Source organism: Photobacterium carnosum (assembly GCF_002849605.1).
GTDB lineage: Bacteria > Pseudomonadota > Gammaproteobacteria > Enterobacterales > Vibrionaceae > Photobacterium > Photobacterium carnosum.
The window spans coordinates 1-57671 of record NZ_NPIB01000026.1 but is presented as its reverse complement, the minus strand read 5'-3'; the positions used below and the strand labels follow the sequence as shown (position 1 = coordinate 57671).

51 protein-coding genes, 5 tRNA genes and 1 pseudogene (1 of these 57 running past the window's edge) are annotated in these 57671 nt (G+C 41.8%); 26 read left to right on the top strand and 31 right to left on the bottom strand.

The window, feature by feature from the left end; translation table 11 throughout:
* The 4 genes from epmB to CIK00_RS17210 all read left to right on the top strand — a co-directional run.
* Positions 1–120, top strand: the 3' portion of a protein-coding gene (epmB, locus tag CIK00_RS17225) for an EF-P beta-lysylation protein EpmB (RefSeq protein WP_101769877.1). The gene continues 903 nt to the left of window position 1, outside the view; 120 of the gene's 1023 nt are visible here — the last part of the coding sequence; the start codon falls outside the window, past its left edge; it ends in the stop codon at positions 118–120.
* A 463-nt stretch (positions 121–583) separates the two neighbouring features.
* Positions 584–1486, top strand: coding sequence for a 30S ribosomal protein S6--L-glutamate ligase (gene rimK / locus CIK00_RS17220; RefSeq protein WP_101769876.1), 903 nt, complete (start codon positions 584–586; stop codon positions 1484–1486).
* A gap of 35 nt (positions 1487–1521) precedes the next feature.
* Positions 1522–1710 carry a hypothetical protein gene (locus tag CIK00_RS17215; protein WP_101769875.1) on the top strand — a complete coding sequence of 63 codons (189 nt, stop codon included), beginning with the start codon at positions 1522–1524 and terminating at the stop codon, positions 1708–1710.
* Between the two features lie 197 nt (positions 1711–1907).
* Entirely contained in the window at positions 1908–2360 is a 453-nt protein-coding gene (locus tag CIK00_RS17210) for a molecular chaperone GroEL (protein ID WP_101769874.1), read from the top strand.
* Between the two features lie 950 nt (positions 2361–3310).
* On the opposite strand, the gene groL is transcribed toward CIK00_RS17210, so the two are convergent.
* Entirely contained in the window at positions 3311–4954 is a 1644-nt protein-coding gene (groL, locus tag CIK00_RS17205; RefSeq protein WP_101769873.1) for a chaperonin GroEL, read from the bottom strand.
* A 42-nt stretch (positions 4955–4996) separates the two neighbouring features.
* Positions 4997–5287: a co-chaperone GroES gene (locus tag CIK00_RS17200; protein ID WP_101769872.1), complete on the bottom strand. Its 291-nt coding sequence runs from the start codon at positions 5285–5287 to the stop codon at positions 4997–4999.
* 207 nt (positions 5288–5494) lie between these two features.
* Here CIK00_RS17200 and CIK00_RS17195 point away from each other — a divergent pair, with 207 nt between their 5' ends.
* On the top strand, positions 5495–6850 hold the full coding sequence (locus CIK00_RS17195; protein ID WP_101769871.1) for an MATE family efflux transporter: 1356 nt from the start codon (positions 5495–5497) through the stop codon (positions 6848–6850).
* An 82-nt stretch (positions 6851–6932) separates the two neighbouring features.
* Here the strand turns inward: CIK00_RS17195 and CIK00_RS17190 are convergent, their stop codons facing one another.
* Positions 6933–7427, bottom strand: a complete 495-nt coding sequence (locus tag CIK00_RS17190) for an FxsA family protein (protein ID WP_101769870.1) — start codon at positions 7425–7427, stop codon at positions 6933–6935.
* A 449-nt stretch (positions 7428–7876) separates the two neighbouring features.
* On the opposite strand from CIK00_RS17190, the gene aspA reads away from it, so the two are divergent.
* The 4 genes from aspA (at position 7877) to CIK00_RS17170 (ending at position 12154) form a co-directional block, all read left to right on the top strand.
* Positions 7877–9337: an aspartate ammonia-lyase gene (gene aspA / locus CIK00_RS17185; RefSeq protein ID WP_101769869.1), complete on the top strand. Its 1461-nt coding sequence runs from the start codon at positions 7877–7879 to the stop codon at positions 9335–9337.
* 112 nt (positions 9338–9449) lie between these two features.
* Positions 9450–10757, top strand: a complete 1308-nt coding sequence (locus CIK00_RS17180) for an anaerobic C4-dicarboxylate transporter (RefSeq protein WP_101769868.1) — start codon at positions 9450–9452, stop codon at positions 10755–10757.
* Positions 10758–10895: 138 nt separating this feature from the next.
* A complete protein-coding gene (locus CIK00_RS17175) occupies positions 10896–11399 on the top strand; it encodes a thioredoxin fold domain-containing protein (RefSeq protein WP_101769867.1) in 504 nt (167 codons plus the stop codon).
* 122 nt (positions 11400–11521) lie between these two features.
* On the top strand, positions 11522–12154 hold the full coding sequence (locus CIK00_RS17170; RefSeq protein ID WP_101769866.1) for a response regulator transcription factor: 633 nt from the start codon (positions 11522–11524) through the stop codon (positions 12152–12154).
* Positions 12155–12242: 88 nt separating this feature from the next.
* Here the strand turns inward: CIK00_RS17170 and CIK00_RS17165 are convergent.
* Both CIK00_RS17165 and CIK00_RS17160 read right to left on the bottom strand, forming a co-directional pair.
* A pseudogene (locus CIK00_RS17165) lies at positions 12243–14105 on the bottom strand (hybrid sensor histidine kinase/response regulator); the annotation flags it as partial.
* 184 nt (positions 14106–14289) lie between these two features.
* Positions 14290–15462, bottom strand: a complete 1173-nt coding sequence (locus CIK00_RS17160; RefSeq protein WP_101769864.1) for a 3-phenylpropionate MFS transporter — start codon at positions 15460–15462, stop codon at positions 14290–14292.
* 357 nt (positions 15463–15819) lie between these two features.
* On the opposite strand from CIK00_RS17160, the gene acs reads away from it, so the two are divergent.
* From acs to CIK00_RS21560, 10 genes are all read left to right on the top strand, one after another.
* Entirely contained in the window at positions 15820–17769 is a 1950-nt protein-coding gene (gene acs, locus CIK00_RS17155) for an acetate--CoA ligase (RefSeq protein ID WP_101769863.1), read from the top strand.
* 516 nt (positions 17770–18285) lie between these two features.
* On the top strand, positions 18286–18738 hold the full coding sequence (aroQ, locus tag CIK00_RS17150; RefSeq protein ID WP_101769862.1) for a type II 3-dehydroquinate dehydratase: 453 nt from the start codon (positions 18286–18288) through the stop codon (positions 18736–18738).
* A 26-nt stretch (positions 18739–18764) separates the two neighbouring features.
* Positions 18765–19226, top strand: coding sequence for an acetyl-CoA carboxylase biotin carboxyl carrier protein (accB, locus tag CIK00_RS17145; RefSeq protein ID WP_101769861.1), 462 nt, complete (start codon positions 18765–18767; stop codon positions 19224–19226).
* Between the two features lie 15 nt (positions 19227–19241).
* On the top strand, positions 19242–20585 hold the full coding sequence (gene accC, locus CIK00_RS17140; protein WP_101769860.1) for an acetyl-CoA carboxylase biotin carboxylase subunit: 1344 nt from the start codon (positions 19242–19244) through the stop codon (positions 20583–20585).
* Positions 20586–20763: 178 nt separating this feature from the next.
* Positions 20764–21045 carry a YhdT family protein gene (locus CIK00_RS17135; protein ID WP_101769859.1) on the top strand — a complete coding sequence of 94 codons (282 nt, stop codon included), beginning with the start codon at positions 20764–20766 and terminating at the stop codon, positions 21043–21045.
* Complete coding sequence (gene panF / locus CIK00_RS17130) at positions 21038–22492, top strand: sodium/pantothenate symporter (protein ID WP_101769858.1); 1455 nt, start codon at positions 21038–21040, stop codon at positions 22490–22492. The genes CIK00_RS17135 and panF overlap by 8 nt, the downstream gene beginning before the upstream one ends.
* 167 nt (positions 22493–22659) lie before the next feature.
* Complete coding sequence (gene prmA, locus CIK00_RS17125) at positions 22660–23544, top strand: 50S ribosomal protein L11 methyltransferase (protein WP_101769857.1); 885 nt, start codon at positions 22660–22662, stop codon at positions 23542–23544.
* A gap of 176 nt (positions 23545–23720) precedes the next feature.
* Positions 23721–24686 carry a tRNA dihydrouridine synthase DusB gene (gene dusB / locus CIK00_RS17120; RefSeq protein ID WP_152654271.1) on the top strand — a complete coding sequence of 322 codons (966 nt, stop codon included), beginning with the start codon at positions 23721–23723 and terminating at the stop codon, positions 24684–24686.
* Positions 24687–24709: 23 nt separating this feature from the next.
* The gene (gene fis / locus CIK00_RS17115; RefSeq protein ID WP_005372656.1) at positions 24710–25006 is read left to right on the top strand and encodes a DNA-binding transcriptional regulator Fis; all 297 of its coding nucleotides are present in this window, start codon (positions 24710–24712) and stop codon (positions 25004–25006) included.
* 315 nt (positions 25007–25321) lie between these two features.
* Complete coding sequence (locus tag CIK00_RS21560; protein WP_101769886.1) at positions 25322–25576, top strand: substrate-binding domain-containing protein; 255 nt, start codon at positions 25322–25324, stop codon at positions 25574–25576.
* Between the two features lie 66 nt (positions 25577–25642).
* On the opposite strand, the gene ppnP is transcribed toward CIK00_RS21560, so the two are convergent.
* Positions 25643–25924, bottom strand: a complete 282-nt coding sequence (gene ppnP / locus CIK00_RS17105; protein ID WP_036788928.1) for a pyrimidine/purine nucleoside phosphorylase — start codon at positions 25922–25924, stop codon at positions 25643–25645.
* A gap of 130 nt (positions 25925–26054) precedes the next feature.
* Entirely contained in the window at positions 26055–26525 is a 471-nt protein-coding gene (zntR, locus tag CIK00_RS17100) for a Zn(2+)-responsive transcriptional regulator (RefSeq protein ID WP_045038131.1), read from the bottom strand.
* Positions 26526–26751: 226 nt separating this feature from the next.
* On the opposite strand from zntR, the gene purH reads away from it, so the two are divergent.
* The gene (purH, locus tag CIK00_RS17095) at positions 26752–28344 is read left to right on the top strand and encodes a bifunctional phosphoribosylaminoimidazolecarboxamide formyltransferase/IMP cyclohydrolase (RefSeq protein WP_101769856.1); all 1593 of its coding nucleotides are present in this window, start codon (positions 26752–26754) and stop codon (positions 28342–28344) included.
* 135 nt (positions 28345–28479) lie between these two features.
* Positions 28480–29766, top strand: a complete 1287-nt coding sequence (gene purD, locus CIK00_RS17090; protein WP_101769855.1) for a phosphoribosylamine--glycine ligase — start codon at positions 28480–28482, stop codon at positions 29764–29766.
* 85 nt (positions 29767–29851) lie between these two features.
* On the opposite strand, the gene CIK00_RS21365 is transcribed toward purD, so the two are convergent.
* From CIK00_RS21365 to hupA, 3 genes are read right to left on the bottom strand one after another with little or no spacing between them, the layout of a single operon-like run.
* The gene (locus CIK00_RS21365) at positions 29852–30004 is read right to left on the bottom strand and encodes a hypothetical protein (protein WP_167388575.1); all 153 of its coding nucleotides are present in this window, start codon (positions 30002–30004) and stop codon (positions 29852–29854) included.
* A gap of 42 nt (positions 30005–30046) precedes the next feature.
* Positions 30047–30526 carry a DUF1481 domain-containing protein gene (locus CIK00_RS17085; protein WP_101769854.1) on the bottom strand — a complete coding sequence of 160 codons (480 nt, stop codon included), beginning with the start codon at positions 30524–30526 and terminating at the stop codon, positions 30047–30049.
* 43 nt (positions 30527–30569) lie between these two features.
* The gene (gene hupA / locus CIK00_RS17080) at positions 30570–30842 is read right to left on the bottom strand and encodes a nucleoid-associated protein HU-alpha (protein WP_045038135.1); all 273 of its coding nucleotides are present in this window, start codon (positions 30840–30842) and stop codon (positions 30570–30572) included.
* Positions 30843–31070: 228 nt separating this feature from the next.
* Here hupA and CIK00_RS17075 point away from each other — a divergent pair, with 228 nt between their 5' ends.
* Positions 31071–32129 (top strand): CNNM domain-containing protein, encoded by a 1059-nt coding sequence (locus CIK00_RS17075; RefSeq protein WP_101769853.1) that lies wholly within the window; start codon positions 31071–31073, stop codon positions 32127–32129.
* A gap of 101 nt (positions 32130–32230) precedes the next feature.
* Here the strand turns inward: CIK00_RS17075 and brnQ are convergent, their stop codons facing one another.
* Together brnQ and CIK00_RS17065 are read right to left on the bottom strand one after the other, a co-directional pair.
* The gene (brnQ, locus tag CIK00_RS17070) at positions 32231–33535 is read right to left on the bottom strand and encodes a branched-chain amino acid transport system II carrier protein (RefSeq protein ID WP_101769852.1); all 1305 of its coding nucleotides are present in this window, start codon (positions 33533–33535) and stop codon (positions 32231–32233) included.
* Between the two features lie 586 nt (positions 33536–34121).
* On the bottom strand, positions 34122–34709 hold the full coding sequence (locus CIK00_RS17065) for a YjaG family protein (RefSeq protein WP_101769851.1): 588 nt from the start codon (positions 34707–34709) through the stop codon (positions 34122–34124).
* A gap of 67 nt (positions 34710–34776) precedes the next feature.
* On the opposite strand from CIK00_RS17065, the gene CIK00_RS17060 reads away from it, so the two are divergent.
* The gene (locus tag CIK00_RS17060; protein ID WP_101769850.1) at positions 34777–35688 is read left to right on the top strand and encodes a D-2-hydroxyacid dehydrogenase; all 912 of its coding nucleotides are present in this window, start codon (positions 34777–34779) and stop codon (positions 35686–35688) included.
* Positions 35689–35887: 199 nt separating this feature from the next.
* Here the strand turns inward: CIK00_RS17060 and hemE are convergent, their stop codons facing one another.
* Together hemE and nudC are read right to left on the bottom strand one after the other, a co-directional pair.
* A complete protein-coding gene (gene hemE, locus CIK00_RS17055; protein ID WP_045038140.1) occupies positions 35888–36955 on the bottom strand; it encodes a uroporphyrinogen decarboxylase in 1068 nt (355 codons plus the stop codon).
* A gap of 84 nt (positions 36956–37039) precedes the next feature.
* On the bottom strand, positions 37040–37816 hold the full coding sequence (gene nudC, locus CIK00_RS17050) for an NAD(+) diphosphatase (protein ID WP_101769849.1): 777 nt from the start codon (positions 37814–37816) through the stop codon (positions 37040–37042).
* A 148-nt stretch (positions 37817–37964) separates the two neighbouring features.
* On the opposite strand from nudC, the gene rsd reads away from it, so the two are divergent.
* Positions 37965–38444 (top strand): sigma D regulator, encoded by a 480-nt coding sequence (gene rsd, locus CIK00_RS17045; RefSeq protein WP_101769848.1) that lies wholly within the window; start codon positions 37965–37967, stop codon positions 38442–38444.
* A gap of 201 nt (positions 38445–38645) precedes the next feature.
* Here the strand turns inward: rsd and rpoC are convergent, their stop codons facing one another.
* From rpoC to murB, 16 genes are all read right to left on the bottom strand, one after another.
* The gene (rpoC, locus tag CIK00_RS17040) at positions 38646–42863 is read right to left on the bottom strand and encodes a DNA-directed RNA polymerase subunit beta' (RefSeq protein ID WP_101769847.1); all 4218 of its coding nucleotides are present in this window, start codon (positions 42861–42863) and stop codon (positions 38646–38648) included.
* Between the two features lie 101 nt (positions 42864–42964).
* Positions 42965–46990, bottom strand: coding sequence for a DNA-directed RNA polymerase subunit beta (gene rpoB, locus CIK00_RS17035; RefSeq protein WP_101769846.1), 4026 nt, complete (start codon positions 46988–46990; stop codon positions 42965–42967).
* A gap of 229 nt (positions 46991–47219) precedes the next feature.
* Positions 47220–47582, bottom strand: a complete 363-nt coding sequence (gene rplL / locus CIK00_RS17030; protein WP_101769845.1) for a 50S ribosomal protein L7/L12 — start codon at positions 47580–47582, stop codon at positions 47220–47222.
* A gap of 59 nt (positions 47583–47641) precedes the next feature.
* A complete protein-coding gene (gene rplJ / locus CIK00_RS17025) occupies positions 47642–48136 on the bottom strand; it encodes a 50S ribosomal protein L10 (protein ID WP_036788959.1) in 495 nt (164 codons plus the stop codon).
* 251 nt (positions 48137–48387) lie between these two features.
* A complete protein-coding gene (rplA, locus tag CIK00_RS17020; protein WP_101769844.1) occupies positions 48388–49092 on the bottom strand; it encodes a 50S ribosomal protein L1 in 705 nt (234 codons plus the stop codon).
* A gap of 4 nt (positions 49093–49096) precedes the next feature.
* Complete coding sequence (gene rplK / locus CIK00_RS17015; RefSeq protein ID WP_080158719.1) at positions 49097–49525, bottom strand: 50S ribosomal protein L11; 429 nt, start codon at positions 49523–49525, stop codon at positions 49097–49099.
* Positions 49526–49650: 125 nt separating this feature from the next.
* Positions 49651–50196: a transcription termination/antitermination protein NusG gene (gene nusG, locus CIK00_RS17010; RefSeq protein ID WP_101769843.1), complete on the bottom strand. Its 546-nt coding sequence runs from the start codon at positions 50194–50196 to the stop codon at positions 49651–49653.
* An 11-nt stretch (positions 50197–50207) separates the two neighbouring features.
* Entirely contained in the window at positions 50208–50585 is a 378-nt protein-coding gene (secE, locus tag CIK00_RS17005) for a preprotein translocase subunit SecE (RefSeq protein ID WP_101769842.1), read from the bottom strand.
* 243 nt (positions 50586–50828) lie between these two features.
* Complete coding sequence (gene tuf / locus CIK00_RS17000) at positions 50829–52013, bottom strand: elongation factor Tu (RefSeq protein ID WP_101769841.1); 1185 nt, start codon at positions 52011–52013, stop codon at positions 50829–50831.
* Between the two features lie 100 nt (positions 52014–52113).
* Positions 52114–52189 (bottom strand) — tRNA-Thr (locus CIK00_RS16995).
* Between the two features lie 12 nt (positions 52190–52201).
* Positions 52202–52276, bottom strand: a tRNA-Gly gene (locus CIK00_RS16990).
* Between the two features lie 43 nt (positions 52277–52319).
* Positions 52320–52404 (bottom strand) — tRNA-Tyr (locus tag CIK00_RS16985).
* 14 nt (positions 52405–52418) lie between these two features.
* Positions 52419–52494, bottom strand: a tRNA-Thr gene (locus CIK00_RS16980).
* A gap of 95 nt (positions 52495–52589) precedes the next feature.
* Positions 52590–53321, bottom strand: coding sequence for a type III pantothenate kinase (locus tag CIK00_RS16975; RefSeq protein WP_101769840.1), 732 nt, complete (start codon positions 53319–53321; stop codon positions 52590–52592).
* Entirely contained in the window at positions 53321–54283 is a 963-nt protein-coding gene (birA, locus tag CIK00_RS16970; RefSeq protein ID WP_101769839.1) for a bifunctional biotin--[acetyl-CoA-carboxylase] ligase/biotin operon repressor BirA, read from the bottom strand. The genes CIK00_RS16975 and birA overlap by 1 nt, the downstream gene beginning before the upstream one ends.
* Positions 54283–55323, bottom strand: coding sequence for a UDP-N-acetylmuramate dehydrogenase (murB, locus tag CIK00_RS16965; RefSeq protein WP_101769838.1), 1041 nt, complete (start codon positions 55321–55323; stop codon positions 54283–54285). The genes birA and murB overlap by 1 nt, the downstream gene beginning before the upstream one ends.
* Before the next feature lie 74 nt (positions 55324–55397).
* On the opposite strand from murB, the gene CIK00_RS16960 reads away from it, so the two are divergent.
* Positions 55398–55829 carry a GNAT family N-acetyltransferase gene (locus CIK00_RS16960; protein ID WP_101769837.1) on the top strand — a complete coding sequence of 144 codons (432 nt, stop codon included), beginning with the start codon at positions 55398–55400 and terminating at the stop codon, positions 55827–55829.
* A gap of 124 nt (positions 55830–55953) precedes the next feature.
* Positions 55954–57303, top strand: coding sequence for a CDP-diacylglycerol--serine O-phosphatidyltransferase (pssA, locus tag CIK00_RS16955; protein WP_101769836.1), 1350 nt, complete (start codon positions 55954–55956; stop codon positions 57301–57303).
* Positions 57304–57555: 252 nt separating this feature from the next.
* On the opposite strand, the gene CIK00_RS16950 is transcribed toward pssA, so the two are convergent.
* Positions 57556–57632 (bottom strand) — tRNA-Asp (locus tag CIK00_RS16950).
* Between the last annotated feature and the right edge of the window lie 39 nt (positions 57633–57671).

Here is a 57671-nt window from a genome sequence, read left to right as displayed (position 1 = left end):
CAGGCACGTATCTTAATGGCTGGATTAATCAATAATGTTTCTGGCTATCTAGTCCCTACATTAGCGCGCGAGATTGGTGGCAGAAGCAGCAAAACCCCACTTGATCTTCAACTTGAATAACGACTTAAATAACTACAATTTTAACGGTTACAACTCCCTTCTTTTCGATGCAGCACCACTATTACCATACTGACTCGTTATCGCGAGTCAGTAATAGATCACAGCTGATGACGATAGCCATTAAGTTGTACAGCTTTCCACCTCAAAAACACCAAAAATACACACTTACATTTCAGCCTATCATAGGCGCTACAATAACAATATATAAGTCATTGTTTTATAATGATTGTACAGCTTGTACAGCTTTGTTAGCTATATATCTCAAAAGCTATTAGCCTATGATGTTACTTTTAATGACCCGCCAATTTTATTGCAGCTCACCATTAAAAAAAATCATCGTGGCAGATCTCGATTTTTTAATGATTTACATGCATAGTCGCGCCTCATACGCAGCCCTTTATTGTTCTAGGCGTCGCCAAACGTCGTCGCTGCTGCCAACCCGCTCCCTTACATGAGTATCGCAATGAAAATTGGCATTTTGTCACAGGACGCAAACTTATATTCAACCCGCCGTCTGCATGAGGCTTGTCAACAACGAGGCCATGAGGCGGTTATTATCAATGCCCTTCGCTGTTACATGAATATCAACTCAGTTCAACCCTCGATTCATTTTGAAGGGACTGATCTGATTGGCTTTGATGCCATCATTCCTCGCATTGGCTCAGACATTACCTTTTATGGTTGTGCGGTATTACGTCAATTTGAAATGATGGATGTATTTTCTGTGAATCAATCTATTGCAATTTCACGTTCTCGCGACAAACTACGTTCATTACAATTACTGAGCCGTGAAGGTGTTGGTATGCCTGTTACCGGTTTTGCGAGTAAACCTGATGATGTTTTAGATCTGATTAAAATGGTTGGCGGTGCGCCTCTAGTCATAAAGCTTTTAGAAGGCACTCAAGGGATTGGCGTTGTTCTAGCGGAAACCCAAAAAGCAGCAGAAAGTGTGATTGAAGCATTTCTAGGCCTTAAAGCTCACATTATGGTGCAAGAATATATAGAAGAAGCCGGTGGTGCTGACATTCGTTGCTTTGTGATTGGGGGAAAAGTCATCGCAGCAATGAAACGTCAAGCAGCAGAAGGTGAATTCCGATCCAACTTACACCGTGGTGGCAGTGCTTCATTAATTCGAATTACGCCAGAAGAACGTAAAACTGCGATTGCTGCGGCAAAAGCGATGGGGCTCAGTGTTGCTGGCGTTGATTTATTACGATCTAAACGCGGACCACTGATCATGGAGGTTAACTCATCTCCAGGCCTTGAAGGTATTGAAGCGGCAACAGGCAAAGATATTGCAGGTATGATCATTGATCATATTGAAAAAAATGCAGGAAAAAGCCGTCGTAACTTAAAAAATCAATAACTTATAAAGAATACGTTATCGATAAGCAGCCTTATATGGCTGCTTTTTATTACCCAAACAATAACGTTCATATTTTTATCAAAATAACAGCTAAAAGGTGTTCATTACCAACACCTTCCCGTGCTGAACAAAAACAACAGCAAATCATTGATATTAAACGAAAAATAATCGTACAGCTTTTTGAGCTTTTTGCGCTGCAAACTATAGCTAAAGTAACATGGTAGTAAAATTGCCATCAATCTCTGCATTTTTCCCAAATAAACCCATGACTGTCCAGCTATCAAAAAAAACGGGTTATGAATCGATAACGTGATCTTTAAAACACTCAGTAAGCAATATATTGATTAGTACTACCTCGAACCAGCAAATTACGCTAACGTATAAACAATACAATGACGATAGAACTGAAAAAGGATTAGTCATGATTGATTTTAGCTATGATGTTGAAATGGTAGAAGATGATAACCCATATAGTATGGGACAAGTAAATACCAATGAAGTGCCAGCAGAGGCGCTGACTACCTATACACAACTGATCTCACAACTACTGCAACAACCAGAACAAGGTAAGCGTTATGCAGGCTTTGGCTTTGACGGCGCAGAAAAATTAGCATTCAGTGCCTTACAAATTACTGAGCACGATCAAATTGGCGCCGGAATGGTCTACAACCCAGATGATGATGGTGACAACTTTATCTTAATTGGCCGTGTATTCTTTAGCATTAAAGATAATAAGGTCTCGTTTAATATGGAGCCCAACGCGGATGATGTGCTAGTGCAAGGTGATATTGATCTACGTGGCTACATTCAATCATTTGTAGTCTGCTTTATGGCGGCGTGGGTAGCCTTAAACCAAGAACATCTACCAAGCTAGAATTAATAGACCTCTTTTTATAGTATGTCTTTATATATTAATGGCCTCTGTTATCACTACAGGGGCTTTTTTATGCCTCAATGATTAATGGCACTCTTTAATCTAACAATGCCACACAAAACGTACAGCTATACACAAAAATGTCAGCTATTTTATGTACTATAAATAACACCGCGACCAAAAAACACAAACTGAATTTAAGTGACTGATAATAAAAGACTAAATAAGCGTACAGCTTTTCAGGTCTTTTACCTATCAAGCTATAGTTAGTTAGGTTACTTTAACTCTGTCACTATTCTCCCTCAGCGATAAATAAATGTTAACCTTCCTCTCGAATAACACCATAAAATATTAATACCAAACCTCACTGTTCAATTTATTTTAAAATAAGCAGCTAAAAGAAAATAATAAGCCAATAACTATCCATGTATAAAATAACTTATATTTTGCAAATAACCTTCTTTAAAGCCAAATATAGTACCGTAATAAAATAACAGTAAAATAAACTTAAATAATATTAATCAACAAAAAGATTAAATTTATAAATAAAACTGTACTTGGATTTTTATCCATGCACTTATTCCAATCATGATCAGTTTTAATTTATTAAACGCTTACCTCTATTAATAAATAAATAAGTATCATCACTCTCAACCATTGAGTTATGGTCAGCTTTTAGTTAAAAATACAGCTAATAGCTGAACCAATTAACGCTATTTAATCTACATACAAAATAACAACCTAACTAGCTGTTTTATATGCATTTTATTTACGTACAGCTTTTCCAGCGATCTTCCAAGTGAACTGTTAGCAAAGGACAACAGCTAATCAATAGCTAAAATTAATATACAGTGGCTTTTATAGCGGCAATAAAAAAGCCGAGCTATGCTCGACTTTTTTGATACTATTTTTATAACAAAGAGACGTTAATCTCTACGGTTATAAATGGATTACATCATACCGCCCATGCCACCCATACCGCCCATGCCACCCATATCAGACATAGATGGAGCATCAGATGCTTTATCAGTGATCATCGCTTCAGTAGTGATCATAAGACCCGCTACAGAGGCTGCAAACTGAAGCGCTGAACGCGTTACTTTCGTTGGGTCAAGAATACCCATTGCAATCATATCGCCGTATTCGCCCGTTGCAGCGTTGTAACCGTAGTTACCTTCGCCAGCACGTACGTTATTAGCAACAACTGAATCTTCTTCACCTGCGTTCTTAACGATTTGACGAAGTGGTGATTCCATTGCACGAAGTGCTAAACGGATACCGACAGTTTGCTCTTCGTTATCACCTTCAAGGTTAATAACTTTAGATGCTGCACGAATAAGAGCAACACCACCACCTGCAACAACACCTTCTTCAACTGCTGCACGCGTTGCATGTAATGCATCTTGAACACGGTCTTTCTTTTCTTTCATTTCAACTTCAGTTGCAGCGCCAACCTTAATAACCGCTACGCCGCCAGCAAGTTTAGCTACACGCTCTTGAAGTTTTTCTTTATCGTAGTCAGAGGTTGCATCTTCAATCTGTTGACGAATCTGTGCAACACGACCTTTGATCATTGTTTCGTCACCAGCACCATCAATGATAGTAGTGGTTTCTTTTGTAATCGTAATACGTTTTGCTTGACCAAGATCTTCTAGCTGAACTTTCTCAAGCTCTAAGCCAATCTCTTCAGAGATAACAGTACCAGCTGTTAGTACTGCGATATCTTGTAGCATTGCTTTACGACGATCACCAAAGCCAGGCGCTTTAACAGCAGCAACTTTAACGATACCGCGCATGTTATTCACAACCAATGTTGCTAGCGCTTCGCCTTCAACGTCTTCTGCAACGATAAGTAGTGGACGAGAAGCTTTAGCTACGCCCTCTAGTGCTGGAAGAAGTTCACGGATATTTGAAACTTTCTTATCAACCAATAGGATGAATGGGCTGTCTAAATCTACAGAGCCCGCTTCTTGGTTATTAATAAAATATGGAGATAGGTAACCACGGTCAAACTGCATACCTTCAACAACATCTAGCTCGTCTTGAAGTGCTTGACCTTCTTCAACCGTAATAACACCATCACGGCCTACTTTTTCCATTGCTTCTGCAATAAGGTTACCAACAGTTGTGTCAGAGTTTGCAGAGATAGTACCTACTTGTGCGATAGCTTTAGTATCAGCACAAGGTACAGACAATGTTTTTAGTTCTGCAACCGCAGCAATAACAGCTTTGTCGATACCGCGCTTAAGATCCATTGGGTTCATGCCAGCAGCAACGGCTTTTAAACCTTCAGCAATAATCGCTTGTGCAAGTACTGTTGCTGTTGTTGTTCCGTCGCCCGCCGCGTCATTCGCTTGTGAAGCAACTTCTTTAACCATTTGTGCGCCCATGTTTTGGAACTTATCTTCCAATTCAATTTCACGCGCTACAGATACACCATCTTTAGTGATAGTGGGTGCACCAAATGATTTATCAAGCACAACATTACGACCTTTTGGACCTAATGTTACTTTTACCGCATCAGCCAGAATGTTAACACCTTCTAGCATTTTAATTCGAGCGTCGTTACCAAACTTAACGTCTTTAGCAGCCATCTTGGGATTTCCTTTCTTAATTTTTAATTTAATGTGATCGGATTATTCAACGATTGCCATAATGTCATTTTCAGACATGATAAGAACTTCTTTACCGTCAATTTTTTCAGTTTTAGTGCCGTAGCCTTCTGCAAAAATAACCACATCACCCACTTGTACATCAAGTGGTTGTACGGTGCCATTTTCAAGAATGCGGCCTTTACCTACTGCAAGAATTTTACCGCGAGTAGATTTTTCAGCCGCAGAACCAGTTAGTACAATGCCACCGGCAGACTTAGATTCAACTTCTTGGCGTTCAACGATAACACGGTCGTGTAAAGGACGAATTTTCATTGGTCGTCTCTCCTGATAATTAAGGTAATGTTCATGATTTGAAGCCCACAAGCTTTCACTTGTATGACTTTCTATATGGGTAAGATGTTGGGTCTAATTTCTAAATCGCAAGGTTTAGGCAGCTTTTTTTTGTTATTTATTTGAGAAATTTTGCCCGATCACACACTTTGCATTAGGGTATGCAAGCATCCTTATTTTGAGACCACTATGGCAACACTACTCAAGTCAGATAAACATGGATTATTATCGGCCCCCATTCCTGATGCATTACGTCGTTTAACGGTGCCAATGGTATTTGGTATGGTCGCGATTTTAATGTTTAATTTAGTCGATACTTTTTTCATTTCACGCTTGGGCACTAATGCACTCGCCGCTGTGAGTTTTACCTTTCCCGTCACCTTTGGCTTGAACTGTATCACCATGGGCATGAACGTTGGTATCTCGACCAGTATTGGACGAATGCTCGGTCAAGGTAATAGCCACAGTGCTGCTCGCATAACCACTCATGGACTATTACTCAGCCTGTTGTTAATGATTATTGGCTCGATCATTGGCTTACTCACCATTAAGCCACTATTTACCTTAATGGGAGCGTCAAGTGAGTTATTACCCATTATCGAGCAATACATGACGGTGTGGTATATCGCGATCCCTCTACTAGTGATCCCAATGGCGGGTAATAGTGCTATTCGTGCAACTGGAGATGCTAAAAATCCTGCTAAGATCATGGTGATCGCTGGCATAATTAACGGCTTGTTAGATCCGCTATTGATCTTTGGTTATGGCTCTTTTCCTGCATTAGGCGTTAAAGGTGCGGCCATTGCCAGTGGTATAAGTTGGATATTTGCACTTATTGCTTCACTGCATCTACTTTATAACCGCGAAAAATTACTGATTTTGCCGCAATGGCATTTATTAAAAAGCGATTGGCAGCAAATATTGCATATTGGTGTGCCTGCCAGTTTATCAACCGCACTTAATCCGCTCTCTGGTGCATTATTAATGGCCATGCTTGCTAGCCAAAGCACCGCATCCGTTGCGGCTTATGGTGCAGCAATGAGAGTTGAATCATTATTGGTCATTGTAATGATGGCACTCAGCTCGGCATTAATGCCTTTTATGGCGCAAAACTTAGGGGCGAAAAAGCCACAACGCGCATTTAGTGCATTATTTACCGCCATGCACTTTGCTATCGGATTTCAATTGTTGGTATTTATTGCGATGGTGCCACTCAGCATGCCATTAGCCGCACTATTTTCAAAAGATGTCATCGTCCAAAATCAACTATGGCATTATTTATTAGTCGTTCCCGCCAGTTATGGATTACAGGCTATTTGTATGTTGCTAATTAGCGCGCTGAATGCCTTACATAAAACGATTAATGCGCTATGTTGGAATCTATTACGACTTTTTGTGTTACTCGTACCCGCGGCATGGATAGGCAGTTATATTTATGGCACCGAAGGATTATTTATTGGTATTACTATCGCAAATATCATCAGTGGTATTGGTGCTTATTGTTATGCACTAAAACTCCGTAAAAATATGCTTTCGCCACCTTAATTAATATGAATAGCATGAATAAAAAAAAGCAGCCGAAGCTGCTTTTTTTATTAGTAACATATTAGCTTATTTCATGTTTCATTTACGGTAAACGATGATTTGAATTGTTATTGTTATGGTCATCTTTACGTTCATACTCACCATCAAACACATCACCGTTAGCAGCATCATGTGAATGAGTATGATGTTCAAACCCCTCACCAAAGTGATTAAAACCATGTTGAAGCGTTACTTTTCGCATTAATAATTGCGCGATTTTAGTCCTTGATGGTGGCAATAATAATACTATCCCTAACGCATCTGTCATAAATCCCGGGGTTAATAATAACACTCCAGCCACCGCTAATAGCATCCCTTCAACAATTTCTTGGGTTGGCATTTGACCCTGTTGTAACTTACGCTGAACGGAAGTTAAGGTTGCAATCCCTTGACTTCGGACTAACGATGCACCAATAACTGCAGTAAAAAAAACAATCGCAATTGTTGGCCATAAACCTAATAACCCTCCAACTTGAATAAATAAGCCAATTTCAACCATTGGCACCACAATAAACAGCAACATTAATAGTGGAAACACAAATACCTCCCTTACTTAAATAGTTTTACGCTAACGCATAACAACAAATATTACCTAATCATTACTCTCATTAACCCATGACCCATTTCATTGAACTATCAACGTGTATTAACAAATAATACAACATTACAATTTGAATTCGGTCCAAAAATACTTATAACACCCTTACATTTTGTTCACATTCTGTCATCTTTATTCATTTTATGGGTAAAAAGACGTGCTACTGTTAACAGAAACTGTGAAAGAGATCGCGTTTCTGTGCAAATATTAACAAGCTCTCTTAAAAAGTGATCTGGATTATGTTTTTAGCGGTTGAGGGGAGTATTATCGGCACCAATTAAGGTGTCAGGTATGATCATCTTGCCACAATTTTGCGACAATGGATTATCGCTATAACTGTTGGCTTACTTATTGATTTTTAATTACAAAGTTTCGTAAAGGGCTATATTATGTCTCAGATGATTGATCTTGAAAAAAACAATGCAACAATCAATGTAGCAACACGTATAGAAGAAGATCTACTTGGCGAACGCCATGTTCCCGCGGATGCTTATTGGGGTATCCATACTTTACGTGCAATTGAAAACTTCAATATTTCAAGCACAACAATTTCTGATGTTCCTGAACTTGTACGTGGCATGGTCTTTACCAAAAAAGCCGCAGCAATGGCCAACAAAGAGCTTGGCGCTATTCCTTCAGATATCGGTAATTACATTGTTCAAGCGTGTGATCTTATTCTTGAAACTGGACGTTGCATGGATCAATTTCCATCAGACGTTTTCCAAGGTGGCGCAGGCACATCTGTTAACATGAACACTAACGAAGTTATCGCTAACCTTGCACTTGAAATTATGGGTGAAGAGAAAGGTCGCTACGATATCGTTAACCCAAATGATCATGTAAACAAATCACAATCAACTAACTGTGCTTACCCTACCGGTTTCCGCGTAGCTGTTTACAACAGCATCATTAGCATGCTAGAAGCACTAGATTACCTAAAAACAGCATTTGATGTTAAAGCAACTGAATTTGCTAGCATTCTTAAAATGGGCCGTACTCAACTTCAAGACGCAGTGCCTATGACTGTCGGTCAAGAATTCCATGCATACGGCGTATTATTAAAAGAAGAAATTAAAAACCTTCAATACACTGCACAACTATTGCTTGAAGTTAACTTAGGTGCAACAGCGATTGGTACTGGTCTAAACGCAGCTACTGGTTACCAACAATTATCAGTTCAGCGTCTTGCTGAAATCACAGGTTTACCTGTTGTTGCTGCTGAAGATTTAATCGAAGCAACATCAGACTGTGGCGCTTACGTAATGGTTCACGGTGCGCTAAAACGTACTGCAGTTAAATTATCTAAAATTTGTAACGATTTACGTTTACTTTCTTCAGGCCCACGTACTGGTCTAAACGAAATTAACCTACCTGAAATGCAAGCCGGCTCTTCTATCATGCCAGCTAAAGTAAACCCTGTTATCCCTGAAGTGGTTAACCAAGTTTGCTTTAAAGTTATTGGTAACGACACCACGATTACTTTTGCAGCAGAAGCGGGTCAATTACAGTTAAACGTAATGGAACCTGTTATTGGTCAAGCGATTTTCGAATCAATTAGCCTACTTAAAAATGCATGTATTAACCTACGTGATAAGTGTATTGAAGGTATTACAGTTAATAAAGAAGTGTGTGAAAGCTACGTATTTAACTCTATCGGTATCGTAACTTACCTAAATCCATTCATTGGTCACCACGAAGGTGACATTATTGGTAAGATTTGTGCAGAAACAGGTAAGAATGTACGTGAAGTCGTACTTGAGCGTGGATTACTGACTGAAGAGCAATTAGATGATATCTTCTCCATCGAGAACTTAATGCATCCTCAATATAAAGCTAAACGTTATAACTAAATACGTTAGCTCCTGAGAATACCAGCGGATTGTCACTTGATTATCCGCTTTTTTTTTGCAACTAAATCCTCCCTTATTTTGATCTTTTAAACTTTTAGACAGGAAAAATTCTATGATTGGAATTGAACTCTTGGTCGTTCTGGGCTTTATTTATTTAGGCTCTAGAATTGGCGGTATTGGTATCGGTTTTGCCGGCGGTGCTGGTGTGTTAGTGTTATCCCTCGTTTTTGGTATGCCCACCAGTGAATCATTAATCCCTATCGATGTTATTTTAATTATCATGTCAGTGATCACAGCCATTGCCGCAATGCAAGTTGCCGGTGGTATGGATTGGCTAGTAGAAATTGCTGAAAACTTCCTTCGTAAACACCCTAAACGCATTACTTTCTATGCACCTATCGTTACTTATTTAATGACAATGTTAGCAGGTACTGGACACACTGCTTTTTCAACCCTCCCTGTTATTGCTGAAGTGGCTAAAGGCCAAGGCATTCGCCCTTCTCGCCCTCTTTCTATTGCAGTTATTGCCTCACAAATAGCAATTACTGCCTCACCTATTTCAGCAGCAGTAGTCTTCTTCTCAGGAATCCTTGAACCAGTAGGCGTAAGCTACATAACGTTATTAAGCATTTGTATTCCAACTACCTTTATTGCCTGTATGGTCGGCGCTTTTGTGGCTAACTTTATGGGTTGTGAGCTAAAAGACGATCCTGTTTATAAAGATCGTTTAGCTAAAGGCTTGGTCAATATTGAACAAGCAGGTAAACGTGAAATTAAACCAACAGCACGCAAAGCGACTTATATCTTTATTACCGCGATTGTACTTGTAGTTTGTTATGCCGCCGCTATCTCTAATTCTATCGGTTTAATTACTCATCCAACATTGGGTCGTAACGAAGCGATTATTGCGGTAATGCTAACATCAGCAGCAGCAACGGTATGGATCACTAAAATTGATGCAGCTGAAATCCCATCAGCAGCAACGTTCCGTTCAGGCATGACTGCTTGTATTTGTGTCCTTGGTGTAGCATGGCTAGGCGCAACCTTTGTAAATGGTCACGTAGATGGTATTAAAGAAGTCGCTGGCTCGTTATTAAGTAGCCATCCTTGGATGCTAGCATTAGTTTTATTCTTTGCTTCAATGCTACTTTATTCACAAGGCGCAACAACGACTGCATTAATGCCAGCCGCACTCGCTATTGGTGTCGCTCCATTAACCATGGTTGCTTCTTTTGCAGCGGTAAGTGCTTTATTTGTATTGCCAACTTACCCAACACTATTAGCAGCAGTAGAAATGGATGATACTGGCTCAACGAGAATTGGTAACTTAGTCTTTAACCACCCATTCTTTGTTCCAGGGGTTGTTACCATTTCTACATCAGTGGCTTTAGGCTTCTTATTCGGTAGCTTTATTTTATAATTGACGACTGATACTCAATGATTAAAAGCTGCTTTCGAGCAGCTTTTTTTTTGCAGGTCATAAATAATGGCTAAGCTAATTATAGAACCATATGTAATTATGTATAACGAAGACTAACGATAATAAGGATGTTATTTGATGGCTAATATTAAAATAAAATACGCCTTAGTGATATTAATCATAACGATCATAACCATAGTGAGTGGCTACTTACTTAATAATAAACCGACACCCGCTGCGCTTACATTTACAGCCGTAAACTCAATTTCAGAATTAAAACATGCTCTTAAAACAGCCGCTCAACAACAACGTCCAGTGCTACTCGATGTTTATGCAGAATGGTGCTCCCCCTGCATAGCGCTAACTCAACAGACCTTTCCTGCAGCCAATGTTATTCCACAACTAAATAAATTCACTCGCATAAAAGCCAATGTTACCGCTAATTCCAGCGCTGATATTGCACTAATGCAATACCTCGAAGTGATCGGTTTTCCAAGCTTATTATTTTGGGACTCTCAAGGTAATCCATTACCACAGATAAAAATAAGTGGCTTTATAAATGCTGAAAATTTTAGTCATCATTTACAACAATCAATCATTTTTCCCTCATCATCACCTGTCTCACAAAATAACGCGCAATAACAAATCAAATTACAAAAGTGAGCCCTCAAGCATGATCAAGATCCAATCTCAACAGTGACTAAATTGCGCCTTTGTTACTGAAATGTTAGCGTGAAAAACTAATAACAAGAATAGGTTCAACTATGAACGTTCAATACACCATCGTTATCGCTGATGATCACCCATTGTTTCGTAGTGCTCTCTTTCAATCAATTCACATGGCTATCAGCAGTGCCAACCTTCTAGAAGCTGACTCACAGAATTCTTTATTTTCACTGTTAGAAAAAATAGGGGATATCGACTTATTATTACTTGATCTAAAAATGCCCGGATCCAGTGGTATGTCAGGGCTAATCCAATTACGCCAGCAATACCCAGAACTGGCTATTGTGGTCATTTCTGCCAGTGAAGAAAACGAAGTAGTGCAACAAGTTTATAATCATGGTGCATTTGGTTTTATTCCTAAATCCAGTGACATGCAGACATTATTAAATGCCTTAAAACAAATTCTTAATGGCGAACCTTATTTCCCAACGACGATCAATAACAATAACTTTCACCAACAACAGCTTACAACAAAAATTGCAGCGTTAACCCCTCAACAATATAAGGTGTTGACCATGTTAACTGAAGGCTTATTAAACAAACAAATTGCCTCTATTCTCAATATCTCAGAAGCGACGATCAAAGCACATTTAACCGCAATTTTTCGCAAACTTGAGGTTAAGAACCGCACTCAAGCAGTGATATTATTACAACAGTTCGACATTAATTAGTTCGACGTATAATAAGCTTTACGCTCAAATTTCATTATGTACTTATTATTATCAATCTTAATAATGACGCTCTAATTTAAGCGTCATTTTATTTTTCAAACATTAAACACTGGTTTAATATTGCTCTTAACTTCAGCGGCTTAATAGGCTTACTTAGAAAACTAAAACCTTGTTGACGGATCATTGCTTGATTCTCAGTCAACCGGTCAGCACTGATCACCACGCCCTTAAAATGCAAGCCTAATTGAGATCGGCATATCTGCAAAATCTCTAGCCCTGTTTGTTGTTTTGCAAGATGATAATCACTTAAAATCACATCAGGTCGCCAACCATCTGTTAATAATTGCAAGGTTTGAGCTTTATTTTCAGCAACACGCACCTCACAATGCCATTGCTCTAATAAGGTCATCATCGCAACTAATATCTTCGGCTCATTATCAATACATAGCACTTTTAGTCCGGTCAATAACACATTACCTGTAGAAGATAATGGCGACGGTTGTAACGACAACATCGAGGGCATCCCCCTTGGAACTGATAATGAAAATACGGTTCCTTGTTGAGGCCATGAATGAAAGCTTAATGGATGATTTAATACTCGAGAAATCCCGCGTGCAATCGCAAGCCCCAACCCTAAGCCATGCTCTGCACCCGTTTGATCCATTCGAGTAAATTCATCAAAAATATTTGCTTGTTTCTCCGTTGGGATCCCTGGCCCATTATCCCAAACCTCAATTAATAGCCGCTCACCCTGTCGACGTACACCTAATAACACCCGTCCTTTTGGATTATAGCGAAACGCATTGGTTAAGAAATTTTGTAATACTCGGCGTAATAATTTACTGTCCGAAACGATTACTGCCTCACTCATTACCACACTAAAATCAAGCTGCTGTTGTTGAGCTAATACGCCAAATTCAGCCTGTAATACACTCAATACATCACTGACTCGTAATGGCACAATATGAGCTTCCAGCTTACCGGCTTCTAAACGTGAGACATCTAATAGATCACCAATCAAATCTTCAGCGGCACTTAACGCACTGGTGATATGAGCAGCTAAACGAGCGCTTTGTTGTCCCTCATTTACTTCAACTAATGATGATGAAAATAATCGGGCGGCGTTAAGCGGTTGCATTAAATCATGGCTGACCGCGGCTAAGAATCGGCTTTTAGAATGCGCTTGTGCTTCTGCCTGTTGAGTCGCAACAACCAATTTTTTATTGAGTTGTTCTAATTGCTGAGTGCGTTTTTTAACGCGAGCTTCTAGATTTTCATTTGATTCTTTTAATGCCATTTCAGCTTGGCGAAACACCGTAATATCACTGAAACTCATCACAAAGCCACCACTTGGCATCGGGTTACCTTGCACCTCAATCACTTGCCCATCAGCACGAACTCGGGATGAAATATGCGGAGTTCTTTGTTGTAGATGCTGGATCCGCTTGGCTACATGCTGTTCCGAATCACCACTGCCACATAATCCTTGATTAGCGTTATGCCGAATCAAATCAGCAATCGGGCATCCCACCTGAATTAATCCCACCGGAAATGAAAATAATTCAAGATAGCGTTGATTCCATGCCACCAGCCGTAATTGGTTATCAACCACAGCGATGCCTTGGCTAATATGTTCAATTGCGCCTTGTAATAAACCGCGACTAAAATCAAACATCTCCGATGCTTCGTCAACAATGGTCACAACATCGTCTAATTGCATGTCACGACCTTGCAATGCAGAGGTAAGTACTAACTTTGCTGATAAGTCACCAAAAACAGACGCTAGCACTTGCTCTGTATATGAAATGATTGTTGGTGATGCTTGTTGTTCAGCGACAAGCTGACATTGTTGTTGCTTTGAAAATAGGGCAAAAGCGTGTTGAATACGTTTACGACCAACAAACCTTGCCGCTAAGATTTCTAGCTCCCTCACTGTGATTTTTGTATCCATTATCAACGTCCCTCAATGATCCTTATTCCACTGTAACGGAGTTATTAACCTTGGCTCAATTGAGGTCGGTCATAAATAAGAGCTAGGGCTTATTTTCATCAAATACCGCCACCATTGTTAACCACAAAAAAAGCGAGTCCATTAATGGACTCGCTTATCACCGCTATTTAGATTGTATTCGTACTTAATTCATTTGTGGCGTTAAAGTCTGCGGTTGCTCACCAGGTAATGGTAAACGAATAAAGAATACCGGCACTGCCATTACCGCCATAATCCAAAACACATCAGCGCCCCAATCGCCATAAACCCAACCACTGATGGAGGTTAAAACAGCCATCACCGCCCCTAACGGAATCGCATTATACAACGACTGTAGTGCCACCATATGATTACTAGGTGAACGCTCAATATAACGAATAGCTGCTAGGTGAGCCGCTGCAAATGTCACACTGTGTAATGACTGCACCGCAAACATTGCCCACTGATCAGTAATAGTCGCCGTTAAGCCCCAACGTACTAATACGCCAACGGCCGCCAAGCGGAACATATTGTTAATCGACCAGTTAGCAAATAAGCGCTTACTTACCAGGAACATCCCCACTTCAGCGGCAACACTAAAACTCCATAAATAACCAATGACAGATTCATCAAAACCTATTTTCTGCCAATAAATCGAACTAAAACCATAATATGCCGCATGACTGCCCTGCAATAATGCGGTAATTAACATCAATTTAATCACTGAGCTATCACGTAGAATATGCATTAATGCGGGACGAGCTTGTTGATGACTATTAACATCAACAGGCATAACTACGGGATTACGAGCAGCCATGATTTGTGCAAAACCTAAACCAGCTAAAGCCACCCACGGAATAATATCAGCCCCATAACGCTGAGCTAATACACCCACAACGGTTGAGCCAGCAATAAACGCAATTGAGCCCCACAAGCGAGTACGACCATAATCTAAATGACCTTCTTTGGCATAGTGGTTAGTAATAGCATCTGAAATGGGTACGATTGGCCCTGCGGATAAATTAAAGAGTACCGTTACCGCAGCTAAAGCCCAGAGATTGCCACCACAAATAATATAGATAATACAGGCCACCAGCCCGAGTAACGTAAACCCTCGCAAGGCAGGAATTAAATGTTCAACTTTATGGATCCTTGGCGTAATAACTAAGTTAGCAATACAACGCACCGCAAAGCCCAAACCAAGTAGTAAACCAATATCAGAGTCATCGACGCCTATATGTTTAAACCAAATAGCCCAGAAAGGTAGATACACCCCATAAGAAAAGAAAAATCCCAATAGATATTGGGATGTCCAACCATAAGGCTTACTTTTAAACATAATAGGTCTCAAAATGTGGTAGATGAAAAACGGCTCTATTATGCCGTAAAGCAACCACTAATCTGTAATCGTTCGGTAATGTTCATCTTAAAATAACAAACATTTACAACCTAAATGCGACGACTGTCACACTCAATCCCAACCTCACGATAAACCAAACAACTTAAGCTGCGCACAAAATACAATGTAACCCCATGCAACAGCTCAATGGGATCAAATTACACCGAAATCTCATCCTAAAGTCTAATTGTCGTAAATCATATAATCCTCCACTTTAACCATTAACACGGCTTAGACCGTTGTTTGTTCTGTATGGCAAACACCACCCAATAGGGAAAGAACTCAAGGAGAACAAGGATGAGTGAGGTTCATATTTATCCAGTTGATAGTGCAATAGCGAATAGTGCTCATATTAACGACGACCAATATCGTGAGATGTACCAACAATCAACGATTAATCCGCAAGGCTTTTGGCGTCAACATGGTCAAATCATTGATTGGATCACCCCTTACACTAAAGTAAAAAACACCTCATTTGATAGTGGTCATGTCAGCATAAAATGGTTTGAAGATGGTGAACTTAATGTGTCGGCCAATTGTATTGATCGCCATCTGGCTGATCGTGGCGATCAAGCGGCGATTATTTGGGAAGGTGATGATCCTAATGATGATGCGACCCTAACCTATAACGATCTTTACCAACAGGTATGTCAGTTTGCTAATGCCCTCAAAAGCCAAGGCGTACGTAAAGGCGATGTGGTCTGTCTCTACATGCCAATGGTCGCAGAAGCCGCCGTTGCCATGCTGGCATGCACCCGTATAGGCGCTGTGCATACTATCGTCTTTGGTGGTTTTTCCCCAGAAGCCCTTGCTGGACGTATTATTGATTCTAACGCCAAAGTAGTGATCACCGCCGATGAAGGGGTTCGTGGTGGCAGGGCTGTACCATTAAAGCAAAATGTTGATGATGCACTCGCTAACCCACTGGTTACTAGTATTGAGAAAGTAGTAGTGTTTAAACGCACCGGTGGCAATGTTGAATGGCACAGTGAACGTGATGTCTGGTGGCACCAAATAACAGCAGTCGCTTCTAACCACTGTGTACCTGAACCAATGAATGCTGAAGATCCGCTGTTTATTCTCTACACATCAGGTTCAACAGGTAAACCTAAAGGGGTATTGCACACCACCGGCGGTTATCTGGTTTATGCCACCATGACCTTTAAATATGTTTTTGACTACCAACCGGGTGAAGTCTATTGGTGTACTGCCGATGTCGGCTGGATCACAGGTCACAGCTATTTAGTTTATGGCCCCCTCGCGAATGGCGCGACCACCGTTTTATTTGAAGGTGTGCCTAATTATCCATCCACCAGCCGTATGAGCGAAGTGGTTGATAAACACCAAGTCAACATTCTCTATACTGCTCCCACCGCGATTCGCGCTTTAATGGCCAAAGGCGATGATGCAATCAAAGGTACCAAGCGTTCATCATTACGGATCATGGGATCTGTCGGTGAGCCGATAAACCCTGAAGCATGGGAATGGTATCACCGCACCATTGGTAATAGTCGTTGCCCGATTGTCGATACGTGGTGGCAAACAGAAACAGGTGGCATTCTTATCAGCCCACTTCCTGGTGCAACCGCCCTTAAACCCGGTTCAGCCACACGGCCCTTTTTTGGTGTACAACCGGCACTGGTTGATAATGTAGGTAATATTTTAGCAGACGCCACTGATGGTAACTTAGTGATAACCGATTCATGGCCGGGACAAATGCGGACGTTATGGGGCGATCACGAACGCTTTGAACAAACCTACTTCTCAACCTTTCCCGGCATGTATTTCTCTGGTGATGGCGCTCGTCGCGACGAAGATGGTTATTACTGGATCACTGGTCGTGTTGATGATGTACTGAATATTTCAGGTCACCGTATGGGTACGGCTGAAATTGAGTCGGCTCTAGTGGCTTTTGATAAAATAGCGGAAGCTGCAATTGTCGGTGTCCCTCATGCCATAAAAGGTCAAGCTATCTATGCTTATATCACTCTTAATGACGGTGAATATCCAAGTGCCGAATTACACAAACAAGTCAAAGATTGGGTTCGAAAAGAAATAGGGTCCATTGCCACCCCAGATTTTCTTCACTGGACTGATTCATTACCAAAAACCCGTTCAGGAAAAATTATGCGCCGTATTCTACGTAAAATTGCTACGGGTGATACGAGCTCTCTTGGTGATACCTCAACACTCGCCGATCCCAGTGTAGTTGATAAACTGATTGCAGAAAAACAGCAATTACTTTAACTCCGATTAACGATGAACAAAAAATCCATTTAACTGAAATCAAAAGACCACGCGCGTGGTCTTTTTTTATGCAGTTATTAATGATAATTTAAAATGAATTCAGCTTAGGATAAGCAACTTAACGCTAAAGTATCGCGTTAATCTGTTCGATATCGATAATATTTATTGAAATAGCACTATTAAATAAGTACATAAATCATCTTTTTTAAGCTCAATTATCACACCGTAATAATAACGGACAAAAACACAGTTTTATTACTAAATTCTTGCACTTAGTTACGTTACATTGACGTAGGATGAACGTATTAACATCTACTAACATTCTTATAACGGCTTACACATGTTCGCGCAAAAAGTGGTGATTAGACCAGTATTTTGCTGCGATTTGCGTTGAATTCTCTATAATTGGTTCACTATTAATGTTTGGTAGTAAAGAAAAGGACACATGGACGTCAACTTGCAGATAGCAATAAGTTGTTCGAGTTTAGCTTTATAAACAAGTGATGAGACCTCAAAATGCCAACCATTAAACGCATTTTATTGATTAATGGACCTAACCTAAATTTACTAGGTATACGTGAGCCTGAACATTATGGTCAGCAAACACTGACGCAACTGGTTCATAAATTAACGACTAAAGCCATCGATTTAGGTGTGACATTAGAACACATTCAATCAAATGCAGAACATGAGTTAATTGATGCTATTCACCAAGCTTACGCTAACGTGGATTTTATTATAATAAACCCAGCAGCTTTCACTCACACTAGCATTGCTATTCGTGATGCCTTACTTGGAGTTGCTATTCCGTTTATTGAAATACATTTATCTAACGTTCACGCACGTGAACCTTTTCGTCATCACTCTTACTTATCGGATAAAGCCGTTGGAGTGATTTGCGGCCTTGGCCCAGACGGTTATGAATTCGCCCTACAGGCAGCAGTTAATCGCCTGCATGCTGATAGCTAACTGAACAATATATAAAGAGAAAAATAATGGACATTCGTAAAATTAAGAAGCTAATTGAACTGGTTGAAGAATCTGGTATTGCAGAGTTAGAAATTTCTGAAGGTGAAGAGTCAGTTCGAATCAGTCGTAATGTGCCTGCATCAGCAATGCCACAACAGTATGCTGTTGCCCCTATGGCTGCACCTGTTCAAGCAGCACCTGTCGTGGAAACACCTGCAACATTCCAAGCACCAACAGCGCCTGCTGTTGCACCAGGTCATCAAATTCTTTCTCCAATGGTCGGTACGTTCTACCGTGCACCAAGCCCAGAAGCAAAGAACTTTGCTGAAGTAGGTCAATCAGTCAACATTGGCGATACACTATGTATCGTTGAAGCAATGAAAATGATGAACCAAATTCAAGCAGATAAAGCAGGTAAAGTTATTGCTATTCTTGCTCAAGAAGGCGATGCAATTGAATTCGACCAACCGCTTGTAATCATCGAGTAATCGAGGCTCCTGGCTATGTTAGACAAATTAGTAATTGCGAATCGAGGTGAAATTGCACTTCGAATTCTTCGCGCATGTAAAGAATTAGGTATTAAGACCGTTGCGGTTCACTCAACCGCTGACCGTGATCTTAAACACGTACTATTAGCAGATGAATCCGTTTGTATTGGTCCCGCTCGTAGTATCGATAGTTACCTTAATATTCCTCGTATTATCAGTGCAGCAGAAATCACAGGCGCAGTAGCGATTCACCCTGGCTACGGTTTCCTATCTGAAAATGCTGATTTTGCAGAACAAGTTGAACGTTCAGGTTTTGTTTTTGTTGGCCCTAAAGCAGAAACTATTCGTCTAATGGGCGATAAAGTTTCAGCGATCAGCGCCATGAAAAAAGCCGGTGTACCTTGTGTACCAGGCTCTGATGGTCCACTTGATGACGATGAAGCGAAAAACAAATCTTTCGCTAAACGTATTGGTTACCCAGTTATCATTAAAGCCTCTGGTGGCGGCGGTGGTCGTGGTATGCGTGTTGTACGTTCTGAAAATGAACTGACTGAAGCGATTGCCATGACCCGTGCGGAAGCAAAATCTTGCTTTAATAATGACATGGTTTACATGGAAAAATACCTTGAAAACCCACGTCATATTGAAGTACAAATCCTTGCTGACGGCCAAGGTGGTGCAATCCATTTAGGTGAGCGTGACTGTTCAATGCAACGTCGCCACCAAAAAGTGGTTGAAGAAGCACCAGCACCAGGTATTACTGAAGAAATGCGTAAATACATCGGTGAACGTTGTACGCGTGCATGTTTAGAAATCAATTACCGTGGCGCTGGTACGTTTGAATTTCTTTATGAAAATGGTGAGTTCTACTTCATTGAAATGAACACCCGTATTCAAGTTGAACACCCAGTCACTGAAATGATAACGGGTATTGATCTAATTAAAGAGCAATTACGTATTGCAGCTGGTCAACCATTATCATTTAGCCAAAAAGACATTCAAATTCGCGGCCACGCTGTTGAATGCCGTATTAATGCTGAAGATCCAGTGCGCTTCTTACCTTGCCCTGGCACTATCACGCGTTTCCACTCGCCAGGTGGCATGGGTATTCGCTGGGAATCACACATCTACACTGGCTACACTGTCCCGCCTTACTATGATTCAATGATCGGTAAGTTGATTGCGTATGGTGAAAACCGTGACGTTGCGATCTCACGTATGCGTAATGCATTAAGTGAATTAATCATTGACGGTATCAAAACAAATATTCCACTTCATCAAGAAATTATGACTGATGAAAACTTCAAAAAAGGTGGTGCTAACATCCACTACCTTGAGAAGAAGCTTGGTTTACAGTAATAACGTTATTTAACGTTAAAAAGGCTGCCTAAGGGTGGCCTTTTTTATTTTGAACATCAGCACATTTTATACGCTGCATACTAGACGTGGCATAAAGCCCTATCTTTTGCCACAATAGCGCCCTTTTTTGATGACTATCACTGATCAGTCCTTTACTAATAATAACTGGAGAAACCGCATGAAAACGCTTTCTGCTCGCTACCGTCAAGCGCATAAAGAAGCGCGCTGGGCGATAGGACTCGCGTTAGCTTATTTTCTTTGGTGGTATGTTTCCGCCTATGGGTTTGCCCCCGCCATTAATGATCTCAGCATGCCTACTCTCTATTTTGGGTTCCCATTATGGTTTCTACTGTCATGCATTATCGGCCCAATTGTTTTTACCATTCTGTGTGCCTTAATGGTGAAATTTATTTACCGCGATCTCCCGCTTGAAATAACAGACGATAAACCACATGAATAGCCAACTTATCATTCCTTTAGTGTTGTATTTAGCCGCTGTTTTTGGCGTCGCACTTTATACCCGCCGTTTTCAAAGCAAAGGTAACTTTCTTACTGAATACCTTGTTGGTGGCCGCAGTATGGGAGGATTTGTATTAGCAATGACCCTTGCTGCCACTTATGCTAGTGCTAGTACTTTTATTGGCGGACCGGGTGCCGCTTATAAAATGGGGTTAGGCTGGGTATTACTCGCCATGATCCAACTTCCCGCAGCATGGTTAACCTTAGGTGTGCTGGGTAAAAAATTTGCGATTGAATCTCGACGCCATAATGCGTTAACCCTCAATGATATTTTATACGCTCGCTACCAACATAAGGGCGTGGTGATCTTTGCTTCCTTGTCACTACTACTGGCCTTTTTTGGCACCATGGTTGTCCAATTTGTTGGTGGAGCCCGATTATTACAAACAGTAACGGGGTTATCTTATACCCATGGCCTAATGCTATTTGCTATCACTGTCGGCCTCTATACCACCATTGGTGGCTTTAGAGCGGTAGTCATGACAGATACCATTCAAGGGATCATGATGATCATTGGTACGATCGCGCTGCTAGTTGGGATCGTTCATACTGGTGGTAGTATTGGGGCTCTCGTCACCAAACTGCATAGTATTGATCCAGCATTAGTCTCCCCTTATGGCCCCCACCACTTTTTAAGCCAACCATTTATGCTGAGCTTTTGGATTCTGGTCTGTTTTGGGGTTATCGGTTTACCTCACGCCGCAGTACGCTGCATGTCTTATAAAGACAGTCGCTCACTGCACAAAGGAATGGTGATCAGTACTATTATGGTCGCGCTACTAATGTTTGGAATGCATTTAGCCGGTGCGCTAGGCCGCGCTATCGTGCCAAATATCGCCAGTCCCGATCAGATCATGCCAATCTTAATGGTGACAGTATTACCACCAGCAGTTGCAGGAATATTCTTAGCAGGCCCAATGGCAGCAATTATGTCGACCATTGATTCTCAATTAATTCAAGCGTCTGCAACCTTACTTAAAGATTTATATATTAATTATATCAATCCTAAAATTGCCGAGGGTGAAGCCGCTGAAACCAAGTTACCTAAATTATCATTATTGGTAACTGCTATTTTCTCAGCATTGGTTTTTGTGGCGGCAATGAACCCACCGAATATGATCATCTGGCTCAACTTATTAGCCTTTGGTAGCTTACAAGCTGTATTCCTGTGGCCTTTAGTATTGGGACTCTATTGGGAAAAAGCATCTGCAACTGGCGCTTTTGCATCAATGATTGTTGGACTGAGCACTTACCTAGCGCTGTCATTAGGCAAACCCGATATGGGAGGTATGCATGCCATCGTGCCGACATTAATTATAGGTCTAATCGCCTTTATTATCGGCAGTTATGTCCGTCCTAATAAACCGAAAATCGCCGACGTTAACTGATTTTTGCCTATTAATTTAGCTAACATAACTAAAAATAAAAAAGAGAGTATCAGCAGATACTCTCTTTTTTTTATAGATTGTTTAGCATCTGCTAATGGGGATTGGTGAAATTTCATGCTAGACTGCGCCCCCTATGTTCAAGTAGTCACAAAATAAGCGAATAACCCATGCCTTGGATTCAAATTAAACTGAACGCTACTGCAGAAAACGCAGAAGCAATTGGCGACATGCTAATGGAAGAGACTGGTGCTCTATCCGCCACTTTCCTTGATGCACAAGACACGCCAGTTTTCGAGCCTATGCCAGGCGAAACCCGTTTATGGGGCGATACTGATGTGATTGGTTTGTATGATGCTGAAGCCGACATGGATTTCGTGCTGAACATGCTAAAAAATAGCCCACTAATTGCTGATGATTTTGCTTACAAAATCGAGCAGTTAGAAGATAAAGATTGGGAACGTGAATGGATGGATAATTTCCACCCAATGCGTTTTGGTCGCCGTTTGTGGATTTGCCCTAGCTGGCATGAAACACCAGACCCTGAAGCCGTCAATGTACTGTTAGATCCAGGTTTAGCATTTGGTACAGGTACTCACCCAACTACATCATTATGTCTTGAGTGGTTAGACGGTCAAGATTTAGTCGGTAAAACTGTGATCGATTTTGGCTGTGGTTCAGGTATTTTATCCATTGCAGCACTTAAGTTAGGCGCAGCAAAAGTAATCGGTATTGATATCGACCCACAAGCTATTTTAGCTTCTCGTGATAACGCTGAACGCAATGGTGTTTCTGGCGATCTAGAGCTATACCTACCACAAGATCAACCACAAGGCATTCAAGCAGATGTCGTTGTTGCTAACATTCTAGCCGGTCCATTGCGTGAATTATCACCAGTGATTAAGAGCTTAGTGAAAAATGGTGGCGACCTAGCAATCTCAGGTGTACTTGAAAGCCAAGCTGAAGATGTTTCGACCTATTACAGCGATGAAATCACATTAGATCCAGTAATGACACGCGAAGAATGGTGTCGTATCTCTGGTCATAAAGCATAAAAATCATGGTAATTGGTTGCTGCTGTTGATTATTATTAATTAATTTAGAGTGTCAATTGATTGAAAATCATGCGATTTTGACAAACAAAATCATCATGCTCAATTATTGGCCTTTTCAGCAGCGTAAAAAATGCGTAAAATGCGCGCCCTTACTGGCACAGTCAGGTAGAGACATTTTGCATATCGGTCCATATCAACTTAAAAACCAACTGATAGTCGCGCCAATGGCGGGTGTGACCGATCGGCCATTTCGTGAATTATGCCTTCGCTACGGCGCAGGCATGGCTGTTAGCGAGATGATGTCGTCGAATCCAGACCTCTGGAAAACGTCTAAATCGCTCAATCGTATGGTTCATGAAGGTGAATCAGGGATTCGTTCGGTTCAGATAGCAGGTGCTGATCCAAAATTGATGGCCGAAGCTGCGCAATTCAGTGTTGAAAACGGTGCGCAAATCATCGATATCAATATGGGATGCCCAGCCAAGAAAGTAAATAAACGATTAGCAGGTTCTGCACTACTGCAATATCCCCACCTTATCGAAGATATTCTTCGTACCGTCGTGGACGCAGTAGATGTTCCCGTTACGCTTAAAACCCGTACTGGCTGGGATCTCGATAATCGGAACTGTGTCAACATAGCCAAACTCGCCGAACAATGCGGCATACAAGCCCTCGCCCTTCATGGACGTACCAAGGCTTGCATGTACAAAGGTGAAGCGGAATATGACTACATTAGAGCGGTGAAACAAGCCATCTCGATCCCAGTTATTGCTAACGGTGATATCGATAGCCCGGAGAAAGCACGCTTTGTACTCGATTATACGGGTGCCGACGCTCTAATGATTGGCCGACCTGCACAAGGGAAGCCGTGGATTTTTAGAGAAATCCACCATTACTTAACAACCGGTGAACACCTCGCTGCACCGTCAATAGACGAAATCAGCGAAATTATGTTGGGGCATGTTAAGGCACTTCATCAATTTTATGGTGATTACCTAGGATTACGCATTGCACGTAAACACGTGTCTTGGTATTTGAAAGAGCATGCACCAGCAGGTGATTTCCGCCGGACCTTCAACGCACTCGAGGATGCTCAACAGCAAATCGATGCGCTGCAAGGCTACTTCGAAAACGTTGCATAAATACTAGAAGAGCTTACAGAATTATGTTCGAACAAAATCTGACTTCCGAAGCGTTAACAGTTACAACTGTAACTTCACAAGACCAAATCACACAGAAACCATTACGTGATTCAGTGAAGGCATCCCTTAAAAACTACCTTGCTCAATTAAATGGTCAGGAAGTCGACGATCTGTACGAGCTTGTGCTTGCAGAAGTTGAACAACCACTACTAGACACCATTATGCAGTACACTCGCGGTAACCAAACTCGCGCTGCAACCATGATGGGTATCAACCGTGGTACGCTACGTAAGAAACTAAAGAAATATGGCATGAACTAAACCAATTTGGTTTAATGATTGTAAAAAAGCCCATTTCATCATCACGATGAAATGGGCTTTTTCGTTATCGAAAGAACAGATTAATCAGCATATTATTACACTATTATTTCGTTGTGATTTAGCGGCTCATTATTATTTATTTTCAGCCGTATTCGATTTATTTAAAAAATCGTACTTAAAAAATTTCTGCACATAATCGCATTGACGACACTGAATAACACGTCGAATAAAAAAGCGTTGATAAAATTTACGGCGTACTCGTTCAATATCATATGATTGACAATTATTGCACTGATTCATGCGTAACTTCCTTATATTGCACTGACACAACATAAAACATACATTAAACCAAGAACAAATCAAACATGTCGCATATCAAAGGTAATCATTAGCTTTGATGATATTGCAAAAGCTACATTAATTCAGCCATCACTGACCGTTGTAAGCTCGCCAGTAAGAGAAATTGGCCAACAAGCAGGTAAGCGCTTACTTTCAAAAATGAATAACAATAATACTGACATTCAACGTTTAATTCTCGCACCAAAACTTATTTGCCGCGACTCTGCTTAAACGTAACCCATAAAAAAAGCTTCGTCGTAACGAAGCTTTTTTACTGACTAATCGGCTTAAGGCAACTTATAGGTAGTCACATAAGTAAGCTGTAGTTTTGGTCACTTTAACGTGGAATGCGCTATCACCAGGAACTTCAAAATCATCACCAGCACCATAGGTTTCCCAATCAACATGACCTGGAAGTTTTACGGTAAGCTCACCTTTTACGACAGTCATACGCTCAGGGGCAGCGGTCGAAAACGTATATTCACCCGCAACCATCACACCAACACTGGCATGATCACCGGCTGATTCAAATCCAACAGATTTTACTTGGCCATCAAAATATTCATTCACTTTTAACATTGAATTTCCTTATTGCTAAACAGGTAAAGCAAATCTTCTAAGCCCAAAAACTATCACAATTTCAAATGAACCACTAACGATAAATATTCATCAAAAATATGATTGATAATGTCAAAAATACGACAAGTGATTAATCATCACAATGACATTGACCTAAATGACAAGGCTCAGGTTTTACTTCAGGATTCGCCATATCATCGCTGTAATTTAACGCGCCAAGAATAGAGCAATGGCTAGCGTCATCATTACGATGACCACAACAAGCGTCATTGATCTTTTTTAAAGCGCCACGGATCCGTTGTAGTTCAGCAATTTTACTATCCACTTCATCTAATTTAGCCTGCGTGATCGCTTTAACTTCAGCACAACTATGTTGACTTGCTTCAAGTCGAATATCCAATAACTCACATATTTCACCGAGACTCAAACCGATCGCTTTCGCCCGTAAAATAAATTTAACCCGTGATAAATCATCCTCACTGTAGAGACGATAACCACTGTCACTTCGACCCGCAGGTTCAATCAACCCATTCTTTTCATAAAAACGTAATGTATCACTACTGACATTACATAATTTTGCTAGTTGTCCTATTAAATACATTTAAACGTCCTTTCGAGTAACTCAATATTTCAGTGATCACACTCAAATAGCAAACGTTTGCGCAATAGCAATATTCATGTAGAATAGGCATCAGATTGATACATATCGTTTACTAATTCTTAGCTTTGCTCGATTTTAGCCGAGGATATTTCTCAACGCCAATCTAATCCCTGCGGATTGGTATTGAAAAATATCCTATTCACTGTGTATTAGAGAGATGGTAGCAATGGAAAACGTTCGTCCTATTCGCCGTGCGCTGCTTAGCGTATCCGACAAAACTGGTATTGTTGAATTCGCTCATGCCCTCGCCAACCGTGGTGTAGAAATTTTATCTACGGGTGGTACCGCTCGTTTACTTGCAGAACAAAACATTCAAGTCACTGAAGTTTCTGACTACACCGGTTTTCCTGAAATGATGGATGGTCGCGTCAAAACCCTTCACCCAAAAGTACACGGTGGCGTTTTAGGCCGTCGTGGTATTGATGACGTAATCATGGCACAACACGGTATTAATCCGATTGATATGGTGGTCGTTAACCTCTATCCGTTTGCTGAAACTGTTGCTAACCCAAATTGCAGTTTAGAAGATGCGGTCGAAAATATTGATATTGGCGGGCCAACCATGGTGCGCTCAGCCGCTAAAAACCATAAAGATGTCACAATTGTGGTTAATGTTGATGATTATGATCGTGTTCTTACAGAAATGAGCGCCAATGATGGTTCACTAAGCCATGCTACTCGCTTTGATTTAGCCATTGTTGCGTTTGAGCATACTGCCGCCTACGATGGTATGATTGCTAACTACTTCGGTACGATGGTGCCTTCTTACGGCGATAACAAAGAAGGTGACCAAGAGTCAACATTCCCCCGCACTTTCAATCAACAGTTCGAGAAAAAACAAGACATGCGCTACGGTGAAAACAGCCACCAAACAGCCGCATTCTATGTTGAAGCACATCCACAAGAAGCCTCAGTAGCAACCGCAACGCAACTGCAAGGCAAAGCACTGTCATACAATAATATTGCCGATACTGACGCGGCACTTGAGTGTGTCAAAGAATTCGATCTTCCCGCTTGTGTGATTGTAAAACACGCCAATCCATGTGGGGTGGCTTTAGGTGATAACTTATTTGAAGCTTACGATCGTGCTTATAAAACCGATCCAACCTCTGCCTTTGGCGGCATTATTGCGTTCAACCGCGAACTTGACGCGGCAACCGCACAAGCGATTGTTGATCGTCAATTTGTTGAAGTGATCATTGCACCGAAAATATCAGCCCAAGCGACTGCGATTATCGCAGCCAAGAAAAACCTGCGTTTACTTGAGTGTGGCGAATGGTCAACCAAAACCACAGGCTTTGATATTAAGCGCGTTAACGGTGGTTTACTGGTTCAAGATCGCGATCAAGGCATGGTATCGCAAGACGATCTAACGGTGGTATCACAACGCCAACCAACGGCGGATGAGTTACGTGATGCTCTCTTCTGCTGGAAAGTAGCTAAATACGTTAAATCTAACGCGATTGTATATGCAAAAGGCAATATGACAATTGGTGTCGGCGCAGGTCAAATGAGCCGCGTGTATTCAGCTAAAATTGCGGGTATTAAAGCCGCCGATGAAAATCTAGAAGTCGCGGGTAGCGTGATGGCATCCGATGCTTTCTTTCCGTTCCGTGATGGTATTGACGCCGCCGCAGCAGCGGGTATTACTTGTGTGATTCAACCGGGCGGCTCTATGCGTGATGATGAAGTAATTACCGCAGCAGATGAACATGGCATGGCAATGGTCTTTACGGGCATGCGTCACTTCCGCCATTAATACTTTGTAACCAATAAATATATTCAGATTCTCAATCAAGGGTCTGAATATATTACGTTAATGTAATACCGTAGCACCTCATCAACGACAACATTCTTAACGTTTAATTTTAGCGCAGCACTCAAAGGGAAAATGATGAAAGTACTAATTATTGGTAATGGCGGCCGTGAACATGCACTGGGTTGGAAAGTGGCACAAAACCCTGATGTTGAAAAAATATTTATTGCCCCAGGTAATGCTGGTACTGCTCTTGAACCTACATTAGAAAATATCGATATTAGCGTTGAGAATATTACGGGTTTAGTTGAGTTTGCGCAGAACAACCACATTGAACTGACGATTGTTGGCCCCGAAGTTCCACTCGTTCTTGGTGTTGTTGATGCCTTTCGTACTGCTGGATTAGCCATTTTTGGCCCGACTCAAGCCGCTGCGCAACTTGAAGGTTCTAAAGCGTTCACTAAAGATTTTTTAGCTCGCCACAACATTCCAACCGCTGATTACCAAAACTTTACTGAAATCGAACCCGCCTTGGCTTACCTAAAACAAAAAGGCGCACCAATTGTAGTTAAAGCCGATGGCTTAGCCGCAGGTAAAGGCGTGATTGTCGCCATGACAGAACAAGAAGCAGAAGCTGCCGTCCGCGATATGCTTGCAGGCAATGCCTTTGGTGAAGCGGGACATCGGGTCGTTATTGAAGAGTTCCTTGATGGCGAAGAAGCTAGCTTTATCGTCATGGTCGATGGTAAGAATGTATTGCCAATGGCCACCAGCCAAGATCATAAGCGTGTCGGTAATGCCGACACAGGCCCAAACACTGGCGGCATGGGCGCTTACTCACCAGCGCCCGTTGTTACGCAGGAAATTCATGATCGCGTAATGAAAGAAGTGATTTACCCGACAGTTGAAGGTATGGCAGCAGAAGGTGCACCTTACACAGGTTTTCTTTATGCGGGCTTAATGGTAATGGCTGACGGCACCCCGAAAGTGATTGAATACAACTGCCGTTTTGGTGATCCTGAGACCCAACCGATTATGCTACGGATGCAGTCTGATTTAGTTGAGCTTTGTTTAGCGGCAATTGATGGCAAACTTGATAGTGTTGAATCAAAATGGGATCCACGCGCGGCTATTGGGATCGTACTAGCCGCTGGCGGCTATCCTGCTGATTATCAAAAAGGCGATATTATTCGCGGCTTACCTCAGCAAGAGCGAGCGGGAGAGAAAATCTTTCATGCAGGTACAACCAATAATGCTCACGGTGATGTAGTGACTAACGGTGGGCGAGTATTATGTGCCACGGCGATGGGTGATACAGTTCTAGCCGCTCAGCAACGTGCTTATGCGTTAGCACAGCAAATCTCATGGAATGGCATGTTCCATCGTGATGATATTGGTTATCGTGCCATTGCTCGCGAACAATAAACCCCATACTTCAATTCTAAAAAACGCGCTCTCAAGGCGCGTTTTTTTATAACTAATATTATTCATCAACCAGTATTGTTGCGAATCAGTCTTTCAATAAATTGGGTGCCACCAAACACTGTTGCTGTTGGCGTTGCAATAACACATCATCAACCACCAATTGCTGCTGTTGTAACTTACCATTTACCGCCATATACCCCTGACCCGATAATTTATCAGCGGTGGATTGAGCAATCACCTCTACCGGCTGTTGTTGCTGACAAGGAATAAACTGCTGTTGTTACCAATGCCCTTGAACCCACGTTTGCTGATGATCAGACAGTTGTTCGACGGTGGCTGCCAGTACTTTCGCTTGCTGACGTAATTTGTCAATTTTAGCGTTAGTTAGTGGAATGATATTTTTCCCTTGCTGATAACGCTGAAACACCGCTAAACCGTGGCTATCAAATCGTAATTGCAATTGGAATGGAACCAGAGAACCATCGATATGTTGCTGACCCTGTTGATAGAGCTCAAACAGCCGTCCTGAACGCCAACGATAGTTAGCCTGATATTGCCCTTGAGTTGAGGTAAAAACACGCTCACTGAGCTTTATAGGTAGATTAGGACGGAAGGTATACCAATAAAAATGAGGACCATCAGTTGCCATTTGAGCAACAGTGATAGTTTTTGGCGTAATTACTGCATTTTCAGCCATGTCGCTTGCCGCACAGCCTGTAAGTAAAAATACAACCGCCAGAGAAAGCGTTATACGTGTCATAAAAAAAACGCCAGCCGCTAATGCAAACTGGCGCTATTTTCAATTACTTTAACGCGTCTTTAAGTGCCTTGCCCGAAACGAACGCAGGTACGTTAGCCGCAGCAATTTGAATTTCCGCACCTGTTTGTGGATTACGGCCAATGCGTGCTGCACGATGATTCACTTTAAATGTACCAAAGCCAATTAGTTGAACCTGGTCACCATCTTTAAGCGCATCAGTAACGCCTTCAAGAGTAGCTTCCAATGCTAATTTTGCTTGTGCTTTAGACAAGTCTGCTTTTTCTGCGATCAGGTCAATCAGTTGGGTCTTGTTCATTAGGTTTCCCTTCTAAGGTTTTGGGCTTAATACTGTCCAACTCTAATTCAAAAGAAGCCCATGTGGCAAAGGTTTGTCGGCTTTTATCTGTCTAAATGGAGACTCTTTAACCATAAACTGAGCTAAAGTTCACAAAATGTTACTAATAACATTCAAAAAAGAGTTGTTTTTATTTCCACTAGCCCCGATTAATATAGCCGAAATTCGCTGATTAATTGACAGGTTGATATGGTACTGCTTACGATTTACATCTCTGTAGCAATAGGGGTGTCGTTTATTTGTTCCGTTTTAGAAGCGGTTTTATTGAGTATTTCGCCGGGATATATCGGCACTTTACGTCAACAAAACCACCCCTCAGCAGCTAAACTTGCCGCACTCAAAAATAATATAGATCGACCCTTAGCCTCAATTCTAACCCTAAATACTGTCGCTCATACCGTCGGTGCAGCAACAGCAGGCGCACAAGCAACCGTCGTCTTTGGTAGTGAGTGGTTGGGAGTATTCTCAGGCGCATTGACCGTTGGTATTTTATTACTGTCAGAAATTATTCCAAAAACAATCGGTGCAACTTACTGGCGTCAATTAGCGCCAACCAGTGCCATAATATTACGTTGGATGGTGATCTTATTAATGCCATTAGTATGGGTTTCGGAACAAATAACCCGTCGTCTTGCTCATGGTCATGTCCAACCCAAACTACGTGATGAATTATCAGCGATGGCGATGCTAGCCCATGAATCAGGCGAATTGGGTGCTGGTGAGTCTAAAATCCTAACCAACCTGCTACAATTTAAAGATGTTAGCGTCACCAAGATAATGACCCCACGTCCGGTATTATTCCGCGTCAATGCCGAGCAAACCATCAACGAATTTTTAGACAAATATAAAAGCAGTCCCTTCTCTCGTCCGTTAATATTCAACGAACAAAGTGATAACATCGTCGGCTTCGTCCACCGCTTAGAACTGTTTGCAGAAAGCCAAGCGGGTAAAGGTGGTCAAGAACTGGGATCACTAATGCGTCCCTTACCCGTGATCATGAATAATGTTAGTGTCCCAAAAGCATTTGAGCGCTTAATGAAAGAGCGTTCACAGTTAATCCTTATCGTTGATGAATACGGTACTGTGCAAGGCCTTGTAACACTGGAAGATATTTTTGAAAGTTTAGTCGGCGAAGAAATTGTTGATGAAGCCGATAAAAATACTGACATGCAGCAACTGGCTTATCAACGTTGGGACAAGTGGAAGAAAAAACATAAGATGATTGAAAATAATGATGATGATATGTAATCAACATCATTAATACTAGCCACAAAAAAAGGGACCATTACGGTCCCTTTTTTATTGTTGTTATTTCATTATAACCGCAATCGATAATCACGATTTATAGATTAATTATTATCCACGCAATAACTATAGCCACTCATGCGACTAACAGTCCAACCAACCACCAATACCACTACCGTTGGTAAGATCCAGCCAGCATAATAATGATATAACGGTAAATGCGCAGTTAAAGCGTTATCAACCGCTGTTGGCATCACGCCAAGAATATGAGCCGCATCAATACAACCAAATACCGCCGCCGTTGCCATAACGGTTAATACCGCAGTTTGCGATAATTGGTGACGCAATGGTGCAATCATTAACAACGCAATCGCAATAGGGTGCAGTGCTACCACAACCGGTAATGTCACCTCTAATAACTGCGCTAAACCAACATTAGCAATCAAACCTGATAGCACCATGATCACCCAGACACTTTTAGGGTAAGTTACTTTACTAAAGCTACGGCTGTAAAATTCACTGCCTGCGGTTGTCACTCCAATCGCGGTAGTCAAACACGCTAGTACCAACACTACACCCAAAATCATAGTACCAAAAGCACCAAAATGAGCATGCGTAAAGGCAGTAAGAATTTCGCCACCATTTGAGAAATCAGTCCCTAAATTAGCACTGGTCACGCCAATATATGCCAGCGATAAATACACTAGAGCCATTGCTGTTGCATACATAATTGCGGCAATAAAAGTATATTTCGCGATAGCTTTAGGACACTTAACCCCCATACTTTCAATTGCTCTGAAAATCACCCAACCAAAACCAATTGAACCCAAGGCATCCATCGTCATATAACCTTGCGTCATACCTTCAGCCATCGCGTCCGTCACATAAGGTCCTGATGGCACTTCAACCTGACCTGATGGGTACAATAGTGCGACTATCGCCATAATGGTTAAAATCGTCAACAGCACAGGTGTCAGCCACTTACCTAAGGTATCGACTAACTTAGCCGGATATAACGAAAATAAAATTGCCGCTAAACAGAACACAATAGAAAATGGAACTAAGCCACTATCGCCAATAAACGGTGCCAAGCTAAATTGATACGCAACAGTAATAGTACGAGGAATAATAAAAGCAGGGCCAATTACGATAAACAGCATCACCCAAAATCCTGTTGCTAGCGGTTTCGGTAACGCGGCGGTTAAGTTATCAGAGCCACGCACCCAAGCCACAATCACTAATGCTATAGCAGGTAAACCGACCCCCGTTAATAAAAAACCCGCCATACCAGAGAGAAAATTATCCCCTGCCTGATAACCTAAATAGGGCGGGAAAATTAAATTTCCAGCACCTAAATACATGGCAAAAGTCATGAAGCCTAAGGCGGCGATATTACGGGTACTTAACATAGTATTCCTTGATAATTACTTTGCAGCTTGGAGAAAGCGAGACGGGATGTAGAGTGGTTTATCCTGCCGACTTGCTCACAAGCTGACAGAAAAACGGGTATGGCCTGTCAGCCTTGAATAAGATTCAAAGAGAGCAGGAGGAGCGAAGTAGTTATTGATTTGCTATTAGCAACAATTGTAGGACTGAAGCAAGATACAACAGTGTTTACGATAGAATATTTCATACTTGCTCCTTCTAACCAACAGACCACGAATGTCATAGCTTACGTGCTACGCAATAGTTATGTTATAAACGCCAACGGGCTACAATTACAATAGCCAAAATAAAATAAGTGGAATGGCGTAAAGTTCACTCTATAACCAGTCATATTCACTGCTTTTTAAACTTAGAAATAGCATAAACAACTAATGCGAATTAAACAAATAATTAACATAAAAATTATAATGTCTAGTTATTACGTCACTAAGCTCACTTATTCATTACAGTTCAAATAATGATTAAGCAACATATTGAACAATAAAATAACACTGGCAAAAAAAAAGAAGCCCATTGGCTTCTTTTTTTATTTAACCATTTAATGGCTAATTACAATTCAATACCTATATTACTAATTGGCTCATCACGCAATTCAGCACGTAAGTCTTTAATCAAATCAATATCACGGCCTTCCGCTTCTTTTAAAGCACGGAAAATTTCCCACTGAGTATCCCACTCAGCACATACCGCTTCATTTTCTTTTTGATTTTCATTAGTAATTTCAATGCCTGTTTGCGCAGACTCTAAATCCGCCACGGTTTCTGCAGATAAAGCACTTAACTTAACCACGGTTTCCAGCATCAGATCACGATCTAACATCGCATGTAAAAGATCCGCAAGTGCTACACAAGCATCAATCGCTGGACGTACAGCATACAGATCGTAATCATTTTCACTTGGTACCATGTCTTCCAACTTTTCAAGCTGGCCTTCAAAGTTAATTTTGGCACTTTTAATCGTGAGGATCTCCCACACACTATCTAAGATCACTCGGTAACGTTGGCCATCTGTAAACTGTGTTTCTGCACAGAAAAAAGCATAGTTAGGATACATACGCTCACATAACGACACCATAAAAGTCAGATGTTGCCAAGGTTCTAATTTTTCTAAACGTAACTGGATTGGATTCTTAAGCATGGGATAATCTACAGTAGTGATTTAGGTTGAAGTTTACTTGATAAACGAAGGCTACAAAAGGAAAAGCATGATCAAAGTTAAGATCGTCTCACGTCAACAGCAGCGTTATGTACAATTACTGACTAACGCACAGCTACCACAACTGGAAATAACCGAAGATCCACAACAAGCCACCGTCTTGCTTGCGGATCCGCCTTTAGTCGCCCCTCATTTAGCTGAATATCCACATTTACAATGGCTACAATCCACTTATGCAGGTATTGACGCGCTCATTAAACCCGAGATAAGACAAGATTATCGACTCACCAATATTCGCGGGATCTTTGGCCCTCTGATCGCCGAGTATATCTTGGGTCACATTCTCAACCACCAGCGTCATTTTCCTCGTTATAAACTGCAACAACAGCAATCACATTGGCAATCACATCCTTATCAATCCATGGCGGGTAAAACCATGGTGATTATCGGCACAGGCACCATAGGCCAGCATTTAGCCAAAGTTGGAGCGGTGTTTGGCTGCCATATCATTGGCGTTAACCGCAGCGGTATCACTGCCAGCGCGGATTTTCAGAAAACCTATGCCATCACAGCCTTAAACACTGCTCTTACTCAAGCAGACTATGTCGTTTCCATTTTACCGGCGACCACAAACACCGATGATCTTTTTGATCAAGATCGCTTTAGTCATTGCAAAAATGCGCTATTTTTTAACGTTGGTCGTGGTAATGCCGTGGATGAGAAAGGACTATTAATTGCACTTGAGCAACAATATCTCTGTCATGCTTTTATTGATGTCTTCAAAACAGAACCGCTCACAACAGATCATCCATTCTGGCGTCACCCAAAGATCACTCTTACGCCACACATCGCAGCAGAAAGCTTCCCAGAACAAGTGTTTACGATATTTAAAGCCAACTACTTCCATTTTCAACAACAGCAAAAACTTAACTATCTCATTGATTTTAAAAGAGGTTACTAATACATTAGACCACTAAGCATTAATGATATCAGTAATTTACATATCAATAACAATAACGATCCTAGTAAGATCCTGCTTTACTTGTGCGCCTTTTTAATTCCCATTAAATAATGACAAAAAAAAACCACACCCAAAAGGCGTGGTTTTTTATCAGCCGCAAAAGAAATACCCCGTTTAAAACGTACTTCTAAAGTGATAATTATTTGTGGTATGGCTTCGATAGCTCATGTACAGCATCAACAAACACGCCTGCATTTTCAGGCGGTACATCAAGGTGAATACCATGGCCTAAATTAAATACATGACCAGTACCTGTATCACCAAAGCCGTCTAGAATAGAAGCAACTTCTTGGCGAATACGTTCAGGTTGAGCGTAAAGTACCGATGGATCCATATTACCTTGAAGGGCAACTTTATCGCCAACACGACGTTTAGCATCGCGAATATCAATCGTCCAATCTAGGCCAATCGCATCACAACCCGTCGCTGCAATTTGCTCTAACCACATACCACCATTTTTAGTAAATAGTGTTACGGGCACACGACGACCATCATTCTCACGAATTAAACCATCGACGATTTTATGCATGTAACGCAATGAGAACTCATTGTAATCGCGAGGGGTTAAGACACCACCCCACGTATCAAATACCATTATCGCTTGCGCACCGGCTTTGATTTGAGCATTTAAATATTCAACCACACTATCAGCCAGTTTATCTAGCAATAGATGTAATGTTTGAGGCTCAGCGTACATCATCTTTTTGATCTTAGTGAAAGCTTTAGAGCTACCACCTTCAACCATGTATGTCGCCAGTGTCCATGGACTACCAGAGAAACCAATTAAGGGTACTTCACCTTGCAAATCATGACGAATCTGACGGACTGCATTCATCACATATTGCAATTCACCTTCAGGATCAGGTACGCCAATACGTTCAACGTCAGCTTTACAAGTAATTGGGTGACTAAATTTAGGACCTTCACCAGCTTCAAAATACAATCCCAATCCCATTGCATCTGGAATGGTCAAAATATCAGAAAATAAAATCGCAGCGTCCAACGGAAAACGCTTCAAAGGTTGAAGCGTTACTTCACTGGCTAATTCAGCATTTTTACATAGCGACATGAAGTCACCAGCAACACCACGTGTTGCACGATACTCAGGTAAGTAACGTCCAGCCTGACGCATCATCCATACAGGTGTGCAATCTACAGGTTGCTTCAGCAACGCACGTAGATAGCGGTCATTCTTTAATTCGCTCATTTGAGACTCCACGGGTTAATTCTGAATCATATTGTAACACTCATTAATCTTAACAACCGAGTGCAATTATTTGCCAACCTTTGATTAATGCATATCGTTTTCATCATTCAACATCAAGGTGTTGTCGATAAGTCGTCGCGCAATAGTACCTACAGGTGCAATCTCAGGTAACTGCTCAGCGGTGGCCCACATTGCATCGGTTAATTCTTCATAATCAGGTTTGATCTCACCACCAGCGTAGTCAGCGGTAAACCCCAGCATTAAATTAGATGGAAATGCCCACGGTTGACTATCAAAATAACGAATATTGTTAACCATTATCCCAGTTTCTTCTAATACTTCACGCGCGACACATTGCTCAGCGGTTTCACCCGGTTCAATAAACCCCGCAATCACGGTATACATCCCCGTTTTATGACGAGGATGCTGAGCTAATAACAATTGGTTACCTTTGCGAACAGCCACAATGACACAAGGCGATACGCATGGATAATGCACACTGTCACAATCTGAGCAATGCATCGCTAGCACGTTGGCATCTAATTGCAGCTTATGCCCACAATGACAACAAAAGCGCTGACTTTGCTGCATATACGCAAGTTGAATAGATCTACCAGCTAAAGCAAATAACGTACTATCACCAGCCAGTAATAGCCTTAAATTAAAGAAATCAGCCTCATCAAAACCACTTTCTGCAATCAACCAATACACAGGTATTGAGTCAAAATAACCAATAATTCGTTTAGTTATTGTGCTATATATGAGCTGTTCACTTGAACATAAAGGCAAACAGCCGTTTTGTAACAATAACTTGCCATTTCTAGTCACACACCAATAAGCCAGATTCTCATTTTTTAACATTTTTATTACTTTCATCCTTGCAGCGGCGTAAATTTACTGGCAATCTAATCATGAAACGGAATATTTATCCGAAATCATATCTCTTGTATCAAGAGCCAGATCGCACAAGCATCTAATTAAGATGCTGATAGATCATGAGGATGTGCTCATGCTTAGTAAATTTGAACAAGTTAAAAAAGAATGGGGCGGCCATAACGATGTTATTGATCAATGGCTAATGATGCGCCAGCAACTTCTGATCGATTACTGTAAGCTAATCGGTATCACTCCCAATGATGATAATCGTCATCTACCTACCGCGTCCAAACTATGTTTATTTAGTGAAGATCTCGTTGATTATATTTCAGCAGGTCACTTCAAGATTTACGATAACGTAATGGCACGCTGGCATCAAACAGGCTTTTCGCCAACAGAAGAAATGTCTGCACTTTATGCAAAAATCACCCTAACCACCGAACCCTTATTAAATTTCAATGATCGCTACGGTGCCATCAATGATAATAATCCATTAGAAACTCTTGATGGTGACTTATCAAAAATTGGTGAATTAATGGAATCACGCTTTGCGCTAGAAGATAAGTTGATTGAATTAATCAGTGATAGTCTTGCTTGCCCACCCGGAGCTTAACCACCAGCAGTAATAGCAATATCATTTATTATTGTGGCAGTGACCTTGCTGCCACCTATTTCTCATGTCGAATAAAATCTACCACCTCGCACCTCGGGATCATTTTTCCCACTTTCTAACTCCGCCAAAACTAAACCTTAAATCGCAGCCAATAAAAAAGGCACCCCGAAGGATGCCTTTTAGAATCAGTCACGATAAGAATTAATTCTCGTCGTTAAGACCTGCATTCAATAGTGCCGCTAAGTCTTGAGAGGCTTGCTCTGCATCAACTTGTGGTGCTACTGGCTCCAGTTCAACATTACGTTGATTCTGGCGACGTAGGTGATAAGAGAAACCTGTACCCGCAGGGATCAAACGACCCACGATTACGTTTTCTTTCAGACCACGAAGCTCATCACGCTTACCAGAAACAGCTGCTTCTGTTAGTACACGTGTTGTTTCCTGGAACGATGCTGCTGAGATGAATGACTCAGTCGCAAGCGATGCTTTAGTAATACCTAGTAAGTCACGAGTGAAGCTTACTAATGTCTTACCTTCAGCTTCAAGCTGACGGTTAGCAATCGTTACGCGAGAGAATTCAACTTGCTCGCCTTCTAGGAAGTCAGAGTCACCAGAAACAGTGATAGTTACCTTACGTAGCATTTGACGAATGATAGTCTCAATGTGCTTATCATTAATCTTAACGCCTTGTAGACGGTAAACTTCCTGTACTTCGTTAACGATGTATTCTGCTACTGCGTGAACACCACGTAGACGTAGAATATCGTGCGGAGTTTCAGGACCATCGGCAATTACGTCACCCTTCTCAACTTTTTCACCTTCGAAAACGTTAAGTTGGCGATGCTTCAGGATCATCTCTTCGTACGGCTGACCATCAGTTGGCGTGATAATTAAACGACGCTTACCTTTAGTCTCTTTACCGAACGATACTGCACCAGTAATTTCAGCCAAGATAGCTGGTTCTTTAGGCTTACGCGCTTCGAACAAGTCAGCTACGCGTGGTAGACCACCCGTGATATCTCGGTTACCACTAGATTTCTGTGGAATACGAGATAATGTATCACCGATACCAACCATTGCGCCGTCATCAAGCTGAACGATAGCCTTACCTGGTAGGAAGTATTGAGCTGGCATATCAGTACCAGGGATCATTACATCGTGACCATCAGCATCAACAAGTTTGATAGCTGGACGCATATCTTTACCTGCCGCTGGACGTGCCGCTGCATCAGTTACTTCGCTTGAAGATAGACCTGTAAGATCATCTGTTTGACGAGAAACTGTTACGCCATCAATCATATCAACGAACTGGATACGACCAGCCACTTCAGTGATGATTGGCATAGTGTGAGCTTCCCAGTTTGCTACTGTTTCACCAGCAACAACCTCGGCGCCATCACCTTTAGTTAGCAACGTACCGTAAGACAGTTTGTAGTTTTCTTTCGTACGACCAAGCTTATCAATGATACTTAGCTCAGATGCACGTGAAGTAATTACAAGCTTACCAGCATTGTTAGTTACGAACTTCGCATTATGCAGCTTCATAGAACCAGTAGTTTTCACTACGATCTTATTATCTGCTGCTGCTGCTGATGCCGCACCACCGATGTGGAACGTACGCATTGTAAGCTGTGTACCAGGTTCACCGATAGACTGAGCGGCAACAACACCTACTGCTTCACCTGAGTTAATCAGGTGACCACGAGCAAGGTCACGACCGTAACAGAACTTACAACAACCAAAGTCGTTTTCACACGTTACAACAGAACGTACTTTAACTTGGTCAACAGAGTTCGATTCTAGAATCTCACACCACTTCTCATCAAGAAGTGTATTACGTGGCGCTAGAACTTCGTCTGTACCAGGAAGTAGAACGTCTTCAGCAACAACACGACCTAGAACACGATCACCTAGTTGTTCCTTAACATCACCACCCTCGATAAGAGGCATCATGGTAATACCAGCGTAAGTACCACAGTCATCTGCTGTAATAACTACGTCTTGTGCAACGTCAACTAGACGACGCGTTAGGTAACCGGAGTTCGCTGTCTTAAGTGCTGTATCCGCAAGACCCTTACGAGCACCGTGAGTAGAGATAAAGTACTGGAGTACGTTTAGACCTTCACGGAAGTTTGCAGTGATCGGCGTTTCGATGATTGAGCCATCCGGCTTAGCCATCAGACCACGCATACCTGCTAACTGACGAATCTGTGCAGCAGAACCACGCGCACCAGAATCGGCCATCATGTATACACTGTTGAACGATTTTTGCTGTACTTCTTCGCCGTCACGGTTAATAACAGTTTCAAAAGACAGGTTATCCATCATCGCTTTAGCAACTTGTTCGTTGGCTGTAGCCCAGATATCGATAACTTTGTTGTAACGTTCACCAGCAGTCACAAGACCTGACTGGAACTGTTCTTGAATTTCAGCAACTTCTGCTTCAGCTTCAGCGATCTTAGTGTACTTAGCCGCAGGTACAACCATATCGTCGATACCAACAGATACACCAGAAAGTGCCGCGTAAGCAAAACCTGTATACATAATTTGGTCAGCAAAGATAACAGTATCTTTCATGCCCAACGTACGGTAACAAGTGTTAAGAAGCATAGAAATCTGCTTCTTACCAAGTGCTTCAGTGTTTACAAGACTAAATGGCAGACCTTTAGGAACGATAGGCCATAGCATTGCACGACCAACAGTAGTATCAACTAGTCCAGTATTCTCGACGAAGTTACCCTGCTCATCTTTCACAAATTCGGTAATACGTACTTTAACGCGAGCGTGAAGCTCTGCCGTCTTAGTAAGGTATGCTTTCTCAGCTTCCGCTGGTCCAGCAAGGTACATACCTTCACCTTTCGCGTTAATACGATCACGCGTCATGTAGTAAAGACCCAATACAACGTCCTGAGAAGGTACGATGATCGGATCACCTGATGCAGGTGAAAGGATATTGTTGGTAGACATCATCAAAGCACGCGCTTCAAGCTGCGCTTCTAGTGTCAATGGCAAGTGAACCGCCATCTGGTCACCATCGAAGTCGGCGTTGTATGCCGCACACACTAGTGGGTGAAGCTGAATCGCTTTACCTTCGATAAGGATTGGTTCAAACGCCTGAATACCAAGACGGTGCAATGTAGGTGCACGGTTTAGCATTACTGGGTGTTCACGAATAACATCGTCTAGGATATCCCAAACAATCGCTTCTTCGCGCTCAACCATCTTCTTAGCAGCTTTGATAGTAGTCGCAAGACCACGTGCTTCTAACTTGCCGTAGATGAATGGCTTAAATAGCTCAAGTGCCATCTTCTTAGGAAGACCACACTGATGCAAACGTAAGTATGGACCTACGGTGATAACAGAACGACCAGAGTAGTCAACACGCTTACCTAGCAAGTTCTGACGGAAACGACCTTGCTTACCTTTGATCATATCAGCCAAAGATTTTAGAGGACGCTTGTTAGAGCCTGTGATAGCGCGGCCACGACGACCGTTATCTAGTAATGCATCAACAGATTCCTGCAACATACGCTTTTCGTTACGTACGATGATATCAGGAGCAGCCAGGTCAAGTAGACGCTTCAGACGGTTGTTACGGTTAATAACACGACGGTAAAGATCGTTAAGATCTGAAGTCGCGAAACGGCCGCCGTCTAGTGGTACCAACGGACGAAGATCCGGCGGTAATACTGGCAGTACAGACAGGATCATCCACTCAGGGTTGTTTCCAGACTGTAGAAATGCTTCAACCAATTTAAGACGCTTGGTTAATTTTTTACGCTTGGTTTCAGAGTTAGTTTCTTCTAGCTCTTCACGCATGTTTTCGATTTCAGCATTTAGGTCCATATTGCCTAAAAGTGCTTTAACCGCTTCTGCGCCCATCTTCGCGTCGAACTCGTCGCCCCACTCTTCAAGTGCATCCAAGTACTGCTCTTCAGAAAGCAGTTGGCTACGCTCAAGGTTGGTCATACCAGGTTCGATAACGACATATGATTCAAAGTAAAGTACACGTTCGATATCACGTAGAGGCATGTCCATTAACAGACCAATACGAGATGGAAGTGACTTTAAGAACCAGATGTGGGCAACAGGTGAAGCAAGCTCAATGTGACCCATACGCTCACGGCGTACTTTAGTCTGAGTAACTTCAACACCACATTTTTCACAAATCACACCACGGTGCTTCAAGCGCTTGTACTTGCCACAAAGACACTCGTAGTCTTTTACTGGGCCAAAGATACGTGCACAGAAAAGACCGTCACGCTCAGGCTTGAAGGTACGATAGTTGATTGTTTCTGGCTTTTTGACTTCACCAAAAGACCATGAACGAATCATGTCAGGTGAAGCTAGACCGATTTTGATAGCATCAAATTCTTCGGTCTTATGTTGTGCTTTCAGAAACTTAAGTAAGTCTTTCACATTCGGCTCCTGTGAGGAGTTGACCCATAAAGGCGCCAGGACTACTGGCGCCTTCATATTTATACCGGAGTAACTAATAAGTATAGGTGACTAACCCAAGCTTATTTGTCTTCCAGCTCGATGTTGATACCCAACGAGCGGATTTCTTTCAACAATACGTTGAATGATTCCGGCATACCAGGTTCCATACGATGATCACCGTCAACGATGTTTTTATACATCTTCGTACGGCCGTTAACGTCATCTGACTTAACGGTTAGCATTTCTTGAAGGGTGTACGCTGCGCCATAAGCTTCAAGCGCCCATACTTCCATCTCACCGAAACGCTGACCACCGAACTGAGCTTTACCACCCAGCGGCTGCTGAGTAACAAGGCTGTAAGAACCGGTAGAACGGGCGTGCATCTTGTCATCAACCAAGTGGTTCAGTTTAAGCATGTACATGTAACCAACAGTTACAGGACGCTCAAATGCATCACCAGTACGGCCATCAAACAACTTCAGCTGGCCAGACGTTGGTAGGTCACCAAGTTGCAACAACTCTTTGATAGATGATTCTGGACAACCATCAAATACAGGCGTTGCAATAGGTAGACCGTTACGAAGATTCTGTACAAGTGTACGTACTTCGTCGTCTGATAGTTCAGCAATGTCAACTTTCTGGCGAGTATCACCAAGATTGTAAACACGTTGTAGGAAGTTACGGAACTTATGTAACTCCTGCTGTTCTTTCAGCATATCGTTAAGTTTGTCACCGATACCTTTCGCCGCAAGACCTAAGTGAGTCTCAAGGATCTGACCGATGTTCATACGTGACGGTACACCCAATGGGTTTAGTACGATATCAACAGTTTGACCTTTTTCATCGTATGGCATGTCTTCAACAGGGTTAATCTTAGAGATTACACCCTTGTTACCGTGACGACCTGCCATCTTATCACCAGGTTGAATGCGACGACGAACAGCTAGGTATACTTTAACAATCTTAAGTACGCCAGGTGCTAAGTCATCACCCTGAGTGATTTTACGACGTTTAGTTTCAAACTTCTTATCGAACTCAGCTTTCAGTTCATCATACTGTTCTGCAAGCTGTTCCAATTGGTTCTGTAAAGATTCGTCGTCAAGCGTTTGTGCAAACAACGTATCGCGGTTCATTGTAGAGATTTTCTCTTCGCCGTAACCTGCAGATAATAGAAGCGTACGTACACGAGCAAGAAGACCACCCTCAAGGATCTGGAATTCTTCTGTGATGTCTTTCTTCGCTTCTTTCAGCTGCATCTCTTCAATTTCAAGAGCACGCTTGTCTTTCTCAACGCCATCACGAGTAAATACTTGTACGTCAATGATCGTACCAGTAACACTACCAGGAACACGTAGAGATGAATCTTTAACGTCAGAAGCTTTTTCACCAAAGATTGCTCGTAGAAGCTTCTCTTCAGGAGTCAGTTGTGTTTCACCTTTAGGGGTTACTTTACCAACTAGGATGTCGCCACCCTTAACTTCTGCACCGATGTAAACGATACCTGATTCGTCCAACTTAGAAAGCGCTGCTTCACCCACGTTAGGGATATCGGCAGTGATTTCTTCAGAGCCCAGCTTCGTATCACGCGCCACACAAGAAAGCTCTTGAATGTGGATAGTTGTGAAACGATCTTCCTGAACTACACGCTCAGAAACTAAGATGGAGTCTTCGAAGTTGTAACCGTTCCAAGGCATGAACGCGATACGCATGTTTTGACCAAGCGCTAGCTCACCAAGGTCTGTTGAAGGACCATCAGCAAGAACATCACCACGTGCTACTGGCTCGCCAGGTAGTACAGTTGGACGCTGGTTAATACATGTGTTCTGGTTAGAACGAGTGTACTTAGTTAGAGTGTAGATATCGATACCGGCTTCACCAGGAATCAATTCGTCTTCGTTAACTTTAATAACGATACGAGAAGCATCTACAGACTGAACTTGACCGCCACGTTTAGCGACAGCAGTAACACCTGAATCAACACCGATTTGACGTTCAATACCAGTACCAACTAAAGGCTTATCAGAGCGAATAGTAGGAACTGCCTGACGTTGCATGTTCGCACCCATAAGGGCACGGTTAGCATCATCGTGTTCTAGGAACGGGATAAGCGATGCCGCCACTGATACGATCTGATTTGTTGCAACGTCCATGTATTGAACATGGTTACGTGGGTGCAAACCTGAATCGCCATTTTGACGTGCAGTGATCAATTCATCAGTAAAAGAACCATCTTCGTTAAGCGCGGCATTAGCCTGTGCAATAACGTATAGACCTTCTTCAATTGCTGATAAGTAATCGATTTGATCAGTTACTTGTCCATCTAAAACTTTACGGTAAGGTGTTTCCAAGAAACCGTAAGAGTTACAACGCGCAAATACTGCTAGCGAGTTGATTAGACCGATGTTTGGACCTTCTGGAGTTTCGATAGGACATAGACGACCGTAGTGCGTCGCGTGTACATCTCGAACTTCAAAGCCAGCACGTTCACGAGTCAGACCACCTGGACCAAGCGCCGAGATACGACGTTTGTGAGTAACTTCTGATAACGGGTTGTTCTGGTCCATAAACTGTGACAATTGAGAAGAGCCAAAGAACTCTTTCACTGCCGCAGAAATTGGCTTCGCATTAATTAGATCTTGCGGCATGATTGCATCAAGATCGCCTAAACTTAGACGTTCTTTAACAGCACGCTCAACACGAACTAAACCAACACGGAATTGGTTTTCAGCCATTTCGCCAACAGAACGAATACGACGGTTACCAAGGTGATCGATATCATCAACCACGCCTTTGCCGTTACGAATATCGATCAGTTTGCGCATAACATCAATGATGTCATTATGGTCTAGAATACCAGAACCAGTAATTTCATCACGAAGTAGAGAGCTGTTAAACTTCATTCGACCAACAGCAGAAAGATCGTAACGATCTTCTGAGAAGAACAAGCTTTCAAATAATTGATCAGCTGCTTCGCGTGTTGGTGGCTCGCCAGGGCGCATCATACGGTAGATTTCTACCAATGCACTTAGACGATCAGTACTGTTATCCACACGTAGTGTGTCTGACATGTACGGGCCATTATCTAAGTCGTTCGTAAACAGAACTTGAATAGATTTATGACCAGCCTGAGATAGAAGTGCTAATGCTTCCAAGCTTAATTCTTGGTTAGCCGTAACAATCAGTTCACCAGTTTCTTCGTTGATGTAATCACAAGCTGCGATTTTACCAACGATATATTCAACAGGTACTACGATACTATCAATGCCATCTTTCGCCAATTGACGAATATGACGAGCAGTGATACGACGACCTTGCTCTACGTAAACTGTACCGTTTGCTTCGATATCAAAGCTTGCAGTTTCGCCACGTAGACGCTCAGGTACCAACTCCATAACTAGAGACTTACCGCGTACTTCGAAATTAATCTTATCGAAGAACATGTCAAGAATCTGTTCAGTTGTGTAGTTAAGTGCGCGAAGGATAATAGACGCAGGTAATTTACGACGACGGTCGATACGTACGAATAGATTATCTTTAGGATCGAACTCGAAATCCAACCATGAACCACGGTAAGGGATAACACGAGCGTTATATAACACTTTACCTGAGGAGTGGGTTTTACCCTTATCGCTGTCAAAGAATACACCAGGACTACGGTGCAGCTGAGATACGATAACCCTCTCGGTACCGTTAATAACGAATGTACCGTTATCTGTCATGAGCGGAATTTCGCCCATGTAAACTTCTTGTTCTTTAATGTCTTTTACGGTGCCAGCCGGTGCATCACGGTCATACATGACCATACGTAGCTTCACGCGTAGTGGAGCAGAATAAGTTACGCCACGAATTTGACATTCTTTGACATCGAAGACCGGCTCACCGAGACGATAGCTAACGTATTGCAGCTCGGAATTGCCATTATAGCTCTGGATTGGAAAAACAGAGCGAAAGGCAGCTTCTAGACCGTAATGCCCTTCTGGATCCTGCTCGATAAATTTTTGGAAAGAATCAAGCTGGATCGATAGCAAGTATGGTGCATCCAAAACTCGTGGACGCTTACCAAAATCCTTACGGATACGCTTTTTCTCGGTATAAGAGTAAACCATAGGTTCCTCAGATCGCTGATAAGTGATCCAAACTACCCCATATCACATGCGGGGGTAGTGACTAATCGTTGTTTTTATAGTAGGAATATTCCGATAAAACTAGAATATTTTTCACGCAGACAGTGGATACAAAACAAGGTAAAAATACCACCAGTCTATAGCGCAAAAAGGCCGGTGGCATTTTTGCCACCAGCCAATAGCCATAAAAGGCTATGAAATCAAATAATAATTATTTAACTTCAACAGAAGCGCCAACTTCTTCTAATTGAGCTTTAAGAGCTTCAGCTTCAGCTTTATCTACGCCTTCTTTAACAGCAGCAGGAGCGCCGTCAACTACAGCTTTAGCTTCTTTAAGACCAAGACCAGTTGCGCCACGTACAGCTTTGATAACCTGTACTTTGTTTGCGCCACAAGATGTTAGGATTACGTCAAATTCAGTTTGCTCTTCAACTTCAGCAGCTGCGCCGCCTGAAACTACTGCAGCTGCAGCAGAAACACCGAATTTTTCTTCCATAGCTTCGATAAGCTCAACAACTTGCATTACAGACATTTCTGCAACTGCGTCTAGGATTTGCTCGTTAGTGATAGACATAACAATTCTCTTTTAAAGTCAACAATAAATTTAAATAGTAATCAGATAAAACGCGGCAATTAAGCAGCAGCTTCTTCTTTCTGATCACGTACAGCCGCGATAGTACGTACAAGTTTACCAGCAGACGCTTCTTTCATGCACATCATTAAGCGTGCGATAGCTTCGTCGTAAGTTGGTAGAGTTGCTAGTACATCAGCGTTAGCAATAGCGCCTTCGAATGCAGCAGCTTTGATCTCGAAGCTTTTGTTCTCTTTAGCGAAGTCTTTAAAAAGACGCGCTGCAGCACCTGGGTGCTCATTAGAGAAGCCGATTAGTGAAGGACCAACGAAAACATCTTGTAGACATTCGAAATTAGTACCTTCAACTGCACGACGTGCTAATGTGTTACGAACAACTCTTAAGTAAACACCAGCTTCACGAGCTTGTTTACGTAGAGTTGTCATTGCACACACACTAACACCGCGAGAGTCAGCAACAACTGCAGATAGGGCACCATTGGCAGCTTCGTTGACTTCAGCAACAATTGCTTTTTTGTCTTGAAGATTTAATGCCATTGGATTTGCTCCTGGATAATTTCTGGGTAACCCCAGTATTTACACCACTCACTGCCGGTTGGCAGGAGAGTTTTACGGCGCAGATCCAAAAAAGACTTACATCAATCATGTTCTGGCACCGTCTACGTAGGTAAATTAAGTTCCGAAAAACACCTACGGTCTTTGACGGAGGTTAATTGAAAACAATCAACCTCAGCCACGAATTCGGAAGCGATAAATTATACACTAACTTATCGCTTCTGCAAATCAGTTTACGCTACAGTTGCAGTCAGAGAATTCTGATCTAGCATTACACCTGCACCCATAGTGGTAGAGATGCTTACTTTCTTAATGAAAGTACCTTTCGCTGAAGACGGCTTAGCACGCTTCAGTGCAACTAGAAGAGACTCAAGGTTCTCTTGTAGTTGAGCGGCATCAAAGTTCACTTTACCGATAGTAGTGTGAATGATACCGTTTTTGTCGTTACGGTAACGAACCTGACCAGCTTTAGCATTTTTAACTGCTTGAGCAACGTTAGGAGTTACAGTACCAACTTTAGGGTTTGGCATAAGACCACGTGGACCAAGAATGGTACCAAGTTGACCTACAACGCGCATTGCATCAGGAGATGCGATAACTACGTCAAAGTTCATTTCGCCTTTCTTAACAAGAGCAGCTAGATCTTCCATACCTACAAGCTCAGCGCCAGCTTCTTTAGCAGCTTCAGCGTTTGCGCCTTGTGTAAATACAGCAACACGGATATCACGGCCAGTACCGTTAGGTAGTACAGTTGCACCACGAACGTTTTGGTCTGATTTACGTGCATCGATGCCAAGGTTAACAGCAACGTCAACACTTTCAACGAATTTAACAGTCGCTAGTTCTTTAAGAAGAGCAATAGCTTCAGTGATGTCGTATTCACGAGTAACATTAACTTTGTCACGGATAACACGCATGCGCTTAGTCAGTTTAGCCATTTTCTTAACCCTCTACCACTAGGCCCATTGAACGAGCAGTACCAGCAATTGAACGCTTCATAGCTTCAATGTCAGCACCAGTCATGTCTGCAGCTTTAGTCTCAGCGATCTCTTGGATCTGAGCTTCAGTTACAGTACCCACTTTGTCAGTGTTCGGACGGCCAGAACCAGACTTAAGTCCAGCTGCTTTAAGCAGAAGAACTGCAGCAGGTGGTGTCTTAGTGATGAACGTAAAAGAACGGTCACTGTAAACAGTGATAACAACTGGAGTCGGAAGACCTTTCTCTACTGAGTCAGTCTTAGCGTTAAACGCCTTACAGAATTCCATGATGTTTACACCATGTTGACCAAGAGCTGGACCAACTGGTGGACTTGGATTTGCTGCACCAGCTGCAACTTGCAGCTTGATGTAAGCTTCTACTTTTTTAGCCATTGCTATATACCTAATTTTGGGTTCAAACGTCTATCTTTAAACAAACAGACTCCCCGTCTAACGAAAGGGCGCGAAATTATAGCCTAATTCCACGCCCCTGACAATACGAGTTGAGCAGAATTTGATCAGTTCTTTTCGATTTGACCGAACTCTAGTTCTACAGGTGTTGCACGACCGAAGATTGATACAGAAACCTTAACACGGCTCTTATCATAATCTACAGATTCAATCGTACCATTAAAGTCAGCAAATGGACCATCAGTCACACGTACTACTTCACCCGGTTCAAATACTGTTTTATGTACTGGAGACTCACTAGCCTGTAGCAGACGGTTTAAGATCGCATCGGCTTCTTTATCAGAAATAGGTGCTGGACGATCAGATGTACCGCCAATGAATCCCATTACGCGAGGAATACTACGTACAAGGTGCCATGTCTCATCGTTCATCACCATCTGTACTAGTACATAACCTGGGAAAAACTTACGCTCACTTTTACGGCGTTGGCCGGCACGCATTTCTACCACTTCTTCCGTCGGTACTAAAACCTCGTCAAAGTGCTCTTCCATACCATGAATTTTGATATGTTCACGTAGTGATTGCGCTACACGGCCTTCAAAACCTGAAAAAGCCTGTACTACATACCAACGTTTTTTTGGAGCTTCGATCATGAATTCTTACCTCACGCGCCAGTAACTAGGCGCACTAAACGGACCATAATACCATCGATACCCCAAAGGGCTAATGCCATTACGATAGTGACTGCTAGAACAATAAAGGTTGTCTGCGTAGCTTCCTGACGAGTAGGCCACACTACTTTGCGGACTTCCATGCGCGATTCACGTGCGAACGTAACCACGGATTTACCTTTTGCTGTTAGTGCTGCAAAAATACCAGCAATAACCACAAGGGTTACCACGGCAGAAGAGCGCAAAACAACAGAAACATCACTGTATAGGTAATTACCAACCACAGCAGCAGCTAGCAAAGCAAAAACCACGACCCATTTCAGGCCATCCATTTTGCTTTCGCTTTCTTGGTTTTCGGCATTTGCTTTCATACAACCAACCTGTAACTAGTCTTAATCATCTAGACGAAAATAACCCCGCGAGAGCGAGGTCTAGGATGAAGGAAAGGGCTAACCCTTTAATAACATTATTAAAAACTTCATCTTTACGAAATTTCACTTCCACACTTCGAACAAAAAATACGCAGTTTCAAGTTAGAGTGTAGAAAAAGGGCATCAAATGATGCCCTTTTTAGTGCTCTATCGTCAAATTTAATTCAACGATATTAGCGTAACTTATGCAACGATAGTTGCAACAACACCAGCACCAACTGTACGGCCACCTTCACGGATAGCAAAACGTAGACCTTCATCCATCGCGATTGGTGCGATTAGAGTAACAGTCATAGAGATGTTATCACCAGGCATTACCATTTCAACGCCTTCTGGTAACTCGATAGTACCAGTTACATCAGTTGTACGGAAGTAGAACTGTGGACGGTAACCTTTAAAGAATGGAGTATGACGACCACCTTCATCTTTAGAAAGCACATAGATTTCTGAAGTGAAAGTAGTGTGTGGAGTGATTGAACCTGGCTTAGCAAGAACTTGACCACGTTCAACTTCATCACGCTTAGTACCACGTAGAAGAACACCAACGTTCTCACCAGCACGGCCTTCGTCAAGAAGCTTACGGAACATCTCAACACCAGTACATGTAGTAGTGATAGTGTCGTGAATACCGATGATAGCTACTTCGTCACCAACTTTAACAATACCTTGCTCAATACGACCAGTTACAACAGTACCACGGCCTTGGATTGAGAAAACATCTTCGATTGGAAGGATGAATGGTAGATTGATAGCACGCTCTGGCTCTGGGATGTAAGTATCTAGAGCTTCAGCTAGTTCAACAATCTTAGCTTCCCACTCAGCTTCGCCGTTTAGCGCGCCTAGTGCAGAACCCATGATTACTGGGCAATCATCACCTGGGAAATCGTACTCAGAAAGAAGTTCACGAACTTCCATCTCTACTAGTTCAAGTAGTTCTTCATCATCAACCATGTCACATTTGTTCATGAATACGATGATGTAAGGAATACCAACTTGACGACCAAGTAGGATGTGCTCACGTGTTTGAGGCATAGGACCGTCAGTTGCAGCAACAACTAGGATACCACCATCCATTTGAGCAGCACCAGTGATCATGTTTTTAACATAATCGGCGTGTCCAGGACAGTCAACGTGTGCATAGTGACGTGCAGGAGTATCGTATTCTACGTGAGAAGTAGAAATTGTGATACCGCGCTCGCGCTCTTCAGGAGCGTTATCAATAGATGCGAAATCTTTAGCTGTACCACCGTACACTTTTGCAAGTGTAGTACAGATAGCAGCAGTTAGAGTTGTTTTACCGTGGTCAACGTGGCCGATAGTACCAACGTTAACGTGCGGTTTTACGCGTTCGAATTTTTCTTTAGACATGGATAGTCCCTCTGGGCACGGTATTTAGTGGCATTACGACCACACAACCAAACATGGGTTTGTTGAGTATATAACAAATTGATAAATATTGACTGAAGAGTGGTGCTGATAGGCAGATTCGAACTGCCGACCTCACCCTTACCAAGGGTGCGCTCTACCAACTGAGCCATATCAGCATACAAGAAGTGTGGAGCGGGCAGCGGGAATCGAACCCGCGTCATCAGCTTGGAAGGCTGAGGTAATAGCCATTATACGATGCCCGCAAAAAACTTATTTACTCGTAGCGCTATTTAACTATTTGAATAATGGTGGTGGGGGAAGGATTCGAACCTTCGAAGGCAGTGCCGGCAGATTTACAATCTGCTCCCTTTGGCCACTCGGGAACCCCACCGAAATTCTTAAAACTGGTGCCGACTACCGGAGTCGAACTGGTGACCTACTGATTACAAGTCAGTTGCTCTACCTACTGAGCTAAGTCGGCTTAATTGATGCGCATTTTAGATAATGATGATTTTTGATGCAATACTTTAGTACTTTTTTTTTATTATTTTTTGTTAATTGATGTAATTTCATCCATTATCGACATTTTGCATACAAAGCCAACCCTTCAAGAACTAATTCTGAACGATGATTATAATTTTTAATACCATCTAAAGGAAGATGCCGAACACCACCGCCACACAGTACAACATCAGGCTCTACCGCTAATTTTTCACGGGCTTCTTTTAGGCCATATTCAATCAAACCGATTAATGCAGCACGACAACCGTTTTTTAAACCATCAGCTGTATTATCAGCCAAGCTTAAACGATCGCTATGGTCATGATCTGAAAACACTTTGGTGGTGTTTTCTAATACCACTTTCATCATTAATTGATAACCTGGAGCAATCCAACCACCAAGGTGCTTTCCATCGCCACTTAATACATCAAATGTTAATGCGGTACCAATATCAACGATTACCGTCGGCCGTTTAAATTTTTGATAAATAGCGACCAATGTTAACCAGCGATCGACACCTAAATATTGATATTCACTATAACCATTTTTAACCCCAAAATCTTTTCGCATCGTTTTCACATGTAACACAGGTATATTCGCCACTTGCGCAATACGCTGAATAGTATTATCAACCTCAACGGGTCCAACACTGGCAAAAACAATCCGTTTGATTTTCTGCTCTAAAATAGGATCAAGTACTAATTCTAATTTTTTACTGGGGTATTTACCAATCAACGAGACTCGACCACTTACCTGTAATAAAGCAACCTTAACGTAGGTATTACCCGCTTCAATTAATAACTGCATTAACAACCTCTAAGACTGATTTCACCACCAACATAAGCAGTAATATCACCATTAGTATCAAGTAATAAAGCACCTTGCTCATTAATACCACGAGCAATACCTTCTATAACGCGTTCACCAATTAATAATTTAACAGGGCGATTTAAAAAGTTATCAATTTTATTCCAGCGTTCAACAAAGCCACTTAATCCAATATCCTCATATTCTTTTAAAGTCTGATGAATACGATCAATTAATGTTGCCGCTAAAACATTGCGAGATGGTAACGATACACATGCGGCACTTAAATTCGTCCATGCTTGATCTATCATCGTTGTAGCTACTATCGGCATCGCAATGTTTAATCCCATTCCAATGACTAAATGTGCCGCATCACCAGCTTTCCCTGTCATTTCAACTAAAATACCCGCTAATTTTTTATCATGATAATAAAGATCATTAGGCCATTTTACTCGAATATCAGGCGCACCAAGTTGCTGTAAAGTCTCAGCAATCGCAACACCAACAACAAGACTTAATCCCATCGCCGCAGCAACACCCGCCTCTAAACGCCAATAGGTAGATAAATAAAGATTACTACCAAAAGGAGATTGCCACTGTCGACCTCGTCGTCCACGCCCCGCTTGTTGATATTCAGCTAAACAAACTGCGCCACAGGGTAACTGTCCGATCTGATTAAGCAAATGCTGATTCGTCGAATCAATCACAGGGATCAATTCTAATTGAGGGCAATTAACCAATTCAGTAATTCGCTGACTATCCAATAATTCAATCGGGGCAGCTAAACAATAGCCTTTACCTTGAACACTATATAAATCAAGCCCCCACTGCTGAATGATTTTAATTTGTTTCGCAATGCCAGCACGCGACATCCCCAACGCCAGGCCTAATTTTTCACCCGAATGAAAATGGCCATCCGCTAATAAACGAATAAGAGCTAAACGGGTTGAATGTTCTTTCATTATGCTTGTATCTCGGCCAAATTCGTTTCAACGTTAGCTGCCATAAACCGCACCTCATGTTCCAATGCTATATCAAATTTTATTGCCACACTATCAACCACGAACTGTGCGAGCTGAATAACATCTTGCGCCGTTGCCGTACCAACATTAGTTAATACCAGTGCTTGCTGTGGGTGTACTTTAGCACCACCAATCTGATAACCTTTTAAACCACACTGATCAATTAGCCAACCTGCTGCTAATTTTACATGCTGATTATCAATACCATAACTAGGCATTGCAGGATAATCAACAAGTAGCTTATCACGTGCTATTTTAGAAATAATAGGGTTTTTAAAAAAGCTACCTGCATTACCAATCACAGCAGGATCAGGTAATTTTGCTTTACGAACCTCACAAACAGTATCAAACACTTGCTGAAGCGTGACCGTTGCTATATCAAATTGATTCAAAGGTGCATACGCAATTTTAGGTTGCCATATTTTCGGCAAACAAAAGCCAACGGCAACAATAATATGGCCGTCTTTTAATTGATGCTTAAAAACAGAATCTCGGTAACCAAACTGACACGTCTCAGCGTCATAACGTTTAATCTCATGGGTAATAACATCAAGTACATCGACGTATTGGCATACGTCTTTAAGCTCGACACCATAAGCACCAATATTTTGAATCGGTGACGATCCTACACAACCGGGAATTAACGCTAAATTTTCTAAACCACCAATATTACGATCGACACACCAATGAACAAATTGATGCCAATCTTCACCGCCACCAACATGTAGACAAAAATTCGCTGCCGTCTCTTTTAGAGTAATGCCTTTTATACGGTTAAGAATAATGACACCTTGATAGTCTTCACAAAAAAGTAAATTACTACCGTGTCCTACAACTAATTTAGCCATATTATTAAAACTTGAATCGTGCCAAATATGAATAAAATCATCAATATTTTCGGCTTCAACAATCTGTGTGGCAGTAACATCAATACCAAAGGTATGATAAGGCGCTAACCCATGATCATGTAAAACTTTCATGTTAATTTGAGACCATATCTTTATACTATTGGATTCATTTTACCCGATTCAATCTCACAACGCAGTGTTTTCCCATGAGCCAAGTTCACTATCAACCGTTAAATTTAATTCGTTTACCCATCGTCAATAAACTCTATAAAGATTTTTATCCCGCAGGGAAAGCCAAACGTGATGAAATTTTATGGGTTGGAGAATCACCACAAGGCATTGTTTGTTGTGTCCGATTTAAATCTATTGGCGAATTACAATTATTAACGGGCCTGCTCGTCAAACCTGACTTCCGAGGTCAAAAAATAGCAACTCACTTACTTCAATACGCCCTGCCACAAATAAAACAAAAACCGTGTTATTGCTTTGCATTTAAAGAACTTGAAACGCTCTATCAACATGCTGGATTTATCACACTACAACCCCAACAATTACCTCATGATTTACAACAGCGATTTGAACGTTACTGTAATAATGGGAAAAAACTCATTCCGATGCAATATAACACTAAGCCATAATTACAATTTAGTGAGGCAGTTATATATCTGACAATGATATAGGTTGACTTGGTATTTTTTCTGTTATAATTCGCTTCTTAACTCAAATTTATCTTCTTTAATAGATCGTGTAAACGAGGCGATAATGGATTCAGCTATTGCTAACAGGCAGCATATAGATCAGCTGCCGCGTATTGCGCACAAGCCCGAAAATTTAGAGACTCTTTTTGACGCGAGTTCTTTCAGGAAGCGTTTATACCAAGAAATTGATTCAGCACATCACCGTATTTATATCGTTGCTCTTTATCTACAAGACGATGAAGCCGGTCGCGGCATACTAACCGCGCTATACGAAGCAAAACAACGTAATCCTATATTAGATATTAAAGTATTCGTTGACTGGCACCGTGCTCAGCGTGGCCTTATAGGTGCAAGTCAATCTGATGGTAATGCTGCGTTATACCGTGAATATGCGGAAAAATACCAGCACCCAATTGAAGTACTTGGTGTGCCGGTTCGAAATCGTGAAGTATTTGGAGTATTACATCTAAAAGGCTTCATTATTGATGATACCGTAATATATAGCGGTGCGAGCCTTAATGATGTCTATCTTGCGCAACACGACCGCTATCGTTACGATCGCTATCATGTTATTAAAAATAGTAAATTAGCTAATAGCATGGCGCAATTTATCACTGAAACCTTAGTCGAAAGTGATGCTGTTAATTGTTTAAACCAAGCTGTACGCCCAGATACAAAATCATTAAAAAGTGCAATTAAAGATCTACGGGTAGAATTACAGCAAGCAAGCTACCACTATACGTCAGAAGTCATCGCGGCTGATGAAGTCGGCTTAACACCTCTGATTGGTTTAGGTAAACGTCGTAATCAACTCAACCAAGACATTTGTACATTAATTGCTAGCGCACAAAATACATTAACTGTTTGTACTCCTTATTTTAATTTTCCTCGCAGTGTCAGTAAAGAAGTAATTAAAGCTCTAAAACGTGGTGTAAAGGTCACGATTGTTGTTGGTGATAAAACAGCGAACGATTTTTATATTCCACCATCAGAACCTTTTAAAACTATCGCAGGTTTACCTTATCTCTATGAAGTAAATCTACGAAACTTTGCGAAAAGTAATGAGGCAGCGATTGCTAGTCGTCAATTAGCTATCCACTTATGGAAACACGACAACAATAGTTTTCATCTAAAAGGTATTTGGGTCGACGACCAATATATGCTTATCACGGGTAATAATTTAAACCCACGAGCATGGAAGCTTGACTTAGAAAATGCGATTCTTATTCATGACAAAAATCAACTTCTAGCACAACAAACACAACAAGAAATTGATTGTATACTGACTCATACCATCTTGATTGGTAGCTATAAACAAATCGAAAAAATCGACAGTTACCCCATCAAAGTGAATAAATTAATTAAACGGATCCGTCGCGTTAAAGCTGATCATATTCTTAATCAAATTCTATAACGACTGAGCAATGCGCGGCAATAACCTTAATTGCTGCGCTTTTCTGATTAATTATCTCAACAATCTATATTCCACCAAGCTTCACTTCTAATATAATATTTACACGAATCAGCTGTAGATATCACTAAAATGTGCTCAAGAGATTAGGCTAACCTGACCCATTAATTTTCTAGATCGGTATAAAGCATTATAATAACCATTTTCTACAGACGAAAAAAAACCCGAATCTTTCGATTCGGGTTTCTTCAATAATGGCGGAGTGGACGGGATTCGAACCCGCGACCCCCGGCGTGACAGGCCGGTATTCTAACCAACTGAACTACCACTCCGCAGTGTCTATTCAGCATAAATGCAACTTGTTGTCTCTA

Bases quoted from the DNA above. Each gene is read 5' to 3' on its own strand.
- aroQ (WP_101769862.1), top strand. From the start codon at position 18,286: ATGCCAACCATTAAACGCATTTTATTGATTAATGGACCTAACCTAAAT.
- hupA (WP_045038135.1), bottom strand. From the start codon at position 30,842: ATGAACAAGACCCAACTGATTGACCTGATCGCAGAAAAAGCAGACTTG.
- brnQ (WP_101769852.1), bottom strand. From the start codon at position 33,535: ATGTTAAGTACCCGTAATATCGCCGCCTTAGGCTTCATGACTTTTGCC.
- accB (WP_101769861.1), top strand. From the start codon at position 18,765: ATGGACATTCGTAAAATTAAGAAGCTAATTGAACTGGTTGAAGAATCT.
- CIK00_RS17085 (WP_101769854.1), bottom strand. From the start codon at position 30,526: ATGACACGTATAACGCTTTCTCTGGCGGTTGTATTTTTACTTACAGGC.
- purD (WP_101769855.1), top strand. From the start codon at position 28,480: ATGAAAGTACTAATTATTGGTAATGGCGGCCGTGAACATGCACTGGGT.
- tuf (WP_101769841.1), bottom strand. From the start codon at position 52,013: ATGTCTAAAGAAAAATTCGAACGCGTAAAACCGCACGTTAACGTTGGT.
- fis (WP_005372656.1), top strand. From the start codon at position 24,710: ATGTTCGAACAAAATCTGACTTCCGAAGCGTTAACAGTTACAACTGTA.
- acs (WP_101769863.1), top strand. From the start codon at position 15,820: ATGAGTGAGGTTCATATTTATCCAGTTGATAGTGCAATAGCGAATAGT.
- rplK (WP_080158719.1), bottom strand. From the start codon at position 49,525: ATGGCTAAAAAAGTAGAAGCTTACATCAAGCTGCAAGTTGCAGCTGGT.
- panF (WP_101769858.1), top strand. From the start codon at position 21,038: ATGAATAGCCAACTTATCATTCCTTTAGTGTTGTATTTAGCCGCTGTT.
- rplL (WP_101769845.1), bottom strand. From the start codon at position 47,582: ATGTCTATCACTAACGAGCAAATCCTAGACGCAGTTGCAGAAATGTCT.
- ppnP (WP_036788928.1), bottom strand. From the start codon at position 25,924: ATGTTAAAAGTGAATGAATATTTTGATGGCCAAGTAAAATCTGTTGGA.
- CIK00_RS17170 (WP_101769866.1), top strand. From the start codon at position 11,522: ATGAACGTTCAATACACCATCGTTATCGCTGATGATCACCCATTGTTT.
- murB (WP_101769838.1), bottom strand. From the start codon at position 55,323: ATGAAAGTTTTACATGATCATGGGTTAGCGCCTTATCATACCTTTGGT.
- zntR (WP_045038131.1), bottom strand. From the start codon at position 26,525: ATGTATTTAATAGGACAACTAGCAAAATTATGTAATGTCAGTAGTGAT.
- purH (WP_101769856.1), top strand. From the start codon at position 26,752: ATGGAAAACGTTCGTCCTATTCGCCGTGCGCTGCTTAGCGTATCCGAC.
- CIK00_RS17160 (WP_101769864.1), bottom strand. From the start codon at position 15,462: ATGTTTAAAAGTAAGCCTTATGGTTGGACATCCCAATATCTATTGGGA.
- groL (WP_101769873.1), bottom strand. From the start codon at position 4,954: ATGGCTGCTAAAGACGTTAAGTTTGGTAACGACGCTCGAATTAAAATG.
- nudC (WP_101769849.1), bottom strand. From the start codon at position 37,816: ATGTTAAAAAATGAGAATCTGGCTTATTGGTGTGTGACTAGAAATGGC.
- birA (WP_101769839.1), bottom strand. From the start codon at position 54,283: ATGAAAGAACATTCAACCCGTTTAGCTCTTATTCGTTTATTAGCGGAT.
- CIK00_RS17175 (WP_101769867.1), top strand. From the start codon at position 10,896: ATGGCTAATATTAAAATAAAATACGCCTTAGTGATATTAATCATAACG.
- pssA (WP_101769836.1), top strand. From the start codon at position 55,954: ATGGATTCAGCTATTGCTAACAGGCAGCATATAGATCAGCTGCCGCGT.
- rimK (WP_101769876.1), top strand. From the start codon at position 584: ATGAAAATTGGCATTTTGTCACAGGACGCAAACTTATATTCAACCCGC.
- nusG (WP_101769843.1), bottom strand. From the start codon at position 50,196: ATGATCGAAGCTCCAAAAAAACGTTGGTATGTAGTACAGGCTTTTTCA.
- accC (WP_101769860.1), top strand. From the start codon at position 19,242: ATGTTAGACAAATTAGTAATTGCGAATCGAGGTGAAATTGCACTTCGA.
- prmA (WP_101769857.1), top strand. From the start codon at position 22,660: ATGCCTTGGATTCAAATTAAACTGAACGCTACTGCAGAAAACGCAGAA.
- CIK00_RS17065 (WP_101769851.1), bottom strand. From the start codon at position 34,709: ATGCTTAAGAATCCAATCCAGTTACGTTTAGAAAAATTAGAACCTTGG.
- aspA (WP_101769869.1), top strand. From the start codon at position 7,877: ATGTCTCAGATGATTGATCTTGAAAAAAACAATGCAACAATCAATGTA.
- CIK00_RS17135 (WP_101769859.1), top strand. From the start codon at position 20,764: ATGAAAACGCTTTCTGCTCGCTACCGTCAAGCGCATAAAGAAGCGCGC.
- hemE (WP_045038140.1), bottom strand. From the start codon at position 36,955: ATGAGCGAATTAAAGAATGACCGCTATCTACGTGCGTTGCTGAAGCAA.
- CIK00_RS17195 (WP_101769871.1), top strand. From the start codon at position 5,495: ATGGCAACACTACTCAAGTCAGATAAACATGGATTATTATCGGCCCCC.
- CIK00_RS16975 (WP_101769840.1), bottom strand. From the start codon at position 53,321: ATGCAGTTATTAATTGAAGCGGGTAATACCTACGTTAAGGTTGCTTTA.
- rplJ (WP_036788959.1), bottom strand. From the start codon at position 48,136: ATGGCATTAAATCTTCAAGACAAAAAAGCAATTGTTGCTGAAGTCAAC.
- CIK00_RS17215 (WP_101769875.1), top strand. From the start codon at position 1,522: ATGGCTGCTTTTTATTACCCAAACAATAACGTTCATATTTTTATCAAA.
- CIK00_RS17210 (WP_101769874.1), top strand. From the start codon at position 1,908: ATGATTGATTTTAGCTATGATGTTGAAATGGTAGAAGATGATAACCCA.
- rpoB (WP_101769846.1), bottom strand. From the start codon at position 46,990: ATGGTTTACTCTTATACCGAGAAAAAGCGTATCCGTAAGGATTTTGGT.
- secE (WP_101769842.1), bottom strand. From the start codon at position 50,585: ATGAAAGCAAATGCCGAAAACCAAGAAAGCGAAAGCAAAATGGATGGC.
- CIK00_RS17060 (WP_101769850.1), top strand. From the start codon at position 34,777: ATGATCAAAGTTAAGATCGTCTCACGTCAACAGCAGCGTTATGTACAA.
- CIK00_RS17200 (WP_101769872.1), bottom strand. From the start codon at position 5,287: ATGAAAATTCGTCCTTTACACGACCGTGTTATCGTTGAACGCCAAGAA.
- CIK00_RS17075 (WP_101769853.1), top strand. From the start codon at position 31,071: ATGGTACTGCTTACGATTTACATCTCTGTAGCAATAGGGGTGTCGTTT.
- CIK00_RS16960 (WP_101769837.1), top strand. From the start codon at position 55,398: ATGAGCCAAGTTCACTATCAACCGTTAAATTTAATTCGTTTACCCATC.
- rsd (WP_101769848.1), top strand. From the start codon at position 37,965: ATGCTTAGTAAATTTGAACAAGTTAAAAAAGAATGGGGCGGCCATAAC.
- rplA (WP_101769844.1), bottom strand. From the start codon at position 49,092: ATGGCTAAACTGACTAAGCGCATGCGTGTTATCCGTGACAAAGTTAAT.
- CIK00_RS17180 (WP_101769868.1), top strand. From the start codon at position 9,450: ATGATTGGAATTGAACTCTTGGTCGTTCTGGGCTTTATTTATTTAGGC.